Genomic DNA, 56,538 nt, shown 5'->3' on the forward strand with positions numbered 1-56,538 from the left:
TTCAGCACGATCGGGACGAGGTGCGGCTCCGGGACGGTGCCGCTGAGCACCACCCGGCCCTGGTCCACCTCCACGCCCACCTCGGCGGGGCTGACGCCCTCGATCCGGCCGAGCACCTCCTCGACGATCTCCCGCCGGATCACCCGGTCCTCGCGCAGGAAGACCCGCAGCAGGTCGCCCCGGCTGACCATGCCGAACACCCGGCCCTCCGCGTCCAGCACCGGCAGCCGCTTCACCCCGTGCCGGCTCATCTGCCGCGCGGCCGCGACCACGCTGGTGCCCGGCGTGGTGCAGACCGCCGGGCCGGTCATCAGATCGGCGGCGGTGACGGCACCGCCCGGCCCGGTCCGGGGCAGTTCGGGGGCCGGCAGCAGGCTGCCCGGGTCGTCCTGGGCGGCCAGGGTGAGCAGGAGGTCCGCCTCCGAGACGATGCCGAGCGGCCGTCCGTCCGCGTCCACCACCGGCACACCGGTGATGTCGTACTCGGCCAGCAGCGCGACGATCTCCCGAAAGCCGGTCTCGGGCGCGACCCGGACCACCGGGCTGGTCATCACAGATTCGACGGTGGCATGCCGCACGCCGGTTCACCTCGTCCGCGAACGATGTCGGCCGGACGACCCTCGTCCGGCCGGGTACCTGGAGCATCGCTCCTGCCCAGGCACACCGCCAGGGGCCAACGGGCTGAAGATCCGGGACCAACGGCCCGGTTCGCCGAACGCGCACCTCACGGCCCCGCTCCCCCGGCCCCGCCACCGCGCCGCGAAGACCTGCCCGGACGGCGCAACCATCACATGATCGACTCGTTGGACCGTCCACCACGACCACGCACGGCTCCGGGGAGGACGCGTTGGCAGGACGGACAGCCGGATCATCACCGCAAGGCGCCTCCGTGCGCCCGGTGGCGCAGGCCGAGGCCGCGCTGGTACGCCACTACCGCCGGCTGGTGCGGCTGGCGTACCTGGCCCTGCCCGCCGACCGGGACCGGCACAGCCGGGTCCTCGCCGCGCACGCGGCCGTGCAGCGCGCCCTGCCCTCGCGCTGGAGCCGCCCGGGCGCCCCGGCCGGCCCGGGCGCCCCTGCCGCCCCGGACGAGGACCCGGTGTACGCCGCACTCCGGCTGCGGGTGCTGACCGCCGCCCTGCGGCCGCGGCCCGCGGACCGGCTGCTCGCGCCCCGGGTCTGGGGGGTGCGGCTGTTCACCCCGGGCGGCGGGGAGGAGGACACGGCGCTGGACCGGGAGCTGGCCGGCCTGGACGCGCCGGCGCGGGCGGCGTTCGCGCTGCTGGCGGTCGAGGGCCTGGCGCCCGGGCACGCCGCCGAGGTGCTGAGAGAGGCCGGGGCGGCCGAGCCGGACCAGGCGGTCGACCGGGCGGCCGAGCTCCCCGTCGCCGCGCCGGAGCTGCCCGCCTTCGACCCCTGCGCCGTCCGCGTCCAGCCGACCGACCTGCTGCGCCGCCGCCGCACCGTCGGCACCTCGCTCGCGGTGGTCGCGCTGGCGCTCACCACCACGGCCGCCGTGATGTCCGGCTCTTCCGCCGGCAGCGGCGGCCCGCCCGCCGCCCACCCGCTCCCCGTACCGCCGGCCGGGGCGGCGCCCGACCCGGCCCGGCTGGTCCGGGTGGCGCCGGACCAGTGGCAGCACACCGCCCGGCTCGACTTCTCCGCCTGGCCCGCCCGCGGCGACCGCCGCGACGACACCACCCTGCTCGGCCGGGCGCTCACCGCCTGGGCACAGGCCGGCCGGCCCGGCCCGCAGACCAGGGCCGAACCCGGCACCGACACCGCCCCGCCCACCGGTACGCCGCAACTGCTGTTCGCCGGCACGGTCGACGGCACGGCCGTGGTGGTGCTGTACGACGGCGGGCGGCTGGCCCGCTACAGCGACGGGCGCGGCGGCGGCCTCGACCTCGCCCGGGCCGACGGCTCCTCCGTCACCACGGCGGGCGCGGTGGTGCTGCGCCGCCAGGGCACCTCCGCCCGCTACCTGCTCGCCCCCTGGGTCGAGGCGGCCGACACCCGCCGGATCGACCAGCCGGACGCTCCCGCCAAGCCGCTGGACCGCGCGGACGGGGTGACGGCCTCGGCACCGGCCGCCCCGGCGGCCGCCAGCTCCCCCGGGCCGCTCGCGGACTGCGGGGGCGCCACCGTGCTCCAGCTGCGCTCCTCCCCCGTGATCGCCGAGAAGCATTCCTTCCTGCTGGCCGACCTCGGCGGGCTCGTCCCCGCCCATCTCAGCTACACCCCGCCGCCGGACCGCACCCAGCCGGACCGCGAGCCCCACGAGGCGGTCACTCCGGACGCGCTCCAGGCCTGGGCACGCGGCGGCTGCGCGGTGCCGGACGGCACGCCGGGGGTCAAGCAGCTCGACCTCTGGGCGTTCGCGGTGCAGCAGCTGCCGCAGAACGCGGGCGCGGCGTCCTGGGTCTGCCTGCGGGCCGACCGCTGGAACGGCGAGGGCAGCGCCGCGACCGCCGTACTGCTGCCGGGCGCGCGCGGCCCGCAGCGCACCGGGGGCGGGGCCGGGCGGGCGTGCAGCCGGTTCGAGCAGGACACCGTCGGCTGGACGTGGTGGCGCTCCCCCCAGGGCACCGAGTTCCTGCTGGCGGCGGGCAGCCGCCGGGTCGCCCGGATCACCGCCAGGGGCCCGGACTGGACGGCCGACCGGCCCGCGCCCGACCACACCCTCGCCGTCGAACGGCCGGCCCGGGCCACCGTCTCGGTGGAGGCCGTGCTGGACGGCGGCACCCGGATCACGCCCATGCGGTGAGCACGCCGACGCCCGTCGCCGCGCACGCATCGCCGCATACCCGGGGCCGCGCACCCGGGGCCGCGCCGGTCAACGTGCCGCCGGTTCGGCCTCGTAGTCGGGCAGTTCGATGGTGCTGCCGACCTTCCTGCCCAGCTCCAGCATCCGGTTGAGGATCCACTGCCTCCCCAGCAACCCGTTGCGCACCCGCAGTCCGGCCGCCGTCCTCGGGGCGAGGAACGGTCCGGTGCGGTCGCCGCCCTTCTGGCAGCCCTCGGCATAGCCGCGGACGGCGTTCTCGTACCGGGTGAAGGCGGCGCGGTGGTCCCCGTGGGCGCGGGCGAGTTCGCCGGCCAGGACGTACGCGCCGACCACGGCGGTGCCGGTGCCCATGCCGCCGATGGTGGCGCCGCAGGCGGCGTCGCCGACCAGGGCGATCCGGCCGGCGGACCAGACCGGCACGTCCGCCCGGCTGATCGAGTCGAAGTACAGCTCCGGGGCCTCGCGCAGGCTCTCCAGCAGCCGGGGCACCTCCCAGCCGAGGCCGGCGAAGGCGTCCCTGATCAGCGTCTTCTGCTGCTCGATGTCGTGCCGGTCGTAGGCGAGTTCGGGCGATGCGAAGAGGAAGAAGGCGCCGGCCCTGGCCGGGTCCCGGTGGTCCGCGCCGACGGCGGCGAGCCGGCCCGGCACGTTGAGGCCGACCGAACCGGGCGCCAGGCCCAGGTCGTTGGGCAGCTGCCAGGTGGCCGCGTAGTAGCCGAGGTGGCGGACGTGGCGCCGCTCGGGGCCGAACGCGAGCCGGCGGACGTTGGAGTGCAGCCCGTCCGCGCCGATCACCAGGTCGAACTCGCGCGGCGCGCCGTACCGGAACTCCGCCCGGACGCCGGCGGGCGTCTCCTCCAGCGCGGTGATCGAGTCGCCGAAGACGTACTCGGTGGTGGGCAGGCTGTGCCGGTACAGCACCTGAGCCAGCTCGCCGCGCGGCACCTCGACGTCACCGCCGGCGAAGTCTGCCGGGAGGTGCAGCAGTTGACGGCCGCGCCGGTCGACAAAGCTCATCGGGCTGCCGCCGGTGCCGATCCGGCGCAGCTCGTCCAGCAGGCCCATCCGCTCCAGCACGGTCAGGTGGGTCTCGCCGCGGAAGTCGACGGCCTGGCCGCCGCCGCGCAGGGCGGGGGCCAGCTCGACGACGGTGGGTTCGAAGCCGTACCGCCCCAGCCAGTGGGCCAGCGCGGGGCCGGCGATGCTCGCACCCGAGATGAGGACCTTCGTACCCATGAGAACCGCTCCATCCGATGAAATCCGCCGGGGGCCCGCCGGAAGCCGAGGGGACGCGCCGGGGTCCGCCGCCCTCCAGAAACTGTGTCCAGTGGACACTGATTGCTGCTGTGTACGGTAGACACAGTTGGGCCGGTTCGGCAAGGGGCCGGCCGGAAGCAGGACGGGAGCGGGAATTGAGCAGCGGATCCGGCAGCGCGGCGGCCGACACGGCACGGCTGCTCTGGGGCCCCCACCCGAAGCCGACCCGGGGACCCAAGCCGGCGCTCACCCTGGAGCGGATCGCCCGGGCGGGCATCGAGATCGCGGACGCGGAGGGGCTCGGCGCCGTCTCGATGCAGCGGGTGGCCGGGCTGCTCGACTACACGAAGATGTCGCTCTACCGGTATGTGCCGGGCAAGGCGGAGCTGGTCGCGCTGATGGCCGAGGAGGCGGTCGGCGAACCCTCCGCGACCTCCGGCACGCCCGGCTGGCGCGAGCAACTCCGCGACTGGTCGGCGCAGTTGACCCAGGCCTTCGGGGCGCACCCCTGGCTGCTGGACGCCACCGTCGGCCCCCGGGTGATGGGCCCGCGGGAACTCGCCTGGCTGGAGCGGGTGGTGGCCGCGCTGGACGGCAACGGGCTGACCGGGCCCGAACGGATGGACGCCGCCGTCCTGCTGGCCGGCCACGTCCGCGGCATCGCCGAGCAGGCCCGGGCCGCCGGGCCGGACGGCGAGCCCGAGTCGCAGCTGCTGACCCTCCTCGGCGGGCTGGTCCAGGAACACGCCGACCGCTTCCCCGCGCTCGCGACGGCGATGACGGCGCAGGACGGCCGCGACCAGGCCCTGGAGTTCGGCCTGGAGCGCATCCTCGACGGCCTGGACGCGCTGATCACCCGCCGGCTCGACCGATAGAGGTCACGGCCGGTGCGGGGCCCCGGCCGGTATGGGCGCCACGGCCCGCACAGGTGCGTCGGTCAGCGCGTCTGCCGCGGTCAGCGCGAGTGCCGCAGCTCCCCCAGCTCGCCGGTGAGCCTGCCGAGGAAGCGGGCCACCGCGGCCAGCTCCGCCGCCGTGAACTCGCCGCGCACCGCCTCCGTGCGCCGCGCGACCGGCGCGAACCACTCGGCGGCCATCCGCCCGGCGCCCGGCAGGTAGTGCACCAGCACCTGCCGGCGGTCGGCGGCGTCCCGGGTGCGCCGGATGTGCCCGGCGCGCTCCAGCCGGTCCAGCACCGCGGTGACCGCGCCCGACGTGAGGGCCAGCTCCTCGCGCAGCCGGCCGGGGGTGATCCCGCCGGGGCCGCCGCCCTGCCCGGGCGCCGCCCGCATGACGGCCAGCAGCGCCTGGACGTCGGTGGCGTGCAGGCCGCTGGCGGCGGCGAAGCCGTGGCCGAGCAGGTGCAGCTCGGAGGCGAGGTCCTGGAGGAGCCGCCCGAGCGCCGGTGTGTCGGCCGCTGCCGGCGTCGTCGTGGGCGTGCTCGGCTCCTGCTCCGACAAGGTCACCTGCTCCGGGTCGTGTACGGCGTGCTGACCCGTTCAGCCTAACGGGCGGCGCTCACCCACGGCGCGCGCCGACGGCGCCCGCCGACAAGCCCCAAGCGCCGTCAGACCCGCTCGCCGACCTGCTCCGGCACCGCCGGACGGGCCGTCAACCAGGCCGGCCGGGCGGGCCACCAGACCCGCTCCCCGAGGTCGCGGACCAGCGCGGGCACCAGCAGCGACCGCACCAGCAGGGTGTCCAGCAGCACTCCGAAGGCCACGATGAAGGCGATCTGGGCGAGGAACGCGAGCGGGATCACGCCGAGCGCGGCGAAGGTCGCGGCGAGCACCACCCCGGCCGAGGTGATCACCCCGCCGGTCGCGGTCAGCCCGCGCAGCACCCCCTCCCGGGTGCCGACCCGCTGCGCCTCCTCGCGCACCCGGGTCATCAGGAAGATGTTGTAGTCCACGCCCAGCGCGACCAGGAACACGAACCCGTACAGCGGCACCGAGGGGTCGGTGGCGGTGAAGCCGAAGACGTGCGGGAAGACCAGCGCGCTGACGCCGAGCGTGGCCAGGTAGGAGAGCGCGACGGTGGCGGCGAGCAGGACGGGGGCCAACAGCGAGCGCAGCAGCAGGACGAGCACGGCGAGGATGCAGAGCAGCACCACCGGCATGATGAGCGACCGGTCGCGCTCCGCCGTGACCCGGGTATCGTACTGCTGCGCGGTGTACCCGCCGACCAGCGCGTCCGCGCCCGGCACCGCGTGCACGGCCTGCCGCAGGCGCTGCACGGTGGCGATGGCCTCGTCACTGTCGGCCGGGTCCGCGAGCGTCACGTCCAGCCGGACCCGCCCGTCCACCACCCTGGGAGCAGCGCCCGGCACACCGCCCGGAACACCGCCCGGCGCCCCGCCGGTGTACGGACGGACGCCGGCCGTCCCGGGGACGGCGGCCGCGGCGGCCACCGCCTCGGCCTGCCCGGCCCCGGCGAGGACGACGGCCGGGTTGCCCGAGCCGCCCGCGAAGTGCGCCGAGAGCAGCCGCTGGCCGGCCGCCGAGGGCTGGGCCTTGATGAACAGTTCGCTCTGCGGTACGCCGCCGGAGTCCAGGGTGGGCGCGAACGCGGCCAGCGCCGCGAGCACCGCCAGGCTCGCCACCCAGGTGGCGCGCGGCCGGCGGCCGACCAGCGCGGCCACCCGCTCCCAGACGGCGTGCACCGGGGCCCGCCCGTCTGCGGCGGGCCGGGCCGGCCAGTAGGCGGCGCGGCCGAGCAGGGCGAGCGCGGCCGGCAGGAAGGTGAGCGCGGAGAGCACCGCGCAGCCGATCCCGATCGCGCCGACCGGCCCGAGCGCCCGGTTGTTGGTCAGGTCGGAGAGCAGCAGGACGAGCAGCCCGAGGGCGACGGTCGCGCCGGAGGCGGCGATCGGCTCGACCGACTGCCGCCAGGCGGTGCGCATCGCGGCGAACCGGTCGCCGTGCAGGTGCAGTTCCTCCCGGAAGCGGGCGGAGAGCAGAAGCCCGTAGTCGGTGGCCGCGCCGATCACCAGGATCGAGAGCAGGCCCTGCACCTGGCCGTCCACCCGGACCAGGCCGTGGCCGGCGAGCAGGTAGACCAGCGCGCAGGCGATCCCGAGCGCGAAGACCGCGCCGAGGATGACCAGCAGCGGCAGCAGCACGGCCCGGTAGACGGCGAGCAGGATCAGCAGCACCACGCCGAGGGCGACGCCGAGCAGCAGTCCGTCGATGCCGGCGAAGGCGCTGCCGAGGTCGGCCGCGACCGCCGCCGGGCCGGCCAGGCCGACGGTGGTGTCCGGTACCCGGGCGGCAAGTTCGCGCACCGCGCGGACGCTGTCGCCGGTCTGCCGGCCGAGGTCGGCACGGAGCTGGACGACGCCCTGCAGGGCGCGGCCGTCCCCGGCGGGCACGGCGGGCGACACCCGCCCGGTGGCGCCGGGGACGCCGGCGGCCGCACCCAGGGCCCGCTCGGCGGCGGCGCGCTGCGCGTCGCCGACGGCTCCGGTGTGGCTCTCCCAGACCACGATCACCGGCAGCGTGGCGGCCGTCTGGAACTCCTGCCCGAACCGCGCCACCTCGGTGGACTCGGCGCTGCGCGGCAGGAAGGCGGCCCGGTCGTTGGTGGCGACCTCGGAGAGCTTCCCCGCGTACGAGCCGAACGCCCCGCCGAGGCCGAGCCAGACGAGCAGCAGGGCGAGTGGGATCAGCATCCGGGCTCGGCGCCGGGCGGTGGGGCTGCCGGTGAGCATCGTGAAGCGCCCTTCGTGCCGGGGCCGGTGACGGTCGGTCGCATCATATATCTCAATGATCGAGAGACTTGACCTGTCGAGAGACCAGGCCGGCCGGGGGCACGGGCCGCGCGCGCCGGGCGCGCTCAGCCCGACAGGGCGCCCAGCCGCCGTTCGAGTTCCGCCCGCTCGACGTCGTTGGCGGTCAGCCGGATCACCTCCCGGTACGCCTCCGCGGCCTCGCCGGTCACCTCCTCCCCCTGCCCCGGCAGGGAGAGGAGGCCGCGAGCATGCCGCTCCATGGCGATCTTCGTGCATCTGAGCTCGGCGGCGAGTGCGGCCCGGATCCGGCTGGCCGGCCACCCGGATGCCGCCCACACGCGAGGAACTGGCCTGAGCCCTCGCCCGCTGGTCCACCCCGGGCGTAGCCGAGGTGCTCTGGACGGGCTCGCCGACGACCCTGCCCCGGAGGTCCGCGAGGCGGTGGCGGCCGTCCGCGAGGAGTAGCGGCAGTGCGTCAGGAGACGCGCTTCAGCTGCCAGGAGTTGTTGTTGAAGCTGGGCACGGCCGAGTAGTTGCAGCTGGAGCTGTAGAAGGAGCTGACCGTCACCCACCCCGCCGGCGGCAGCGTCGACGAGCACGCGTTGACCACCGTACCCACCGGGTAGCCGGTGAGCTGCTTGATCTGCTTCATGTTCGGGTTGAACGTGGACCCGCAGCTGAAGCTGTTCCACCACTGCACGTCGACGAACCCGCTCGGGGTGAGTGTGGAGCCGCAGACGTTGGTCGTGTCACCGGGCGCGGCGTGCGCGGTGGACATCGTCAGGGTCAGTGCGGCGGCAGTACAGCCCAAGGTCAGGGCGGCGGCCCGAAGACGGATCACGGCTCTCGGCTCCTCTCATCGACGCGGCGTGTCCGCGTCCATGACATCCTGGCGTGACAGCTCGTCGACGCACAGCGACTTTCCGGCCCGTTCCGGCGATCACCCGGCGCGAATCCGCTCCCCACGCGCGCGGCCCGCGCACCCCGGCGTGCGGGCTGCGCGGGCCGGGGCCTCCCGGCGTGTCAGCCGGTGATGGGCCTGGTGTCGAGGCGGATGTGGTCGACGGCCCAGTACCAGTTGTTGCCGGCGTCGTGCATCCGGAACTTCAGCGTCACCGTACGGGCCCCGGCGGGGACGGGGAACTGCTTGGTGACGAAGGTGTTCTGGACGTCCTTGCCGGCGTTGTCGTTGCCGGTGGCGTCGCTGCCGTAGGCGAGCAGGCGGGTCTCGGTGCCGTTGTCGAAGACGGCGGTGACCGTCGCCTTCTGCGGGGCCTCCTGGCGGTAGTGGGAGTCGAAGGCGAGGTGCAGGGTGCCCGTGCCGGCCGGGATCGGGACGGCGGGCGAGACGAGGGTGGAGTCGAAGACGCCCTTGCGGGACGGCGAGCCGGTGTCGTCCCAGTCGTCCGGGTCGGCGACGGCGAGGATGCCGAGGCCGCGGGTGAAGTTGCCGCGGTCCTGGCCGGCCGGGGTGGACCAGGCGCGCTTGGTGTGGAAGGTCCAGCCCTGAAGGCGAACGGTGCCCTGCGGCATGGCCGGCGCGTTGACCACCGACCAACCCTGCGGCGCCTGCGGCGTCCAGCCGAGCACGCCGTCCAGCGGCTGGAGCGCGCCGGCCAGCGACTCGAAGTCCTCGCCGAGCAGGTGGCCGGCCATCACGGGGGCGGTGCGGGCGGCGAGTTCGCCGTCGGCGAGGGCGAAGCGGTCACCGGCCAGGGCCCGGGCGGTCACCAGGATGCGGTGGGCGGCGCCGTCGGGCAGTTGGGCGGGCGGGGTGACGTCCCATTCCGCCGTCGCCACGGCGCCCGCGGCCAGGGCGGCGGGCGGGGCGGTGACGGCGGCGACCGTCCAGCCGGCCGGGACGACCGGCTGCGCCTCGATCGCGGTGAGCGCGGCGGTGGCGGTGAACCGGGCGGAGACCCGGGCCGGGCGGCCGGGCAGCAGGATCGCCTCGTCGATGGTGGTGGAGGCCGCCTTGAGGGTGACGTCGAGGGCGAGCGGGTCGGCCAGGCCCATCGCCGGGTCGGTCTGCAGGCGCTCGCCGTCCCAGGGGAAGCGCCCGGCGATCCGGCGGCGGAAGGCGAGGTCGCCGCGGACGCCGACCGCGACGTCGTACCAGCCCTCGGGGCCGACCTTGACGTTGACGGTCCTGTCGTCACCGGCCGCGACCCGGACCTCGCGCAGCCCGTCGCCGTAGGCGAGGTCGCCCACCAGGAAGGTCTGGGCGGTGCGCGAACGGTTGATCACGTCCACCTCCAGCACCTTGCCGTTCTGCTCCTCGGAGAGCGAGATCTCGTACGCGGAGGCGGCGTCCCCGCGCAGGTGCCAGAGCGCGCCGTTCGGGCCGTGCACCCGCAGGTCGTAGCCGTCCGGGCCGACCGTCCAGACGTCCGAGAGGCGGGACTTGGCGCCCACCGTGTAGTGGCGCGGCGCGGTCCCCGGCGCCGGGTAGACGGCGAGGACGGCGCCCTGGCGGCCCTGGTTGATGAGGTCCAGCGTCAGCTCGTTGCCCTTGAGCCTCGGCTTGACCAACAGGTCGTACGGCAGCGGGCGCGCGGTGCGGGTGCCGCGCTGCTGCTGCGGGAAGGTCTGCGAGCTGGGCACGGTCGGGGCGGGCAGCTTGCCGGTGTCGGCCACCTTCTGCCGGTTGCCGCTGGTGTCCGGCAGCTGCGGCCAGACCGGGTTGCGGCCGGAGAAGTCGAAGACGTTGGTGAGGTCGCCGCAGACGGCGCGCCGCCAGGGGCTGATGTTGGGCTCCTGGACGCCGAAGCACTGCTCCAGGAACCGCAGCACCGAGGTGTGGTCGTAGACGGTGGAGTCGACCACGCCGCCGCGGGTCCACGGCGAGACGACGATCATCGGCACCCGGACACCGAGGCCCATCGGGTACGGGCCGGAGACCACCGTCTCCCCGGCCGGCAGGGTGTCGGACCAGCCCGGCGAGCCATCGGCGGCCTTCACCCGGTACTTGCCGTCCTGGCTCACCACCCGGTGGTACGTCGAGCCGCCCTTGCCCACCCGCACGACGACCTCGCCGTCCACCGGAACGGTCGACTTGCCCCGCCCGGCGGCCAGCGGCGGGACGGGCGGCAGCTGGTGGTCGAAGAAGCCGCCGTGCTCGTCGTAGTTGAGGATGAAGACGGTCTTCTCCCAGACCTCCGGCTTGGCGGCCAGCGCGGCCAGCAGCCGGGCCGTCAGGTGCTCGCCGTTCGGCGGCGCGTAGTTGGCGTGCTCGGAGAGCGCGGCGGGCGCGACCAGCCAGGAGACCTGCGGCAGCCGGTCGGCCTGGACGTCGGCGGCGAAGGCCTCGACCAGCGCGTCGCCCATCGCGAAGGGATCGTTCTTCTTCGCCGGGTCACCGACCGCGCGCATGCCGCGCTCGTACAGCGGCTCACCCGGCCTGGCCTTGACGAAGGGCGCGAACCAGGCGAGGGCGTTGTCGTCGAAGTTGTCCAGCGCCTGGTAGGTCCTCCAGCTGACGCCGGCCCGTTCCAGCCGCTCGGCGTAGGTGGTCCACTCGTAGCCGCCGGGGATCTCGGTGTTGTCGGTCACCGGGGTGTCCCGCACGGTGCCGCCGCTGGTGCCGGTCATCAGGTGGTCGCGGTTGGTGTTGGTGTTGCACTGCACGGACGCGTAGTAGGCGTCACAGGTGGTGAACACGGAGGCGAGCGCGTTGTAGAACGGCATGTCGGCGGGCTCGTAGTAGCCCTGGCCGAGCCAGCCGCCGGAGCGGCGGGTGACCGAGCCGTCGGCGAGGCCGTCCTTCCAAGCGTTCATCGAGTCGACGAAGCCGAAGGCCGGGGCGCCCTGCTGGTAGGCGTTGGTGTGCGCGGCGTTCATCGGGAAGGGCAGCAGGTGGCCCTCCTTGCGGCTCGGGTCGGGCTGGTGGAACACCGTGCGCCCGTTGACCCCGCGCACCGCCGTCCGGTCGCCGAAGCCGCGCACGCCGGGCAGCGTGCCGAAGTAGTGGTCGAACGCGCGGTTCTCCTGCATGAACACCACGACGTGCTGGATGTCCGCCAGCTTGCCGGGCTTCGCCGGCGCGGCCAGCGCCTCGCGCACGCTGAGCGGGAGGGCGGACAGCACGGCGGCCGCCGCCGCACCGCCGAGGATCGTGCGGCGCGACAGTTCGGGCATCGGACTCATCGGGGGGTCGCTCCTTGTCACGGGCGCTGGGCGGGGGCTGGTTTCGGCCCAGACCCGTTATGTCTACGTGCCCCAGATGGACGGTGCCGGAGTGCCGCATGTCGGCCCGGTGACGACCCGTCGACCCCAAGCTGTCCAGACAACTTCGCGGCCGCGGGGCCATCACCTGCCCGTGTGAATGTGCGCGGCCCAGAGTGACGGGGTGAGCGGATAGCGGGCTTGGAGGCTGCGCGTGGCGCGGTGGACGGCCCGCGCAGCGTTCTCCGCGTTCGGGGAGCCCGATTCGGGTGCGAGAGCGTCGTAGAGCTGCTCCGCTGTCTCGATGGCGACGGCGTCGTTGATCGCCCAGAGTGTGCCGATCACGTGGGGATACCCGGCGATCTGGAAGGCAGCGGTGATATGGACGGCCTCGTCCGCCAGATCGGGGCGAGTACGCGCCGTGGCACATGCGGACAGGTAGGCGAGTTCGACATCGTGGAGCTGGAGACGTGAAACGTCGAGTACGTCCAGTGCTCGGGCGGCGCCGGAATGAAGGACGAGACCGCTGGCCGAAGGGTCGTCCGGGTCACTGTATCCGTGACAGGCGAAGTGCACCCAGGTGCTGCTCGGCAGCTCAGCCAGGACCGATTCCCTCACCGCGTACTCGCCCGCGAGAACCGTCGCGTCGGGAAACAGACCCTTGACGATCTCCGCCTCGCGCTGCGCCCCGGGCAGCGGACGGGCACCCGGCGCGTTCGGCACCGAGACGACGAGTACCCGAGGTGTGTGACTGGTCGTCCTCGGGAGCGCCCGGGCATGGGCGAGTGAACGCACTGTGGGCGTGTAGGAGGAGACGACACGTTCGAGTGCGGACCGCCGTCCCGGGACCCTGGCATCACCGTGGTGTCCGGCGGCGTGAAGGGGAAGGTAGCTCAGCAGCCCGGTCGGCGCCCACCAAACCCGGGGCCACAGGTCAACCGGCCCTTCGGCGGACTCCGTCAGGCCGAGGGCCTTCATCACCGGTCCCACCAGTTCGTCCCACAGCCACGCAAGGATGTCGTGGATGACCTGTTCGGCAGGTCCGCGTCGTGAGAGTCGCAGCGGCGCCTCGTCGATCGCGAGGAACGCGAGGAAGAGTTCGCGGGTGCGCTGGTAGACCGACTCGACGGTGATTCCGCGGAGCGGCAAAACCGTGGTACCGGTCTTCTGCAGAATCAGCGCATCACAGCGAATCCGGCTCAGGTTGACCAGGACGATGGGCCCCTCCGTGGCCTGGGAGGTGAGCTGCTGGACCGTAGGTGGGAGCAGGAAGCGTTCCATGCCCGGCAGCTCGCGGATGTCGTTGACGAGTCCTTCCAACTCCTCGGCGAGTTCTCGCCGGCGCTCACCCGCGAAGCCACGTCCGCCGGGAGGGCGGATGCCGCCGGGCTCGGTGACCGCAATGGCGGGGGTGGAGGAAGGGTCGGCGAGGGCGGCGTCCGCGGGCGCCTCGAGCTCACGACAGAGCTGCTCGAAACGTCCCGCCCGATCGGGTGCCCGGTCACGTAGTTCGCTGAGGTCTCCGCGGGATTCCAGCATCTGCGAGAGCAGCACTCCGCGGCCCAGCTCAAGCGTCGTCACGGCCTTCTCAACGTCACCGACCTCTAGGACGCATGCCGCGGCGTCGCTGGCCAGCCCTGCAAAGCGGCTCAACCAATGCTCCGCGTCCGAGCGGGCGAGATGACGCGACATGACCAGCGGCAGCAACTCCACCGCCAGCCCGTACATCTCGGACGCCAGGACGTGCTCCCCGGTCTCCGCAGCGAGCCGCCCGCAACTCGCAGCGCCCTGGACCCGCGTCCAGGTGGCAGCCGAGGTCAGCAAGGCCACTGCCCGGAAGGCGGCCAAGGCGGAGCCGAGTGAGTCGGCACCCCCGTTCGAGCGGTATGCCGCTTCCGACACGTTGCCGAGATTCACGAGAACGACCGCACGCTTCGGATGGTCCTCGGGCAGGGCGTCGAGGGCATCGTGATAGCACCGGACAGCTTTCCGGAACAGGCCGGCAGGATCGTCGCCGCGTTCGGCAGCGCTGTGGAAGGCGATACCGAGATCGCACAGGATGCCGCCACGGTCCGGGTGGTTCCAAGGCGTGGCTTCCTCGGCGCGGCGATAGCTCCGGAGGGCCTCCTCCAGAGCAGCCTCGTCGTCCGTGTCCTTGAAGCAGCCCAGAAGGGCCGTACCGAGGTTCGTCAGGTACGTCCGCCGGTCAGGGTGGTCGTCAGGTACGAGGTCGCATGCCTCGCGCAGAAGGGAGACGGCCTGATCGAGGTCGCCCCGCACACCGGTCCGGCCGTGCCGGGTGAGGAGGACTGCGGCCAAGTTGGACAGGGCGGCCGCGCGTGTGTGCGGGTATGGCACGGAAGCGGCCACGGCCCGCGCGTGGGCTTGGACGGACTCGTCCAGGGCGACCAGCTCCCCCGTATGCTCATAGCGAACTCGCAGGGTGTTCCCCAGGTTGCCCAGCCGTCCGACCAGGTCGATGCTTTCTGCGGTCGTTGCATCGACGGCCGCACGTCCGACTGTGACGGCCTCGTCGAGAGAGGCCACAACTCCGGTGCGCTCGAAGTGGGTTCTGAGGCTGATACCAAGGTTGGAGAGACAGGCCGACCGCTTCGGGTCCCCGCTGCCCGCCAGGGCGATTGCCCTGCGGTGAGCGGCGATCGCTCCATCGAGATCATCCAGGCGTCCGTCAGCCTGGTACAGCAGTTGCAGAGCATGTCCGAGGTCTCCCTGACGGCGCGACTCCTCAGAGTGGCCTGCCGGAGTGGTATCGGCAGCCGTTCGATACACCTGGAGGGCTTCCGACAGGAGAGACGGGTCTCCCGACAGCTCGTAGAGGTCGAGGAGCGAGGCTGCCAGGCCGCTCAGCACGGCCGGGCGCCGGTGGTTCTCCAGGTCGGGTAGGTCTGCTACTGCCCGGCGCTTCACCTCCAGAGCCTCCAGGAGGATCGCCCGGTCACCGGTGCGGTCGAAGAGGAAGGCCAGGGCCCGCCCAAGGTTCGACAGGTAGACAGCTCGATCCGGGTCACCGTCGACGGCAGCCACGACGGACCTGCGTCCCACCTCGATCGCCTCTGCGAGGACGTCCGGGTCACCACCGCGCTTGTACTGTTCCTGCAGGGACGCGCCCAAGTCCGACAGGATTCCCGCTTCCTCCGGCTGCCCTGGCCGGCTCGCTTCAGCCGCGTCGCGTGCGAGCGCCAGGGCCTCGTCCCAAGCGTCGCGGCTGCCGGTCCTACCTCCCAGATTGAACAGCGAGCCGCTCAGTCGCGCCAGTCGCTCGGCTCTTGCGGCGTCGCCGGCCGGAGTCGCAGCCACCACACCGCGTCGGAGCAGGACGGCTTCCCTCAACGCCTCCAGATCGCCGAAGCCGGCGTGGCGCGTCTCAAGGAGAGTCGCGAGACCGGCGAGACGGGAGGGGCGACTCGGTTCCGATTCCGATGTACAGGACACCGACCGCCGGAGCGCGTCGAGGGCCCCGTCCAAGTCTGCCAAGGCGCCCGTGTTCTCGAACCGGCTGTGCAGACCGACCGCCAGGTTGTTCAGGGTGCCCGGATAGTCGGCACCCTTCTTCGACATGGCGGACAGCGCCTGCCGACAGGCCTCGATGGCGTCATCCAGGGCATCCGGCTCTGACGAGTCCATCGCCTCTTGCAGCATGTAACCGGCGAGCCAGGCCGATGGAGGATTAGTCGACACAGCAACTCCTGCCCCTGGGCGGCGCTATCCGTGCTGAAAAGTGCCGCCGCCGCCCGGAAATGCCGTGGCTGCCACAGCGACACCGATACCCTGCGTCAACGATGATGCCTGGTTGGCGTCTCCGAAGATGACATTGACGGCGATGAGGGGTGTGCGGGTGGCTGATGAGAAATCGGATCTAGAAATCCTGTTCGATCCAGCCGTACCGGATCCACCTGAATCCCCGCAGGGCGTACGGCTTGAGATTCCCTCCGGGACAGCCCTCGACGATGCGACGCATGCGCTCCTGCAGGTGTTCGACGCCGCAGCGACGACCGGGCGGGTGACGGTCGTGGCGGGGGGCGCAGTCCTCGGCGTGTCCTCGCGGTCCTATCTCTCCGCGCTCGGGATGACGACGGCCAGTAGGAGCCCGAGCGAGGGGGACCGCGCCGGGCTGCCGGGCGAATCGACCAGGTACCGAGTGGTCGAATTCCGCTGTCCAACATGTGGCAGGCTGGCGTACCGCGCTTTCTACGACGACCGCTTCCTGCCGGCCTGCGGCCTTCCCGGACACGGCGAAATGACGCTCGTCCAGTGAATCTCAGCACCGCGGCCAAACCGGTCCAGGAATCACTCGGACAACGCTTCTTCTTGGTCGGATACCTGCCGACCTACGCAGCGGCGCTGTTCATCCTCGTCCTCGTGTGGGCCGGTGCGCCTGGCAGTCAGCTGTCGTTCAGCCAAGCCTGGCAAACAGCCGCACATCTCGGTGTCGGCGAGATCCTCCTCATCGCGGTCACCATCACCCTGCTCGCTGTACTCGTCCAGCCGCTGCAGCTGGCCCTCGTCCGCATCATGGAGGGAGCCTGGCCGACCTGGCTGGGCTCGGGTCTGTGCCGAAGGCGCCAGCAGAGACGTCGAGCGCTCCTCCAGCAGGCTGCGACGCTGCCAGACTCACTCGACGGCGTCGCAGACGACACCGTCCGTCTGGCGGGGCTCATGGGCGCGCGCCTGCGCCGACGTTTCCCGCTGCCGGACCACCTCGTACAGCCCACTGCCCTCGGTAACGCCCTGTGTGCCATGGAGGATTCAGCAGGCCGTACCTACGGGTGGGACGCTGTCGTGGCCTGGCCGCGGCTCTACTGCGTGCTCGGCGACCGAATGCGGGGCGTGGTCGACGACAGACGCGACACTCTGGACGTCTCAGCTCGTCTGACGGCGACCTCGGCGGTCAGCGCCGTCATTGCCGCAGGCCTGCTGTACCGATCTCAGTGGTGGCTGCTGCTGGCCCTCATCCCGTTGGCGATGGCGATCATCGCCTACCGAGGCGCCGTGGCGGCAGCCGTCGCCTATGGGGAGTCCGTTCACGCCGCCTTCGACCTCCACAGATTCGACCTTCTCACCGTGCTGCACGTGCGCCTTCCGCGCAGCGTGGCGGAGGAACGCCGACAGGCGGAACAGCTCTGCGCACAGTGGCGTGAAGGAGTTCCCGTCAAGGATCCGTACAGCCACAGCAATCCCACAGCACAGAGCATCGGCTCCGTGGCGCACCGCGTGAGGCCCGATCGCTGACCCCGCCGGTCGCAGACAGTGAGACCTCGGCCATACGGGCACCGGCGGCCCGGCGGCGACGTGCAGTCCGGTGGGGGCAGCCTCCGAGGTGCCGGTGGCGGCCGTTCGGGCGATCATGGGACGACGGGCCTCGAAAGGTGGAATGCGATGTTCCAGCTCCTGTGGATTCTGCTCATCGGCTTTGTACTGGGCGTGATCGCCAAGCTGATCCTGCGCGGCCCGCAGGCAATCCCGTGGTGGCTGACGATGCTGCTCGGCGCCGCCGGTGCCTGGCTCGGCAACGCGGTGGCCGGCTGGGTCGGCGTCGGCCACACCTCCGGCATCGACTGGACCCGCCATGTCCTCCAGCTGGTCTTCGCCGTCGGCCTGATCGCCTTCGTCGCCCCCGCCTGGAGCAAGTCCCGCCCCAACAGGTAGCGGACCGGGTTGTCGGTAGCGGGTGGCAGACGCCAGCCGGGTCCGAAAGCCGGGCCCCGACGGAGGTGGGGCGGGAGCGGCTGAGGTGTCAGCCGACGTGTACGCGGGGGCGGCGGCTTCGGTCGGGCTCGGCCTCGCGGAGCACCTCGCGGGTGACGGGGGCGACTTCGCCGTGGCCGAACAGGAAGAACCGCAGGAACTGCGCGAACGGGTTGCCCTCCGTCCACTCGAAGTAGATGTGCGGCTGCTGCCCCGTCCGGTCGCGGACCGTCAGCAGCAGCGCCGCCAGCGCGTTCGACACGCTGGAGCTCTCCAGCGAGAGCACCCGGTAGCGGTCGTGCAGCACCTCGCCGTGGACGCGCAGTACGGCCTCGAACTCCGAGGGGTCGCGGACGGTGACCTCCACGAAGACCAGGTCGTCCTCGGCCGGGATGTCGTTGTCCGCGCGGATCTGCCGCTTCTTCTCCTGGTACTCGGCGAGGTCGCGGTTGTTCGGCTCGTTGGCGATCAGCCGCAGCGGGCGGTGGGTGTAGTCGCGGACGAACCGCTCCGCCGCGTCGTCCAGGACGACATCGGTGACCCGCAGTTCGAAGGCGCGCTTGAGCCGGGAGAGCAGCGAGAGCAGCATGATGCCGGCGATGAAGCAGGCGCCGATCTTGACGCCGTCCGGCCGCTCGGCGATGTTCACCGCCGTGGTGTAGAGGAAGACCGCCGCGATCACCGCGAAGCCGATCGTCCAGTTGCGCTGCCGGGCCTTGTGGGCGGCGATGGTGACGGCGATGGCGGCCGAGCTGATCAGCACGAGGACGCCGGTGGCGTACGCGCCGCCCTGGGCGTCGACGCTGGCGTCGAAGATCCACGTCACCAGGAAGGCGATGGCGGTCAGCACCAGGACGGTCGGGCGCACCGCGCGGGCCCAGTGCGGGGCCATGCCGTAGCGGGGCAGGTAGCGGGGCATCAGGTTGAGCATGCCCGCCATCGCGGAGGCCCCGGCGAACCAGAGGATGAGGATGGTGGAGAGGTCGTAGATGCTGCCGAAGGTGTTGCCGAGGTACTCGTGCGCGAGGTAGGCGAGAGCGCGGCCGTTGGCCTCCCCGCCGGGCTCGAAGGCGGCCTTGGGGATGAGCAGGGTGGTGATGAAGCTGGTGGTGATCAGGAAGACGCTCATGATCAGCGCGGCGGTGGTGAGCAGCTTGCGGGCGCCGCGGATCCGGCCGGTCGGCTTCTCCTCGGTGTCCTCCGGGTCGCCCTCGATGTGGGGCATCACCGCGACCCCGGTCTCGAAGCCGGACAGGCCCAGTGCCAGCTTGGGGAACGTGATCAGCGCGACGCCGATCATGGCGATCGCGTTGCCGTGCTCGGCGGTCAGCGCGTCCTTCCAGTCGGTGACCAGGTGCGGAGCCTGGAGGACCTCCCAGAGCCCGGTGATGACGACGACCACGTTCAGCGTCAGGTAGATCGCGACCAGGATGACGGCCAGGCCGATCGCCTCGCTGAACCCCTTGAGGAAGACGCCGCCGAGGAGGGCGACCAGGATCAGCGTGATCAGCACCTGCCGGCCGCTGAGGGCGCTGTGCAGGTGGGGGTTCTCCACCAGGTGGGCGGTGGCGTCGGCGGCCGACAGCGTGATGGTGATCATGAAGTCGGTGGCGGCGAAGCCCAGCAGCGCGAGGACGAACAGCTTGCCCTTCCAGAACGACAGCAGCCGCTCCAGCATCGCGATCGAGCCCTCGCCGTGCGGCGACTCCTGCGCCACCCGCCGGTACACCGGCAGCGCGCCGAACAGCGTGACGATGACCAGCACGATCGTCGCCACCGGCGACAGCAGACCGGCCGCCAGGGCGGCGATGCCCGGCTGGTAGCCGAGCGTCGAGAAGTAGTCCAGGCCGGTCAGGCACATCACCCGCCACCAGCGCTGACCCTTGTGCTCGACGGGCGCCTGCGCATGCGGCCCGGGGTGCCGTGTCGCCGTGTCCGCGCCTTCGAGCAGCCACGCGCGCAATCGCTGTCGGGCCGACGGAGCGGGCCCCCGGGCGGCCCCCGGAACGGCCGAAGCTGACGAGCCCACGTACTCCCCTGTCCACGACGCCGGCCGCCCACCCGCATGCGGCTCCCGACCACTGGCCGTCGGACGGACGGCCCGGTCAGGCTATGTGACCTGGTCACCGGTGCCCGGGAACGCGGCGGGCGCGCCCCTGCGCGTCGCCCGCTCGGCGCCCCGGGGTACCACCGGGTACCCGCGGTGGGAACCGCTGATCCGTACGCGGCTAGACTCGCCCGACCGAAATGAACAACTGTCCGGCCGGGTGAAGGCGCCGACGGCGCGCCACGGGCTGGGGATCGCGCGAGGGATAGAACATGGTCGAGGCCTCCCCCAAGGTCGTTGTCGTCGTACCCACGTACAACGAGCGGGAGAACCTCCCGGTCCTCGCCGGGCTGCTCGCGGACCTCAAGCTGCCCGGCCTGAACCTGCTGGTGGTCGACGACAACTCCCCCGACGGCACCGGGGACGTCGCGGACAAGCTCGCCGCGGACTCCCCCGACACGGTCGGCGTGCTGCACCGCACCGAGAAGGACGGCCTCGGGCGGGCGTACATCGCGGGCATGACCCGGGCCCTGGAGGAGGGCGCGGACGTGGTGATCCAGATGGACGCCGACCTCTCGCACCCCGCGTCGGTGCTCCCGCTGATGGTGGAGACGCTGCTGGCCGACAACACCGCCGTGGTGATCGGCTCCCGCTACGTGCCGGGCGGCTCGACCGCCGAGGAGTGGCCGTGGCACCGCAAGGCGCTGTCGGCCTGGGCGAACTTCTACGTCAACACGATCCTCAGCCTCGGGGTCCGGGACGCCACCGCCGGCTTCAAGGCCTGGCGGGCGGAGGCCCTGCGGGCGATCGACCTGCCCTCGGTGCACAGCAACGGGTACTCGTTCCAGGTCGAGCTGAACTACCGCGTCGTCAAGCGCGGGCTGACCATCCGCGAGGTGCCGATCCGCTTCGAGGAGCGGATCAAGGGCGCGTCGAAGATGAGCCTCGGCGTGCAGGTCGAGTCGGCGATGGCGCCGTGGAAGCTGCTCCGCGACCAGCGCAAGCAGCCGTAGCACCGGCCCCGGCGGCCCCGGTACGCGGCTCTTTCGGGTAGCGGTCCGGCGGTTCGGCGGTGGAGGCGGCGGTCCGGGGGAAGAAGGGCGGCATGGCCCTACTACCGGAGTCCTTCGCGACCGCACTGCGCCGCGGCACCCGAGAACCCTTCGTCGTCCAGACGATCCGGGCGACGGTGGCCGCCACCCTGTCGTACGCGGTGGCCACCCAGCTGAGCAGTGAGCCGGCCCCGCTGACCGCGCCGCTGACGGCGCTGCTGGTGGTCCAGGTCACCGTCTACTCGACGCTGACCACCAGCATCCGCCGGGTCAACTCGGTGGTCGTCGGGGTGCTCATCGCGATCGGGTTCAGCTCGGTGGTCGGGCTCTCCTGGTGGAGCCTCGGGCTGATCATCCTGGCCTCGCTGACGATCGGGCGGTTCGTCCGGGTGGACGAGTTCGTCCAGGAGGTGGCGATCAGCGCGATGCTCATCCTGGGCGTCTCGCAGGTGACCTCGCAGGCCTGGGACCGGGTGCTGGAGACCCTGATCGGCGCCGTCGTCGGGCTGCTGTTCAACCTGGTGTTCGCGCCGCCGGTCTGGGTGGACACGGCCGGCGAGTCGATCGAGGACCTCGCCCGGCGCGCCCGTCACCTGCTGAACGGCATCGCCGAGGAGCTCGGCCGGCCCACCCCGGTGGAGCGCGCGGCCGAACGCCTGCACGAGGCCCGCCGGCTCGACCAGGCCATCGCCGACGTGGACGGGGCGCTGCGGCAGGCCGAGGACAGCCTGCGGCTCAACCCGCGGATCAGCGAGGGCCTGCTCTCCCGGCTGGTGCTGCGCACCGGGCTGGACACGCTGGAGATCTGCGTGGTGGTGATCCGGGTGCTGGCCCGCTCGCTCACCGACCTGGCCAAGCGGCGCGCACCGGGCGAGCGGCTCCTCCCGGCCGAGGTCGCGGTGGCGCTGGAGGAGCTGCTGGCGCACGTCGGCGGGGCCCTGGTGAGCTTCGCGGTGCTGGTCACCACCCAGGTGAGCCGCAACGCCGAGGAGGCCGAGCGGCGGCTCACCGCCGAGCTGGCCGCCGCCTGGGCCAGCCGGGAGAACGTCGCCCAGCTGCTGCTGCGGCAGGTGCAGGAGCACCCGGAGGCGTGGCAGCTGCACGGCGCGCTGCTGGCCGAGGTGGACCGGATCCTGGACGAGCTGGACCTCGAACACCGCGGCCGGCGGCTGATGGAGGAGCTGGACCGGGCCTCGGTGGCAAACCGGGAGCGGTTCTCCCGGTTCGCGTGGCTGCGCCGGCTGGCCCGTGGCGAGCGGCTGCGCTCCGGGCGGCTGCGGCCCGCCCGGCTGGCCCGGCTCTGGCGCGGACGACGGGCGGGCGAGCGGGCCGGTTAGGGCCCGCGATCAGGCCGGCTGGGGCGAGCGGGCCGGCTGGGGCTCGCGAGCGGGCCGGCTGGGGCCGGGTGTCAGGGCATCGACCAGGGTTCCTGCGGGAGCGGCCGGCCGCTCTCCAGATAGGTCTTCAGGTTGGACAGGACGGCCGACCAGCCGGCTTCCGCGTCGGCGCGCTCAGCCTCGTCGGCGAGCCGGTCGTGGGTGACGGTGAGCCGGGTGAGGTCCCGGTGCCCTTCGAGCTCGAAGGTGACCCGGGAGGGGCCGGCCGGGCGCTGCTCGTCCGGACCGGCCCAGGTGGTGACCAGCCGGTGCGGGCGTTCGGCGGTCTCGACCGTGCCGACCACGTCGGCGGTGCCGGAGTCGTCGGTACGCCGGTGCTCCCAGCGGGCGCCGGGCAGCCAGGTGGAGACGTTGCGGTGGCCCCAGTAGACGGCGGACTCGTCGGCGTTGGTGAGCGCGTGCCAGACGTGCTCGGGGGTGGCCCGGAGGTAGATGATGCAACGGTAGGGCGCGGCGGTCATGGCCTCACCCCCGGGCCGCGTCGAGGAGCGGCTGGATCTCGAGCTTCTGCATCCGCATCATCGCCGCCATGACGCGGTCCACCTTGGCCCGGTCCGGGTCGGCGATCAGCTCCATCAGAACGCGGGGGGTGATCTGCCAGGAGAGGCCGTAGCGGTCCTTGAGCCAGCCACAGGCGCTCTCCTCGCCGCCGTCGGCGGTGAGCCCGGCCCAGAGCCGGTCCACCTCCTGCTGGTCGGCGCACTCCACCTGGAGCGAGATGGCCTCGGTGAAGCGGAACGTCGGACCGCCGTTGAGGGCGGCGAAGCGCTGGCCGGCAAGCTCGAACTCGACGGTCATGACGGAACCCTGCGGGCCGGGGCCGTCCTTGCCGTAGTGGGTGACGCCGATGATCCGGGAGTCGGCGAACAGCGAGGTGTAGAAGCGGGCGGCCTCTTCGGCCTGGTGGTCGAACCAGAGGAAGGTGACGATTTTCTGCATGCGCCCGACGGTAACCGCGGGGCCCGGCCCGGCGGCCGCGCCACGGCCGGGGGGTCACCGGTTCGGCGCCCCCGGCCCGTGGTGCGGCCCGGGCTTCAGCGGGTGATCACGTTCAACGGGTGGTCACCTTCAGCGGGTGGTCAGGTTCAACGGGTGGTCAGTGGACCCAGCCCGCGTAGCGCTGGGTGAACCGCAGGCCGGTGGCGGCCGTCACGACGACGTCGTAGCGGCCCTGCTTGTCCAGCGGCCAGGCCAGGTTGGCCTGCTTGCCGGGCTTGACCCAGACCGTCTGCGCGGTGCCCGCGAAGTCGTTGGGCGCGGCGGTGAAGGCGACATCGGTCATACCGTCGTTGACCAGCTGGAGGGTGAGCCGGGAGGAGTTGCTCAGGTCGGCCGTCACGATCGGCACGCCGACGTCGTTCTGACCGTCCGGGCTGCCCGAGCCGTTCTGGCCGTCACGGACGACGGTGCCGGCGAACCGGCGAACGAAGCCGTCGGGGCCGTGCACGGTGAAGTCGTAGCGGCCGTTGGTCCTGGCGGCCTCCCAGACGTGGGTGGCCGTGGCGCCGGGGGCCACCGTGTAGGGCGTGCCGGCGAAGGGGAGCAGGATGTTCGGGTAGACGGTGTACGGGAAGGCGACCGTGCCGTCGTTGGCCATGGTGCAGGTGACCCTGCCGGTCTTCCGGTCCACGTCGATGTCGGCCCAGGGCTGGTAGGGCAGGTGGCGGTGCAGGCGCTCGCCGCGTTCCTGGACGGGCATCGACTGGGCGCCGGCGGCCGGGAGTCGGACACCGGGGAGCTTGGTGCCCGCGTCGGCCTTGGCCATCAGCGCGTTGGTGTCCGGGAGTCGCGGTATCGAGAGGTCCGGGGCGGCGAAGTCGAAGCAGCTGGTGAGGTCGCCGCAGACGGCCCGCCGCCACGCGGAGATGTTGGGTTCGGCGACACCGGTGACCTGCTCCATGAACCGCAGCACCGAAGTATGGTCGAACACCTGGGAGTTGACCCAACCGCCGCGCGACCAGGGAGAGGCGACCCAGAGCGGCACCCGGTTGCCGAGGCCGATCGCCCGCCCCTGGGTGAACTCCTCGGGCGTACCGGGCTCCGGGGTGGGCGGGACCATGTGGTCGAAGTACCCGTCGTTCTCGTCGTACATGACGAGGAAGACGGTGTGCTGCCAGACCTCGGGGTTGGACATCAGCGACTGCAGCGCCATGTTGACCCAGTGCGCCCCGTACGCCGGGCCGGCCTCCGGGTGCTCGGAGAAGAGGTAGGGGGCGACCAGCCAGGAGATGGTCGGCAGGGTGCCGTCCTTGCAGTGGGCGTCGAAGGCGGCCGGGTCGAACTTGGTCATCGCGTTGATGTAACGCGGGTCCGTGGTGGGGAAGTTGTGGAACTGCTTGAAGTAGGAGAGGGCGTTGTCGTCGTAGTCGCCCGTCCGGTCGTCCTTGCTCGGGTTGTGGTAGACGCGCCAGGAGACGCCGGCCGCCTGGAGGCGCTCGGCGTACGTCGTCCAGTCGGCAACGGGGTTGTCGGTGACGGGCGTGTTGTCGATCCACGGGCCGGTGGTGCCGTCCCGGCCCGGGCCCGCCGTTCCCGTCCAGAGGTAGAGGCGGTTGGGGTCGGTCGGGCCCGCCAGGGAGGTGAAATACGCGTCGCAGATCGTGAACGCGTCGGCCAGCGCGAACTGGTAGGGGATGTCCTCGCGGGTGAAGTACCCCATCGTGCGCTCACCCTTGGCGGCGATCCACTTGTTCATCGCGCCGTTGTTGATCGCCTGGTGGCCCGTGGCCCAGTCGTGCGGCAGGCCACCGGCGTTCTGGGCGTTGTACTTGGAGGTGTCCATCCGGTACGGCAGCATGGCGCCGCCGTCGCTGCGCCCGGCATCGGGCTGGCGGAACACGTCGGTGCCGTCCGGGAACTGGAGCGCCTGCTTGTCACCGAAGCCACGGACGCCGTTGAGGGTGCCGAAGTAGTGGTCGAAGCTGCGGTTCTCCTGCATCAGCACGACGACGTGCCTGACGTCCTTGATGGTGCCGGTGAGGCGGTTGGCGGCGGGCGCGGGTGCGGCCTCGGCAGGTGCGGCCGGAAGGCCGACCACGGCGGCGGCGCCGGCGGCCGCGGTGGCGCCGACGAAGGTACGGCGGGAGAGTTCGGACATGGCGAACAGGCCTCTCGGGGGTGGCGGAGGAGGGTTGGCGGGCGCCGGGTGCGCGGGGGTGTGCGGGTGCGCGCGCTGGGCCGTCAGAGCTGGAAGGTGGCGACGGCGGCGGCCGTGTCGGAGGGCCACTGGTTGGCGGCGAGGGCGGCCGGGTCGGTGCCGGTGGCGGGCCAGTCGGCGACCAGGGTGTGCGCCTCGACCAGCTTCAGCGGGCCGCTGTACAGGACGTAGTCGATCCGGTCCTGCGGCTCCGGCTTGCTGCCGCGCTGCTTGCGGACGGGGGACCAGGTGTGGCCGGGCGCCTTGGCCGGGTTGCGGTTCTCCTCGCGGAAGCTGTCGGTCAGTCCGGCGGCCTGGAGCACGGTGGTCACCGGCCAGGCGACCGGGCCGACGCCCCCGTGCACGGCGGCGGTGGCGGCCGTCCAGTCCAGGTGCGACGGCGAGGAGAGCGCCCCGGCGAGGACGACCGGGGTGTCCCCGGAGGCGTCCGCCCGGACGGCGTCGGCCAACGCCCGGGCCTGCTGGAGGCGGGCGGAGGAGTTCTCGGCGGCGGTCACCTCGGCTGCGCTCCGGCCGTCCTGCACGGCGTACGGGCCGTAGTCCGCCTCGTCCAGGTGCGCGGCCCAGAACCGGACGCTGCGGCTCCCGGGCAGTTGCACCGTCGCGCCCGCGGCGGGCAGCGAGGCCGTGGGGGCCGTCACGGCGGTGAGCGGGTGGCGACTGAGGATGCCCACGCTCCCCTGGCTCTGGTAGGCGTACCAGCCGAGCGCGTCGGCGAGCGCCCGGGCGGCCGTCCCGGCGGTCTCCTGCAACGCCAGCACGTCCAGGCCCTGGGCGAGAACGACGCGCAGCTGCTTCTCCAGTGCGTCGGTGAAGGCGGCGCCCGCGCTGGCGAGGTTCCAGCTCGCCACCTTCAGGCGCAGCGGTCCGGCCGGATCGGCGACCGGGATCTGTACGGTCACGCTGTCGGTGGCGCCGGCGCTGTCCCGGACGCCGACGACGACCGCCTCGGGGTCCCTGGTCGTGCCGGCGGGCGCCGTGCCGGTGACCGTGCCGTCGGCGGCCACCGAGAGCCAGGCGGCGCCGCTGATCCTGCGGAAGGTGGCGGCCCCTGCCGGGTTGCCGGCCGGACGGGACCACAGGCCGCCGAGCCGCACCGAGACGGCGGCGCCGGGGGCGACCGGGGCGGTGGTCAGCGCGTCGACGACGCTGTGCGGGCGGACGACGGCGGGCTTGGGGCGGAAGCCGAACGGCTCGGACGTCGCCAGGATGCCGTAGCCGTCCTTGGCCAGCAGGTACGCGGTGTACGGGCCGCCGGTGAGCGCCGAGGTGTCGAGCTGGACGTCGCCGTCGGCGGCCGGGGTGTACTTCCACTGCAGGGAGCTGCCGGTGCCCGGCAGGCGGGTGCCGTCGTAGATGCCGACCCAGTTTTTGGCGTCGGGGGCGTCGGTCGTCCAGTGGAAGGTGAGCCGGTCACCCTCGGCGGGGCTGGCGGGTGAGGTGAGCGTCAGGGCGCTGCCGGTGGCCACGGTTGTCCTGTCCGCCGCGCTCGGGCGGCCGGCCCGCCGGGGGTGCGGGCGAGGCAGGGCCGTCGGCGGCTGGTCACGGAGGCGGGAGGAGGGTTGCCGCAGTTGGCTGTACAACTGCGTGCGGCCCCATTCATCCGAAGGTCAGCGACCAGGACATGAACGACGCATGACGGACTATCGGGCGATCCGGGAACTCCGGGGCTGTGACGGCGGCCTCGCCTGGCCGGGGTGCGCTCGCTGCGGACGTCCAGGGCGGGCACGGGGGACGAGTCGGGCGGCGGGCGCGCGGGGGGCAAGCGGGCAGGCGAGTCGGGCAGGCAGGCGGGCAGCCGGCTCAGTCGAGACCGCGGCCGTGGTGGAGGCGGGCGGCGATCGTGTCGGGGTCGACGAGCGGCGCCGGGTAGCCGGCGGGCGGGCGGTCCAGGCGCCACGGGCGGTGGACGGCCCACCCGGGGAGGGCGGCGAGTTCGGGCACCCAGCGCCGCACGCAGGCGCCGTCCGGGTCCAGCCGGTCGGCCTGGGCGAGCGGGTTCAGCACCCGGTTCGGGGAGGGAACGGGGGACGCGGGAAGGGAACGGGGGACGCCTCCGGGTCGGCCCGCAGAGTGTTCGGGGCCGCGCTTCACCCGAATGGCGGAGGTCCGCCCGACCTCCGCCGTCCCGGGCCACCCCGGCCGCGTCGGGCCGCCGGGGCCACCAGGGCCGCCGGAAGCTGCCGGGCGCTCAGCGCCGGGCGAGCCGGCGCTCGCCGCCGGCACCGGTCTCGTAGGCCAGTCCGTAGTGGGCGAAGACCGCCGGTTCGTCCTCGGCCGGCAGGACGTCGTCGGTACCGATCGAGGGCGCCTGTTTGACCAGGCTCTTGGGGAACGCGACCCGTACGTACCCCGGCCCGACCACGGCGCCGTCCAGCGGGACGAACGCCAGCCGGTGGCGGGTCGGCAGGCCGACCGTGACCGTGGCGAAGAACGGCTGATCGCTGACGGTCTCCACGTAGACGGATTCGAGTGTGCCGATCCGGTGGTCCTTCTCGTCGACCACGGCCTGGCCGCGCCATTCCCTGATGTCCGCCATACCGATCACGACGGCCTCCCTTCGCCGGCCCGTTCTGCTGGTGGTGCCCGGGAAGCTCGTGACGCCCGGGAAGATCCATCCTGCGCCGCTCTGCGCCGCTCTGCCCGGCGAGGGCGGTCAGGGGCATCCGGAGCACGTTGGGCGCGCACCCTCGGGGGTGGCGTTCGGGCGGGCGTTCGGACCCGCGTTCAGACCGGAGTTCACCCGGCGGGGGTGCGCAGGACGTCGAGCAGGGGCGGGTCGACCGGCCAGGGCAGGCCCGTTGCCGCGGTGGCGGCCAACCGCAGGGCTCCCAGCAGGGGCGGGCCGTCGGGCCGGTGGAGGCGGGCTGCCGGGAGGCGGGTGGTCAGTGCGGTGCGGCTGGCTTCGCGGAGGCGGCTGAGACGGAAGAGGCCGCCGGTCAGGGCGAGTACGGGTTCGGTGAGCCCGGCGGCGGTGGCGGCGGCCGTCGCGCTGGCGGCGATCTCCTCGGCGGCCCGCCGGACGATCCCGTCCGCGACCGGGCAACCGGCGTCGGCCGCGGCGGCCACGTCCGGTGCGAAGGCCGCCAACAGCGCGGCACGGTCGGGGCGCGGCTGGAGCGCGGCGGGCAGACCGGTCACCGGGCCGTAGCGCTGCTCGGCCGCCGCCAGCAGGGCGGGCGAGCCACCTGCCCGCCCGTCGTACGCGCGCAAGGCCGCCTCCAGGCCCGCGCGACCGATCCAGCTGCCGCTGCCGCAGTCGCCGAGCAGTTGGCCCCAGCCGTCGGCGCGCCGCCAGCCCGCGTCCGGGTGGTAGCCGACCGCCACCAGGCCGGTGCCGGCCGCCACCACGACTCCGGCCCGGGTGCCGAGCGCACCCACGTAGGCGGCGACGGCGTCACCGGCCAGCACCAGCCGCGCCGCCCCGGTGGCGTGGGCCAGCGGACCGGGGAGCTTCGCGGTGAGGTCGCGGCCGAGCAGCGCCATCCCGGTCGCGCCGATGGCGACCGAACCGATCCGCGCGCCCGTGGGCAGCCCGGCGGCCAAGGTGTCGAGGGCAGGGAGCAGTTCGGCGAGAAGCGCATCCGCGTCGTGGCCCGCCGCACCGACCCGCGCAGCCAAGGCGACGCCCGTCGTCCGCGCGCCGGAGAGGTCCACGGGCCAGGTGTCGGGCGCAAGGGCGAGCCGGATCCCGGTACCGCCGACGTCGATGCCGGCCACCCAGGTGTGGGCCGCCGGTTCGAGCCGGTCCGTTCGACCCGACAGCATGGAACCACCCACCTCTCGGTCGGGCGGGAGCCTCCGCCACTACGCGGACCCGGACGGGCGATCGCCCTGCTCCACCGGAAGCGGGCCCCGGCACGGCGCCGCGCCCCGGCCTGACGGCCGCCGCCGACACTACCCGCGCTCCCGCCGCACGGCTGCGTGGGCCGGCACAGACCGGGCGGAGCCACGCCGCTCACTCCTCGCCGGTGGGGAGGATCCAGTCGAAGGGCATCAGTTCCTTCTCCCAGGGGGCCAGGGCGGCCAGTTCGGTGGCGGCTTCGGGCGTCCGGAGCAGGCAGCGGTGGCGGAGCAGTTCGCGGCGCTCGCGAGGTGTCAGCAGCCGCTCCTCCGGGCTGAGGTTCTCAGGGTGGTCGGGGCCGAGTACCGTGCTGCCGTCGATCGGGCGGTCGCCGTCCACGTTGAGCCGGTCGCCGGACGAGGTCCGGTAGTCGAGCCGGAGGCCGGTCGCCCACTGCGAGTTGCCGCCCCAGCCCTGGGAGAGGTCGACGGTCGGCCTGTGACGGCGCCGGAAGCCCCAGTACAGCGGCGAGCGGTCGGCCACACCACGCTGCGCATGCCCGGCGCCGGCCCGGACCCGGACGCCCGCCCGGCCGAACACGAGGTCGCCGAGCATCAGGCCCGGCCAGAGCACCTCGGTGACCTCGATCGGCGACCGGGGGTCGTCGGCCTGCTCGACCTCGACGATCTCGTGCAGGACCGGGTCGAAGCCGCCCCCGACCCCGGAGGCTGTCATGCCGAGGGCGCCGAACAGCCCGAGGTACTCGTGGTCCGGCACCGCCGGCCACGGTACGCCGGTGTCCACCGCGTCGCGGGAGGGCTGCCGGCCGAGCAACAGGATGTCGCTCACCCGACTCAGGGCGTAGAGCTGCCGGTTCAGGCGCTGCACGCTGTCGTCGGTGCGGTACGCCGTCCACCATCCGCTGCACTCGGCCGCCACCGCGAGCGAGGTGCGGTACCCGCCCTGCGCCCGGTCGAGCCACGGTGCGACGACCTCCCCGTACGCATCCGTGCCCTCGTAGTCCAGCAGGCCTTCGTAGAGCTCACGCGCTCCCACCCTGTTCCCCATGGACCGGACTCTATGCGAGGGCCGGCGGGCCGGGCCGACCGTTTCGGCCCGGTTCCGGGTCACCGCGCGCCGCTGCACGGGCGGAGGCGCCGCGGGACGGCGGCCGGAGGGCATCGGACCGGTCGCGCGGGGTGGGCGGCGTGTCAGGTGGTGATGGTGGCGACGGGTTCGAGGCCATAGGTGTGGGCGTAGCCGTTCTCGGTGCCGACGAGGAGGTCGACGACCTCGAAGTAGCGGTCCCAGAAGGGGGTTTCGCGCAGTGCGTCGATGAGGAGCCGGTAGGCGTGGTGGTCTTCCGCTTCCCACACCCAGACGTCGGTGACGCGCGCGGAGTAGAACTCGGTGTCGTAGAAGCGTGACCGGACGCCGGTGGTCCTGGCCTCGATCACGGGCAGGACCTGGGTGGTGAAGGCGTCGACGCGCTGTCGGACGGTCAGGGCGAGCCACTCGGGTGTGGTCTTGACGAGCATGAACGCCGTGACCGGTGGTTCGGTTCTCACAGTGGGCATCAGGGGGCCTCCGAAGTGGCAGGTGGTCTTGGTGCGCTGGGCCACTGTGTGTCCCGGCGACAGGTGGTGGGCTTCAGGAGAGGACGGCGGGCTTGAGGGTCCGGGCGCACCACTGCTCGAAGCCGGTGGGGGAGGCGGTGTTCGGGGTGCGGGTGACGCCGGCGTCCAGGCCCTGGTCCTTGGCCCGCTTCATGTCGACGATGCCCTGGACGAATGCCTCGTTGAGGCCGTAGGCGACGAGGGTGGTGTGCAGCTCGTCGAGTGTCTGGCGTTCGTAGCGGACGGGGCGGCCGAGCTGTTCGGTCATGATGCGGGCCAGGTCGTCGGGCGAGAGATCCTGCGGCCCGAGGACGGGGACGCTGCCGGTGCCGGTCCACGAGCGGTCCAGCAGCAGGCCGGCGGCCACGGCCGCGATGTCGGCGGTGGCGACGAGGGGAGCCTTACGGTCGGCGTCGACGGAGTCGGTGAACACGCCCTTGTCGCGGATCGAGTCGGACTCCTCCAGGAGGTTCTCGAAGAAGGACGGGTTGGCCAGGGCCCGGTAGGCGACGCCGCTGCCGGCGATGAGGTCGTCCAAGGCGAGGGAGGCGGTGACAAGGCCGGCCCGGTCGGCGAGCGGGGTGCCGCGGCCGAGCGCGGAGACGCCGACGACATGGCCGACGCCGTGGGCGGCGAGCGCCCTCACGGCCGGTCCGCTGAAGCCGCTGTAGGCGTCATACGGGGTCAGGGCGGCGTCCGGAGGGGCGAGCCAGAAGACGGCGTCCGCACCCTCGAAGGCCCGGTCGACGACCTCGGCGTCGCCGTGCGAGCCGACGATCACCTCGACGCGTCCGCGCGCCGCGTCCGGAAGCCGGGCCGGGTCGCGCACGATCACGCGCAGCTCCTCGCCTGCGGCGGGGCCGGACTCCAGGAGCCGGGAGAGCAGGTGACGGCCGATGTTCCCGGTGGGAGCGGTGATGACGATCATGAAAACCTCGCAGGTCGTGCCGGTCGGTACGCCCCCCATCCTGCGAAGGAGCACGGTGTTGCCACAATGGGAACTTCAGCACGGAATCATTGACTGAAATGGAATGATGCTGGTGAACAGCCCGGATTCGGCCCTCGACGCCAATCTCGCCATCGCGTTGGACGCCCTGCTGGCCGAGCAGAGCGTCACCCGGGCCGCCGCCCGCCTGCACACCTCGCCCGCCGCCATGAGCCGCACGCTCGCCCGCCTGCGCCGCACCCTGCAGGATCCGCTGCTGGTCCGGGCCGGGCAGACCATGGTCCCCACCCCGCGGGCCCAGGCCCTGCGCGAGGAAGCCGCGGCCGTGGTGCAGCGCCTCGGAGCCCTGCTCAGCCCCGATACCGGCGTCGACCCCGCCACCCTGCGCAGCACCTTCACCCTCCAGACCGCCGACCTGGTCGGCGCGGCACTGGCCCCCGGACTGCTGCGCCTGGCCGAGCAGGAGGCACCGGGGGTCTCGTTCCGGCTCCGGGCCGAGGAGTTGGAGGCGGGCCCAGCCCTGCGCGACGGCCGGATCGACCTGGAGGTCGGGTCCATCGACCACGTGGACCCCGAAACCAGGGTCGAGGAACTGGTCAGCCTCCGCATGATGGCGGCCGTCCGGCCCGGCCATCCGCTGGCCGAAGGGCCCCTGACCCCGGCCCGGCTCGCCGCCGCCCAACACGTCGCGGTCAGCCGCCGCGGCCGGTTCACCGGCCCCCTCGACACCGCCCTGGCCGAGCAGAACCTTCATCGGCGGGTCGGCATCGTCCTCCCCAGCCACCTGGCCGCCATGACCCTCGCCGCTCGCAGCGACATCGTCTGCCTCGTACCCGCGGCACTCCCCGGCGCCGCCCCCTCACCCCTCACCGGCGACGCCATCGCCCTCGGACTACACCTCCTGGACATCCCCGTGGCGCTGCCGCCCGTGACCGTCGGCATGGCCTGGCACCCCCGCCATGCGGCCGACAGAGCCCACCACTGGCTCCGCAACGCCATCCGCCGCACCCTCCGCACACCCGGGAGCCCGACCACATGACCTGACCGAGACACCGAGGCGCCGGGACGGCCGAACCGGCTCAGCCGCCCGGGCCCTTGGGCTTCTCGTCGTCCACGATCTCGGCGTCGACGACCTCCTCCTCGCCGCCCGGCGCGCCCCCGGAGCCGTCCGCCTGGCCGCCCGTGGTGCCGTCCGCGGGCTGGGCGCCGGAGCCGGACGAGGCCTGGGAGTAGATGGCCGTGCCGATCTTCTGCGCCACGACGGCAGCCCGCTCCATCGAGATCCGGACGGCGGCGGCGTCCTCGCCCTTGAGCTTCTCCTTGAGGTCGGCGAGCGCCGCCTCCACCTCGGCCTTGACGTCGCCGGGGACCTTCTCGGGATTGTCGGCGAGGAGCCGCTCGGTCGAGTAGACGAGCTGCTCGGCCTGGTTGCGGGTCTCCGCGGCCTCCTTGCGCTGCCGGTCCTCCTCGGCATGCTGCTCGGCGTCGCGCATCATCCGCTGGATGTCGTCCTTCGGCAGCGAGGAGCCGCCGGTGACGGTCATCTTCTGCTCGCGGCCGGTGCCGAGATCCTTCGCGGCGACGTGCATGATGCCGTTGGCGTCGATGTCGAAGGTGACCTCGATCTGCGGCAGCCCCCGGGGCGCGGGCGGCAGGCCGGTGAGTTCGAACATGCCGAGCCGCTTGTTGTACGAGGCGATCTCACGCTCGCCCTGGAAGACCTGGATCTGCACGGACGGCTGGTTGTCCTCGGCCGTGGTGAAGATCTCCGAGCGCTTGGTCGGAATGGTCGTGTTGCGCTCGATCAGCCTGGTCATGATGCCGCCCTTGGTCTCGATGCCCAGGGACAGCGGGGTGACGTCGAGCAGCAGGACGTCCTTGACCTCGCCCTTCAGCACACCGGCCTGGAGCGAAGCACCGACGGCCACCACCTCGTCCGGGTTGACGCCCTTGTGCGGGTCCTTCCCGGTGAGCGACCTGACCAGCCCGGTGACGGCCGGCATCCGGGTCGAACCGCCGACCAGGATGACGTGGTCGATGTCGGCCACCTGGATCCCGGCGTCCTGCACCGCCTGGTGGAACGGGCCCTTGCACCGCTCCAGCAGGTCGGCGGTGAGCTGCTCGAACTGGGCGCGGGTGAGCTTCTCCTCCAGGTGCAGCGGACCGTCCGCGGAGGCGCTGACGTAGGGCAGGTTGATGCTGGTCTCGCTCGCCGAGGAGAGCTCGATCTTGGCCTTCTCGGCCGCCTCGCGCAGCCGCTGCGCGGCCATCTTGTCCTTGGCGAGATCGATCCCGTAGCCGTTCTTGAACTGCTGTACCAGGTGGTCCACGACCTTCTGGTCCCAGTCGTCGCCGCCGAGCCGGGTGTCGCCGTTGGTGGACTTCACCTCGACGACCCCGTCGCCGATCTCCAGCAGTGAGACGTCGAAGGTGCCGCCGCCGAGGTCGAAGACCAGGATCGTCTGGTCGTTCTCCTTGTCCAGCCCGTACGCGAGCGCCGCCGCGGTCGGCTCGTTGACGATGCGCAGCACCTTCAGGCCGGCGATCTCGCCCGCCTCCTTGGTCGCGGTGCGCTGGGAGTCGTTGAAGTACGCCGGCACGGTGACGACGGCGTCGGTCACGTCCTCGCCCAGGTAGGCCTCGGCGTCGCGCTTCAGCTTCTGCAGCACGCGGGCGGAGATCTCCTGCGCGGTGTAGCGCCGGCCGTCCACGTCACCGGCCTCGGGGAAGCGCCACTGCGCGTCGCCGACGTGCCGCTTCACCGAACGGGCGGTGCGGTCCACGTTGGTCACCGCCTGGCGCTTGGCCACCTCGCCGACCAGCACCTCGCCGCCCTTGGCGAACGCCACCACCGACGGCGTGGTACGGGCGCCCTCCGCGTTGGGGACGACGGTGGGTTCGCCGCCCTCCAGGACACAGACGACGGAGTTGGTGGTGCCCAGATCGATCCCGACCGAACGAACCATCACCGGCCTCCTTCCGCAGACGCCCCGCCGGGCCGCGGGACTTGAGTCGGACCGAGTCAATTGTCACTCCGCCGGGGCGTGCGCGTCGTCCTCGCCGGGCAGGCACCTCGTGCACTGCGTGCGCAGTAGTGGCGACACCCGTACGGAGTAGCCGGGGTCTACGTACGGAGTAGCCAGGGCCTAGGTACGGAGTAGCCGGGGTCTACGGAGGGCGACGGAAGGTCACCTCCCGGCGGCCCGGGCGGGCGGCGCGGGGGCGGGGCGGGACGGCCGAAGGGCCCGCGGATCACCCGGGCGGGCGGTGACGACAGGCCGGGGCCGGGCGGGCGAAGTAGCGTGATGTGCCTGGCCCGACCGTTTTGCCCGGTCTGCCCAGAGATGCACCTTTCCCAGAGATACATGTCCGTTGAAGTGTTCATCCTGCTGCCGGAGGAGGCCCGATGGGCGTTCCAGCCGCTCGCATCGTCTTCGACGAGAGCGACCGTTCAGCCGTCGCGGACGCGGTGACGGAGATCCTCGCCACCGGCGCGCTGACGCTCGGCCCCTGGACCGAGCGGTTCGAGCAGGCCTTCGCGGCCGAGCACGGCGCCTCGCACGCGGTCGCCGTCGCCAGCGGCACGGCGGCGCTGGAGATCGTCCTGCGCACCGTCGACGTCCGCGACCGTGACGTGGTCGTCCCGGCCGTCACCTTCTACGCGACCGCCGGCGCCATCGTGCACGCGGGCGGGCGGCCGGTCATCGCCGACGTCGACCCGGCCACCTTCGCGCTCAGCCCCGCGACGCTGGAGGCGGCGCTCACCCCGGACACCGCCGCCGTGGTGCTGGTGCACATCGGCGGGCTGATCACCCCCGACGTGGACGCCCTGCGCGCGATCTGCGACCGGCGGGGCATCCCCCTGGTGGAGGACGCCGCGCACGCCCACGGCAGCAGCTACGACGGGCGCCCCGCCGGGTCGTTCGGCCTGGCCGGCGCGTTCTCGTTCTACCCGACCAAGGTCACCACCAGCGGCGAGGGTGGCATGATCCTCACCGAGTCGGCCGAGCTGCGCGACGAGGCCCGGATCCACCGCGACCAGGGCAAGGGCTCGTTCACCACCAACCACCACGTCCGGCTCGGCGCCTCCTGGCGGATGAGCGAGCTGAACGCCGCCGTCGGCACGGTGCACCTGCGGCGGCTCAAGGAGTTCGTCGAGACCAGACGCCGGGTCGCCCAGCGGTACGACGCGGCGCTCGCCGGCCTCGACGGCCTGCGGTCGATGGCCGAGCCGGCCGGTTCGCGCAGCAACTACTACAAGTACGTGGCGCTGCTGCCGGCCGGCGTCGACCGCGCCGCGTTCAAGCGCGCGGTGGCCGAGGAGCACGGCGTCCGGCTCTCCGGTGAGGTGTACGACCTGCCGTTGCACCTGCAGCCGGTGCTGGCCCCCTACCGACGGGAGCCGCTGCCGGTCGCCGAGGACCTCTGCCGCCGGCAGATCTGCCTGCCGGTGCATTCCGACATGACCGAGGACGAGACCGACCAGGTGATCGCGGCGGTCACGGCCGTCCACCGGCGGCTCGCGGGATGACCCCCTGCCGGGAGCATCCCGCCGTCCGGAGAGCCCGGAGAGCCCCGACCCAGCGAGCCGGAGAAGGAGAGAGAACGTGCGCGTAGCCGTCACCGGGGGGTGCGGATTCATCGGCTCACACGTCGTGGACCGGCTGCTGTCCGCCGGGCACGAGGTGCTCGCGGTGGACACCACCGACAAGTACCTCAACCCCGGTGCCGAGCACGCCCGGATCGACATCCTGGACCTGCCCGCGCTCACCGCCGCCCTGGACGGCAGCGAGGTGGTCTTCCACCTCGCCGCGATGGCCGACGTCGAACGCGTCGCCGCCGACCCGGTCCGCGCCGTGCGCGTCAACATCGACGGCACCGAGGCCGTCCTGGAAGCGGCCCGGCTCAGCGGCCTCAGCCGCACCGTGCTGGCCAGCACCGTCTGGGTCTACGGTGCCGCGCTCGCCGAGGCCGGGATGGACAGCGGGGAGCAGGAGCTGGACGAGCACGTGCCGATCGAGCTGGAGCACAGCGGGCACCTGTACGTCGCCACCAAGCTCGCCGCCGAGATGCTGGTGCACAGCTACCGGGAGCTGTACGGGCGGCACTTCACCATCCTGCGCTACGGCATCCCGTACGGGCCGCGGATGCGCGACGAGCTCGTGGTCGCCCGGTTCGTGCAGGCGGCACTGGCCGGCCGGCCGATCACCATCGCGGGCGACGGCCGGCAGAGCCGCAACTTCGTCTACGTCGAGGACCTCGCCGACGCCCACGTCCGGGCCCTCTCCCCCACGGCCGAGGACCAGACCTTCGCACTGGAGGGCTCGACCGCGATCTCGGTGCGGGACATCGCCGACACCGTCGACCGGCTGCTCGGGCCGGTCAGCATCGAGCACATCGAGGCGCGGGCCGCCGACTACTCCGGGCGCCGCATCTCGGCCGCGCAGGCCAAGCGGCTGCTGGGGTGGTCGCCACGGACCAACTTCACGGACGGGGTGCGGCGGTACGCCGACTGGTACCGGGACGAGGCCGCGCCGGCCCCCGCGCCCAAGCCCGCGCCGGGCACGTCCTGAGGCCGCGCCCGGTGCCGCACGCGCTGCTGGTCTCCGGCTCGCTCGGACAGGGCCACGACGTGATGGCCCAGGCCTGCGCGGACTCGCTGCACGACCGCGGGTGGACCACCACCACCGTGGACGCGATGGCCCTGCTCGGCCAACGGGCGGGCGCAGCCGGGGAGCTGGTCTTCCGCCGGCTGCTCGACCTGCCCGGGGTCTACGACGCCTTCCACTTCTCCGCGCTGCGGCCCGGCGCCCGGATCGCGCTGCTCGCCGACGCGGCGGCCCGGACCCGGCTGGTGCCGGCCCTGCGGGAGCTGATCGGGGAGCAGCGGCCGGAACTGGTGGTGTCGGTGTTCGCCACCGCGACCTCGGCGGTGAACCGGCTGGGCCGGGACCACGGCGGGCCCGGCTTCCGCCACCTCGTCCTCTGCACCGACGTCACCCCCCACCGGCTCTGGGTGCAGGACGGCACCGACCTCTTCCTGGTCACCTCCGAGGCCGCCGCCTGCGCGGTGCGGCGCTACCGGCCGGACGCGGCGGTCGCCGTACTGCCCGCGCCGCTGCGCGAGCCGTTCTACCACCCGCCGGGGCGGGCACAGGCGCGGGCCGAGTGCGGTGTGCCGCCGGACGCACGGTGCGTGCTGCTGATGTCCGGGTCCTGGGGGCTCGGCCCGCTCGCCCGGACGGCAGCCTCGCTGGCGGACACCGGGCCGCACGTGCTCGCCGTGGCCGGCCGCAACCGCGAGCTGGAGCGCCGGCTCCGGCACGCCGCCGGGCACCGGCCCAACCTGCACCCGTTCGGGTACACCGACCGGATCCCGGCGCTGATGGCCGCCGCCGACCTGGTGGTGACCAGCTCCGGCGACACCTGCAGCGAGGCGCGGGCGCTCGGCCGCCGGCTGCTCCTGCTGGACGTCGTCCAGGGCCACGGCCGCGACAACCTCCAGCACGAACTGGAGCTGGGCCACGCCGACGTGACCTCCGCCCGCCCCGCCGAGGTCGTCCGCAACGCCCTCGCCGCCCTGGACCGCCCCTCGCCGGCCCCCTCCCCCGGTGCCTCCCCGGACGGCTGGCGGACGGGGTTCGCGGCGGCGCTGGAGCAGGTGGGGCTGTAGGAGGTGGGGCTGTAGGAGGTGGGGCTGTAGGAGGTGGGGGGTACGGGGGACGGGTTGCGGGGGCGGGTTGGAGCCGCCCCCCGGCGCGTTACGGCACGCCGTGGTCGCGCAGCGGGCCGAGGGTCAGGCCGTGGCTGCGGCAGTGGGCGGCGATCAGGGGGAGGGCGCCGAGGGTGGCGCGCCAGGAGCCGGGGGCCGAGGTGCAGTCCGAGTCGTGGAGCAGCAGGGTGGCGCCACCGGTGAGGCCGGGGCGGGCGGTGGCGAAGACGGAGTCCGCGGTGGCGTGGTCGGTCCAGTCCCGGCCCCAGGCCGTCCACAGGACGGTGCGCAGGCCGAGGCGGCGGGCGGCCAGCGCCGGACCGGCGGTACGGACTCCGTAGGGCGGGCGGTACCAGCGGGGCCGGGCGCCGCAGAGCTCGGCCACCGCCTCGGTGGCGCGGCGCAGCTCGCGCAGGTCACGCCCGGGGGCCGGGTACCACTGCTGCCGGTGGTGCCAGCCGTGGACGGCGACCTCGTGGCCACGGGCGACCAGCTCGCGGCCGAGGCCCGGGGCGCGTTCCAGCATCGCGCCGAGCAGGAAGAAGGTGGCACGGGCACCGATGCCGTCGAGGGCGTCGAGGATGTACGGGGTCCCGCGCGGGTCCGGGCCGTCGTCGAAGGTCAGTGCCACATGGCGGGGTTCGGTGCCGTACCCGGCGGTGCGGCGGGCCACCGTCCGGCGGACGGCGGTCAGGCGGACGACGGCCGGGGAGAGGTGAAGGAACTGGACGCTCGCCGCCGCCAGGGCGGCCCGGCGGACGGTACGGGCCCGGTCCATCGGCGCCGGCCTCACCCGAACCGGGCGGCCATCCGCCGGAACGCCCCCGGTGCGACGCCGTGGATCCGGGCCGGGAAGCCGAGCCAGCGCGGGACGAAGGGCCGGTCGCAGGCGGTGGTGAGAGTGGCGAACACGGTTTCGGCGACCAGCTCGGGAGTGACCGGGCGGGGGCGTTCGCGCTGGTAAGGGGTGCCGCGGCGGGCGAAGAACGGGGTCTCGACCGCGCCCGGCAGAACGATCCGGACGCCGACGCCCGTCCCCCGCAGCTCGTACCAGAGGCTCTCGGCGAACATCGCCAGCCCGGCCTTGGTCGCCGCGTAGGCGGCCTCGTCGCGGACACCGACCTGGCCGGCCATCGAGCCGAGCAGCACGATCCGGCCGCGGCCGCGCTCCAGCATGCCGGGCAGGAGCAGGCGGACCAGACGCAGCGGCGCGGCGAGGTTGACCTCGATCATCCGGTCCAGGGTGTCGGTGGGCGTCTCGGCGAAGGGGCCGCGCCAGCCGAGGCCGGCGCTGGCGATCAGGGCGTCCACCCGACCGGCGGCGGCGAGGGCGGCTTCGGCGAGACGCTGCGGGCCGTCCGGCTTGGCGAGGTCCTCGGGCAGGGCCCGGCCGCCGGTGCGGGAGGCGACATCGTCCAGGCGGGCGCGGTCGGTGCCGGAGAGGAGCAGCTGCCAGCCGGCCGTGCCGAGGCGGGCCGCCGTGGCGGCGCCGATGCCCGAGGAGGCGCCGGTCACCAGGGCCACCGGCGGGTCGGCTGCGGGTCGGCGGGGCTTTCGGAAGGGTTGATGGGCTTCGTCCGTCATGGCTCCTGCCGCTCTGTGCGCGCCGCGCCGTCGGCCGGGTCGGGCGCGTTCGTCCCGGACGTGTGCCCGGCGCGTCGGCCCGGCGAGTTCTGTGCCGTGTGGCCTGTACCTGCGAGCCCTGTACCTGCGAGCCCTGTACCTGCGAGCTCTGTGCCTGCGTGGTCTGTGCCTGCGTGGTCTGTCCGGTGTGATGTGTCCGGTGTGTTCCGTCCGTCATCTTTTGCCCGGCATGCCACCTTCGCACGGCGGCGCCGTCCGGGCGACCGGGCGCCGTTCGGGGTACGGGTGCCGTTCGGGGTGCCCGAGGGCCGTCTGGCGGCCTGCCGGGGTGGCAGCACGGCCTACCGGGGTGGCAGCGCGGCCTCCGCCGCCTCGTCCGAGACCGGACGAGCGGAGGGGCCCACCTCGGGCTCCACCTCGCCGAAGCGGGAGAGCACGAAGGTGCCGCCGACGGCGACCGCGAAGCCGGTCAGCGCGCACCAGGCGTAGCCGGGGCGCGCCGCGTCGCCGAGCGCGGCCACGCCGACCAGGGCCGGGCCGAAGGTCTCGGCGACCGTCCCGGCCGCCGTCGCCGCCGTCACCGTGCCGCGTTGCAGCGCGAGCGCGTACGCGAGGTAGCCGCCCAGGCCGCCGACCGCGAGCGCGTACGCCGCCGGATCGGTGAAGACGTCGGCCGGGCCGGCGATGTCGAGGACCCGCACGGCCAGGCTGGTCACACCGAAGCCCACACCCGCGAGCAGGCCGAGGCCGGCCGCCGCCGCGTTGCCGCTGCGGCGGGCCAGCACCACGGTGAGCAGCAGCATCAGCGCCGTGGTGGCCAGCAGCGACCAGTGGAAGGCGGGCGGGGCCTGGTCGCGGCCCTCGTGGCCGGAGCCGAGCGCGAGCAGGGTCAGGCCGGCCACCACGGCGGCGATCCCGGCCAGGTCGGAGCGGCGCAGCCGGGCGCCGAGCAGCCGGGCGGCGGCAAGTGCGGTGACCGCCAGACTGGCGTTGGTGACCGCCTGGACGAGGAACAGCGGCAGGGTGCGCAGTGCGACGATGCTCAGCACGAAACCCGCGATGTCCAGACCGGTGCCGAGCAGGAACTCCCACGAGCGGGCCAGCGCGGCCAGCAGCCCGACCCGCACCCGGTCCGCCCGGGGCGACGACCGGGCGCCGCGCGCCTGGAAGACCGACCCGAAGCCGAAGCAGACGGTCGCGACCAGCGCGGTGGTGAGTCCGAGCAGCATGGCTCTCCCAGCCTCGGGGGCAGGATCCACCACCAGTCTCTGCCCGCACGGCCGGGCCCGCACCGGAGGCGGAGTGGGTGTGAGGCGCGGTGGCCGGGCGACGAGCGGCGAGCCCCGGTCGTCCTCGGGCCGGCGACATCCCGACGACATCCCGGCTCGGCTCGGCTCGGCGCGGCCCCCTGGCTGGAGCGGGGGCCAAGCCGGCTTCACACGACGACGTCGAAATCCCTCCTCGTACGCGCGCAGGCATCACCTAGGATCAGCCGCTTGTGCGGCGGTGTGCCCGAGGGTCGGCTCCTTGCCCTCCTCCGGCAGAGAGGAGCCGCCCGGCCGGGACGTGGGGGAGGCAGGTCGTGGACGTGGCACGGAGAGTCGTCACACGTGATCATCTGGCAGGGGTCGCGCGTGCGGCTCTGGGAGCCGGACATCGCCTCGTCGGCGTGTCACGGCTCCGAGGCGGTAGCAGGAAAGGCGTGTACCGCCTCAGCTTCGACGATGATTCCACCGCGATCGTCTACATCTGGGACGACGCCGAGAGCTACTGGCCCGCCGCGCACGCCGACGACGCCGGGAACCACGCGGACCCGTTTTCGCCCGCCTCCGGCATCGAGCTGTTCGAGGCCGCCAGCAGACGCCTGGACACCCTCGGGATCCGCACGCCCCGGATCCGCCTGGCCGACCGGAGCAGGAGCCACTACCCGGCGGACATCGCGGTGGTCGAGGACGTGCCCGGCGAGAACCTGGACGCACTGCTCCGTGACGACCCGCGGAGTGCGGAAGCCACCCTGGCGCGACTCGCCGAGGCACTCGGCGTGATGCGGCGCCACACGGGTCCGGGCTTCGGCAAGGTCGCCCTGGTCGACAACGGCGGCATCTCCCGGGGCCGCTCGTGTGAGCAGGTCGTCCTCGACCGCGCGCTCGAAGACCTCGCCGAAGCCTCCTCGCGCGACGCGCGGATGGCAGGCGCCGGCGCCCGCTTGGAGGAAACGGTTCGCAGCCTGGCTGCGGCAGTGCGCCCGCGCGCGGAGTACGGGCTCGTCCACGGGGAGCTCGGACCGGACCACGTGCTGGTGGACCGTGGCGGGCAGCCGGTCCTCATCGACATCGAGGGCCTGATGTTCTTCGACGTCGAGTGGGAGCACGTGTTCCTGCGAATCCGATTCGGCGAGCACTACCGGTGGTTGAACAGTGGTGGCCTCGATGAGCAGCGCCTGGACTTCTACGGGCTGGCCATGCGCCTGTCCCTCGTCGCGGGACCGCTTCGGCTCCTCGACGGCGACTTCCCGGACCGCGACGCCATGATGGGGATCGCCGAGTACAACCTCCGGCAGGCGCTTGCCTTCCTGCCCGCAAACGACCGCTGAATCCCCTGGAGTCGATCGTCCGGGCCGCCCCTCACGGGGAGCCCGCGGCGGGGCCGGCGATCTCCGGGTCGCGGCCGGTGCCTTCGGCGGTGACCGGCAGGGTGCTCCACGGTGGCGGCCCATCCGGGAGGGTGCCGGTGGCCCTGTGGACGAGGTAGTGGTGCGGGGCCATCGCGGTGTCGTGGCCGGGGAGGACCGCCACCACCGCCCGGTGGGCGGCGAGCGGGGTGAGCGCCGGATCGCGGGTGGCGATGCGGGCGACGAGGCGGCCGTCCACCAGCTCGACCCCGGTGCTCCCGGTGGCGCCGAGGGCCTCGGCGACCAGGGCCCGGACGGCGTCCAGGTCGGTCCAGCAGCCGTCGATCAGCTCCCACGCCCCGGTCCGGACGGCGGACGGCACACCGGTCAGGGCGGGCAGATCGGCGAGCGGGAGCGGTCCCCGTGCGGCGGCTGCGAGGACGGCCGGCAGGGCGAGCGCGAACCGCTCGGTCTCCGTGCGGTCGAGCACCTGTGGGCAGGCAAGCAGGACGAACTCCAGGCTGCCGGAGGTCCGAAGGACGTTGAGCATGATGCGGACCGTGAGCGGCTGGTCGGGCAGCCAGGTCAGTTCGGGGTCGCCGACCGGGGCGGGGCGGGCGTCCGACATCGCTTCGGGGATGGTCAGGCTGAGGTCGTTGACGACGACCTGGCGGGCGAAGCGGGCGCCGCGCAGGTGGGCGACGTCCTCGATCAGCTGCCAGACCTCCCCGGCGGGGAGGGTGCTGTGCCAGTAGCCGGCGAGGGAGGCGGCCTTGGTGCGGCCGATCAGCTCGTCCAGGTCGACGGCGCCGGCGTCCAGCGCGATCAGGGCGTCCTGGGCGAGGGTGCCGATGTGGTCGGCCATTGCGGCACGTTGACGGTTGGCGGAGAGGGCGGCCAGCACCAGCGTGGAGTGGCCGGCGCGCCGGGCGACCAGGGCAGCGAAGGCCGCGAGCAGGACGACCGAGGGGCTCGCGCCGGTCCGCTGCGAGGCGGCGGCGAGGTCGGCGCCGGCCGCGCGGGAGCGCAGGACGACGGCGGCGACGCCGTCCGCAGGGCCGGTGATCCGGGAGTCGGCGAAGACCGCCTGCGGGCCGGTGGCGAGAATCCTCTGCCAGTGCCCGAGCCCGGCCGCCGCCTTGCGCCGGCCCTGGTCGCTCCGTTCCCGGGCGGCCACCTCCAGCGGGGTCCGGGCGGTTGCGGGCGGCAGCTCCTTGCCGGCGGCGAGCACCAGCCAGTCCTGGATCAACAGGGTGGTCGCGGCGCCGTCCGCGCCGGCGTGGCAGACCACCACGACCAGCCGCAAGGCCCGGTCGGCGTCGGTCAGCAGGGTGAAGCGGAGCCGGATGCCCTCCGCCAGGTCGAACGGGACGGCCACCTCGGAACGGCCCGACTCCTCGGCAAGCCGGTCGAGTTCGGCTCCCGGAAGGTCTCCGGTGTCGAGCACGGTGACGGTGAACTCGCCCTCGCCGCGGACCTCCTGGCGCTCCGGGAACGCCTCCGGGCCGGGGCCGGGCGGGAAGACGGTACGCAGGGAGTCGTGCCGCTCGACGAGGACGCGCAGCGCGTCGAGGGCGGCGGGCAGGGTGGTGCCGTCCGGCACCGGCCAGACCGAGTCCTTGTTGATCTGGGCGGGCCGGTCGCGCCGGATGCAGCGGATCATGTTGTCCTGGCCGAGGGTGAGCGGCCCGGAGCCGCTGCTCGCGCCGCTGTACCGGACCGTGATCCGCCGGCTGGTCTCTGTCACGTTGTCCGTGCCCTTCGGCTCGCCGGGGTTCCAGGGGGGTCTGAGGGGGCTGAGGGCGGCCGAGATGGCCGAGATGACTGAGGGGCCCGGCAGGGTCTCGCCGGGGTCTCGTCGGGATCTCGTCGGGGTGCGGACCGGGACGCTACCAGCGACCCGGGAAAGTGGTCCAGACCAGATATCCAACATCTCTGATGGATCATCAATTATGCGATGAGACAGCAGCAATGAGAGAAGACGGTGCGGACCACCGGTGCAGGCGGAGCCGGAACGGGCGCTCGCCGGCGGCCGCCACGGCGGCCCGGAACGGCCCCGGCACCGGGGCGTCGTCGATCCGGCAGGGGCCGTCGCCGAGGGCACCCACGCCGGCCAGGAGGAGCGGCGCCGGCCCGGCCAGCGGCAGGCCGAAGCCCTGCACCAGCCGACCGCCGTACGCCTTGACACAGGCCTCACGGCGGCACCAGAGCTCGGTGAAGCGCTCGGCCAGGGCGGCGGGCGAGGCGGACTCGGCCAGCGACGCGGCTTCGGCGCCCGGGAAGTAGCGGTGGGCGATCCGGGCCGCGACGCGCGGATCGCGGACCTCCTCGACATCGGCGCCGACCGACCGTCCGTCGGCGAGAGCGAGGACGGCGAGGGCCCCGGAGGCGGAGTAGCTGACACCGAGCGCACGGCCTTCGCCGGCCGGCTCGGGTTTGCCGTGGGGGCCGCGGCGCCATACGAGTTCGGCCGGGTGCAGACCCAGACGATCGGCCACGAGCAGCCGGACGGCGCCGTGCACGACGGTGAAGCGGCGGCCGGCGCCTGGGTCCGGCCTGGCAGCACGGGCGCGTTCGCCGGGGTCGAGCAGGGTGCTCAACGCCCTGACCACGGGCTCGGGCTGGTCGGTCGGTATGACCCAGAGATCAACCCCGTCAGCCGGGGAGGCCGGGGCGGGTGGGGCGGCTGGGGCGGCCGGATCAGACAGGGCGGTCACGGCCCGACCCGCAGGGTCAGGGTGCTGAACACGCCGAGCCGGCGATCGAGACCGGCAGCCAGCACGGGCCGCCGTTCGGCCTGCCAGGCGGGGAGCCGTTCGGCCAGCGCGGACCAGAGCCCGGTGAACGGCTGGCCGCCGGGCACCTCGACCACTCCGTCGAGGCCGGGGTCGGCCGCCAGCCCGGGGCCGAGCAGCACCGCCGCACCCTCCCCCAAGGCCTCCGCCTCCACCCCGACCGTCTTCGCAGCGAGTTCGGCATCGGCCGACGAGATCTGACGAATCATCAGGGAGTCGCCTTCCGCCTCCTCACAGACCAGCACGACCACACAGTGCCGCTCGGGCAGCTCGACCGGTTCGGCCGCCTGGTAGTGCAGGGCGGTCTGCTCGGCCAGCACCACCACCGCCCGCCGGCAGGCCCCCGTCCGGTGGTACTCGGCGGCGATGCGCAGGGCGCTGAAGGCCGCGGCCGAGCCCTGGTCGCAGAGCGCGAAAGCGAGCGGCTCGCCCGGGCAGGACCGGCTGAGAGCCAGCGAACTCGGCGCCCCCGGGCGGACGTCCGGGGAGTCGAAGGCGAGGATCAGCAGGTCGACCGGTCGGCCGTCGGCAAGTACCTCGCGCAGCAGGCCCTCGGCCATCTCCTCATAGGAGTGGCCGACGCCCTCGGCCAGCAGGTCCTCGCGCAACGGCAGCCCGTACGGGCGGACCAGGTCGGAGACGAAGACCCTCAGGTCCGGGTCGAGCGAGGTCTCCGACCGGCCGTCGACGTACCCGGCCACGACCCGGGTGAGGGCCAGGCCGGGGGCGGAGGCGGCGGCCACCCGGTCAGCCCTCGGGGATGATGTGGCCGGCCACGTAGTCGGCCAGGCTGGTGACCGAGCGCAGGTCATCCTCGCCGATCTGCTCGACGTCGACCTGGATGTCGAGCGCCTCCTCGACCTCCAGGATCAGTTCGATGGTGCCCGCCGAGGTGAGGCCGAGGTCGTCGAAGAGGCAGGCGTTCTCGGGGATTTCGGGGAGGTCGCGCTTGAGCACGCGCGGCAGCAGCTCGCCGAGGCTCTGCAGGATCCGCTCGCGCAGCTCGGCTTCAGTGGTCTGGACCACGGAGTCTGGCATGGATGTCCCGTCCCGTCGTGCGTGAGAGGTGAATGGGTGCGGTGAATGCGGCCGGCCGAGGGTGTGGTCGTCCTCGTCGCGCCGCCGTGTCGCCTACGGTGAAGCTGAACTGACGATCCGTCAGTATTCGACGGCCATGGCGGAGAAGGTGGCTCCGACACCGGCGGCGGCGATCAGGTAGCGGTCGCCGCGGCGGAGCAGCCCACGTGTGGTGGCGGTGTGGAGATTGATGAGGCTGTCTGCAGCGAAACTGTGCCCGACCGAGGGCACGTTGTCCAGCACCACCTTCTCCACCGGGTACCCGATCCGGCGGCAGATCATCCGCCAGGAAGCCTGGTTGACGTTGTGCGGAAGGACGACCGCCACGTCCGAGAGGTCCAGACCTGCCTGGTCGAGGGCGGCCTCGATCGCCTCGATCATCACCGCCGGGTACTCGCGCTGGTAGCGGGCGAGCAGATCCGGATCCCCGGCCAGGCGGCCGTCGAACTCGGGCCGGTGGCGGACGGCATAGGAGAGCACGCGGTTGCGCTCGCCGGTCGCGCGGACCAGGCAGGCGGCCGCGCCCTCGGCGAAGATCCCGGTCTCGGGCACCACCTGGGCGTCCTTGGTGAAGGTCTTCTCCCCGGCCAGGACCAGGGCCAGCGCCTCCGGGTCGTCGGTGCCGGCCAGCAGCCGGCCGGCCAGGTCGACGGCCAGCAGGCCCACCGCGCAGGCGTGGTGGGTCACGGTGAAGGCACCGGCGTGTGCCAGGCCGTAGCGGTCGAGCAGTTGGTGCAGCGGGTTGAGCGGGTACGGCACCGCCACCGGCATGCTGCGCGCGTGGATCACGAAACGGACGTGCCGTTCGCGTCCGCGCAGCTCCGGTAGTGCGTCGACGGCGGCGCCGAGCAGGTCGGGCAGCGTCCCGTCCGGGTCCAGTCGCAGCTGGTCCAGGCCGTGGAAGCGGCGGAAGAGTCGAAGTTGACGTGGGGTCAGGCCGATGCGTTCGCCCACCGCCTCGATGGGCACGGTGTGGTGGGGAAGGTGGACGGCCACTGCCTCCAGTGCGGTCACGCGGGCTAGTATTCCGACGCCCGACGGGTCGCACAAGTGATCTCGGGCCGTTCGGGCGCGAGTGCGCACACACGCCCCCGGAATCATCCGCCCCCTGCCGTCGAGCTGGTGGAGCCACCCCCATGACCGATCGTGAACCGTTCCTTTCCCCTGTCCCGGTCCGCCCGGAGCTGGTCGAGCTGCTGGTCAAGGCGGCCGACGCGCCGCCGGAGTGGGCCGCGCTGATCACCCCGCAGGCGCGGTTGGACGCCGACCTGCTGCTGGACGAGTGCGAACTCGCCGTGTTGGACGCCCTGCTGACCGAGCGCTTCGGCGCGGCGGCCGACCTGGCCGCGCTGCGCGCCGGGCTGGACCTCGGCGCCCTGGAGGCACTGACCGTCGCCGACGTGCAGCGGCTTCTGCCTGAAGGGGCAGCCCGATGAGCCGATTCCTGCTGGTCGTACCCCCGTTGACCGGGCACGTCAATCCGATCGTCGGGATCGCCCGCGAGCTGACCTCGCGCGGGCACGAGGTTGCCTGGACGGGCACCGAGTCGGTGCTGCGGCCGCTGCTCGGGCCCGACGCACGGGTGCTGGGCACCGGCACCCGTGCGTTCCGGGCGCAGGGCGGGCACGGGCTGGCCGCCCTGCGCTCGCTCTGGGAGGGGTTCATCGTCCCGTACGCGCGGTTCACGGCGAAGCCGCTGGACGCGGTGGTACGGGAGTTCCGCCCGGACGCGCTGCTGGTCGACCAGCACACGCCGGCAGGCGCGCTGGTCGCGCACCGGTACGGGCTGCCGTGGGCGAGCCTGGCGCCGGGCGCGATGGAGCTGGGGCGGCCGCTGCGGGCATTGCCGCAGGTGGAGGCCTGGATGACCGGGCTGTTGCGGGGCCTCTGGCAGCGGGCCGGGCTGCCCGAGGACGAGTACACCGATCCGCGGTCCTCCCCCGCCCTGGTGCTGGCGCCCACCGGCCCGGCGCTGGCCGGCGCGGCGTTCCCGGACCATGTGGCGCTGGTCGGGCCGGTGCTGGCCGAGCGGCCCGCCGACCCGGCGTTCCCGTGGGAGCGACTGGAGCCCGGACGGCGCAGGGTGCTGGTCACCATGGGAACGCTGGCCGGCGAGCTCGGGGCCGACTTCCACGCCCGGGCCGTCCGGGCGCTGGCACTGTGCGGCGACGACGTGCAGCCGGTGATCGCCGCGCCGCCCGCGCTGCTGCCCGAACTGCCCGGTCACGCCGTCGCGGTGGACCGCGCACCGGTGCTGGAACTGATGGCCCGCGGCGTACTGGACGCGGTGCTCTGCCACGGCGGGATGAACACCGTCGGTGAGGCGCTGGCGCACGGGCTGCCGCTGGTCACCGCGCCGATCCGGCACGACCAGCCGTTCGTCGCGGCGCAGGTCGTGGCGGCCGGCGCCGGGCTGCGGGTGCCCTTCGCCCGGGTGACGCCGGAGCAGTTGGCGGCGCGGCTGCGCACCGTCCTGGACTCGGACGGCCACCGCGCGGCCGCCGCTCGGGTCGGGGCGGAACTGCTGGCCGGCGGCGGGGCCGTGACGGCGGCCGATCGGCTGGAGGCGCTGCCGGCGAGCCGAACGGACCGACAGAATCCATTGGTCTAGGCCATTGTTTCCGGGGTGCCACAGACCCTAGGGTGGCGCGCAGGACCGCATTCGGCGGCAACCCTTCCGCAGCACCGCATCCCAGGTGCCCCGGCAACCCATCCCCGCACGGGAGTTCTGGTTGATCGAGACCAAGGGACTTCGCAAGTCCTATCCGTCCAAACAACGCGGCCAGGCCGCCGTCGACGCCGTCCGCGGCATCGACCTGGACGTGGCCGCAGGTGAGATCTTCGGCTTCCTCGGCCCCAACGGCGCCGGCAAGACGACCACCCTGCGCATGCTCGCCACGCTCATCCGCCCGGACGGCGGCGAAGCCCGGATCGCCGGCGCCGACCTGCTCGCCGACCCGGCCGGCGTCCGCCGCCGCATCGGCTACGTCGCCCAGGGCGGCGGCACCACCGACGCCGTCAGCGCCCGCGAGGAGCTGGTGCTCCAGGCGCGGATGCACGGCACCGGCAAGGCCGCCGCCCTGGGGCACGCCGAGGAGGCGTTGAAGGCCTTCGAGCTCACCGAGTTCGCCGACCGGCCGTGCCGCACGTACTCCGGCGGCCAGCGCCGCCGGGTGGACATCGCGCTCGGCGTCATCCACGCCCCCCGGGTGCTCTTCCTGGACGAGCCCACCGTGGGCCTCGACCCGGCCAGCCGGAGCCAGGTCTGGGCGGAGATCCGCCGGCTGCGCGACGAGGGCATGACCGTCGTGGTGACCACCCACTACCTGGAGGAGGCCGACGCGCTCTGCGACCGGGTGGCGATCGTCGACCACGGCGAGATCGTCGCCGAGGGCACGCCCGAGACCCTCAAGCGGGAGATCTCGGGCGACGTCGTCCTCGTCGGCCTGCCCGCCGGGGAGACCGAACGGGCCACCAAGGCCCTGCGCGAACAGGCCTACGTGCACCGCCTGGAGGTGCAGGGCGAGGACGGCCTTCGGCTCTACCTGGACGACGGCGCCGCCGCGATCCCGCAGCTGCTGCGCGCGCTCGACGGCGCGGGCGTGGTGCCCGGCACGGTGCAGCTGCAACGGCCCAGCCTGGACGACGTGTTCCTGGCCCGCACGGGCCGCTCGATCGAGCAGGCCTGACCTCCGATTCCCCAAGGGGCTCTCTTGAAGCTCGCCCGTGACACCTGGCTGGTCTTCCAGCGGCAGCTGCTGCTGCTGTGGCGGACACCGATCTGGATCGCCGTCGGGGTGATCCAACCGGTCTTCTACCTGCTGCTGTTCGCGCCGCTGCTCAAGAAGGTGCTGGAACCGATGGGCGCGACCACCTACGCCGCGGCCTACCAGATCTACGTCCCGGGCCTGTTGGCGGTGCTCTGCATCTTCGGCGGCCTCTACACCGGCTTCAGCCTGCTCGGCGAGCTCAAGTCCGGCATCATCGAGCGGGCCCGGGTGACCCCGGTCAGCCGGCTGGCGCTGCTGCTCGGCCGGGCGCTGCGCGAGACGGTGGCGCTGCTGGTGCAGGCCGTGATCATCACGCTGGTGGCGCTGCCGTTCGGCCTGCGGGTCGGCCCGGTGGACCTGCTGCTGGCCTACCTGCTGCTGGGCCTGCTGGCCCTGATGACCTCGGCGATCTCCTACGGCATCGCCCTGCTGCTCCCGGCCGACGAGGCGATGGCGCCGGTGGTGAACACCATCGCGCAGCCGATCGCGCTGCTCTCCGGGGTCCTGCTGCCGCTGGCGCTGGCGCCGGTGTGGCTGCAGTCGATGGCCAAGTGGAACCCCTTCTACTGGGCCGTGGAGGGCATGCGGGCCCTTTTCTCCGGGCACGTCGGGGACAGCGTGGTCTGGCAGGGGCTGCTGGTCGTCGCGGTGATGACGGTGGCGGCGGTGTACTGGTCGGCGCGGCTGTTCTCCACGCGGGTGCGCTGACGCCGGACGGACGAGGGGGCAGAGCCGGGGCCGCAGCCCCGGCCCCGCCTCGGTGCACCCAGGTGTGTTGCCCGCGACCGTCGACGACGCTCGTGGTCAACACACCTCGGCGATCGGCCCCGGTGCGGCCCGCTCGCGGACGAAGCGGGCCAGCGCGGCGACCCCGTCGATGATCTGACCCTCCGTCAGCGAGCTGATGGAGAGCCGGAGTCGCCGCTCGCCGCCGCCGGCCGGATAGAACGGCGCCATCGGGGTCCAGAGCACCCCGTGGTCCCGGGCGCACCGCTCCATGGCCGCCTCGTCGGCCGTGAAGGGCACCGTCAGCACGGCGAAGAAGCCGCCCAGCGGCCGGTTCCAGGACAGGCCCAGCCGACGGCGCTCCGAGGCAGGGAAGTTCAGCTCCAACTCCCGCAGCAGCGCGGTCATGTTGGCCGCGTAGTGGGCCGTCGCCCCGGCGTTGGCGGCGCGCAGCCGGCAGTCGTGGCGCAGCAGCATGCCGCCGATCACGGCCTGGCTGAGCGCGGGCGTGTTGACCGTCGTCATGCTCTTCAGCTTGGCCAGCTCGTCCGCCAGCAGCGAGCGCCGCCCGCCGGGCCCGGCCACCTCCTGGTCGGCCACCACATAGCCGAGGCGGGCGCCCGGGAAGCAGGTCTTGGCGAACGAGCCGAGGTAGACGACCTGGCGGCGGCGGTCCAGGGCCTTCAGGGTGGGCCGCTCGCCGGGGTCGCGGGCGAAGAAGCCGTACGGATTGTCCTCGATGACGAGCAGGCCCTCCTCAGCCGCGACGTCCAGCAGCCGGCCCCGGGCGGCCACGGGCATGCTGGTGCCGGAGGGGTTGGCGAAGTCGGGGACGACGTAGAGCGCGCGCGGGCGGCGCCCCCCGGCCCGCACGGCGCGGGCGGCGGCGCGGACGGCCCGCGGGTCGGGCCCGCCGTCGGGGCCCTCGGGCACCGGGACGGTGGTCAGGTCGAGCAGCCGGGCGGCGCCGGTCACGCCGACGTAGCAGGGCGAGCTGACCAGCACGACGTCGTCCGGGCCGGCGCAGAGGGCGCGCAGCGTCAGGAGCATGCCCTCCTGGGCGCCGACGGTCAGCACCAGGGCTCCGGGCGGGACGGCGAGGGCCTCGTCGTTGGCCAGGGTGCGGGCGACCAGGTCGGCGATGATGCCCTTGGTCGGCCCGTACTGGAACAGCGTGGTGCGGACGGCGGCCCGGCCGGCGCCCCGGGCCGCCAGGTGGTCCAGATAGGTGTCCAGGTAGGTGTGGACGTCCTCGGGCTCGAAGAAGCCCTCGTAGGGCCGGCCGGGGGCGAAGGAGACGGCCCCGGGGTAGCGGGTGCTGACCTCGTTGAGGAAGGTCATCGCGTCGAGCAGCGGGTCGGCGAGGGAGGCGTGCAGCTCGGACAGTTCCAGCGGCGGGACCGGCTCCGGCGGCTTGGGCGCGCTCACCGGAGGGCCTCGCGCAGCCGGTCGGCGGCGTACCGCTGGGCGTCGCCGGCGGCGTCCAGGACGCCCGTCATGGCGAAGAAGCCGTGCGGCATGCCCGCGTACCGCCTGGATTCGACGGGGACGCCGGCCGCCCGCAGCGCGTCGGCGTAGCGCTCGCCCTCGTCCCGCAGCGGGTCGTACTCGGCGGTGATCACGGTGGCGGGCGGCAGGCCGGCGAGGCTCGGGGCGCGCAGCGGGGAGGCGTGTGGGTGGTCCCCGTCGGCGGGGTCGGCCAGGTAGTGGCCCCAGTACCAGGCCACCGAGCGGCGGTTGAAGAGCGCCGGGTCGTCGTGGTCGCGCAGCGAGGCGGTGTCCGCCCGGTGGTCGGTGTTGGGGTAGACGAGCAGCTGGTGGCGCAGGGCCGGGCCGCCCTCGTCGCGGGCCAGCAGGGTCAGTGCGGCGGCGAGGTTGCCGCCGGCGCTGTCGCCGCCGACGGCCAGGCGCGCCGGGTCGATACCGAGGCCGGCGGCGTGCCCGGCCAGCCAGTGCGCGGCGGCCCGGCAGTCGTGGACGGCGGCGGGGAAGGGGTGCTCGGGGGCGAGGCGGTAGCCCACGGAGGCGGTGACGCAGCCGACGGCGTTGGTGAGGCGGCGGCAGATGGCGTCGCTGGTGTCGGGCGAGCCGAGGGTCCAGCCGCCGCCGAAGAGGTAGAGCAGGGCGGGGAGTGCCGGGCCCGCGGCCTGCCCGGGGCGGTAGAGGCGGAGGGAGAGTTCGCCGCCCGGGCCGGGGATGCGGTGCTCCTCGACGGCGGCGACGGGCTCCGGGGTGCCGGCCGTGGCCCGGATGTCGGCGAGGTCGGCGGCCCGGGCCTGGGCCGGGGTGAGGGTGTAGAGCGGCGGTGCGCCGGCCTGTGCGCGGCGCTCGCGCAGCGCTTGGGCCTGGGGGTGCAGTGGCATGGGTCGTCCCGTCGAACTGGGGTGTGTGCGCCCGGGTCACCGGCTCGGGCCGGCGGCTCGGGGTCGGCGGTCTGCGGGGTCGGCGGTCTGCGGTCGGGAGCTGGAGGTCCACCGGTTGGGCTCAGCCTGCCAGGGTGGACGGGTTGAGGTCGTCCGGTCGGGGTGGACCGGTTGAGGTCGGCCGGTCGAGGTGGGCGGGTTGAGGTCAGCGGTCGGCCTCGACGTAGATCGTCTCGTCGGTGCGGAACGCGGTGTCGAGGTCGGCGACGTCGGCGCGGCTGCCCTGCCGGTAGGCGCAGCGGCGGATCTGCCCGGGTTCGAAGCCGGCCCGGGCGAGGACGTGGCGCAGCTCGTCCTCATCGTAGATCCACTGGTGGCCGTAGTGCCGGAAGATCTGGTTGACCAGGAAGGCCGGGCGGTTCGGCATCGGCGGGCCGAAGCCCATGGTCGTGAGGCGGCGGCGGTGCTTGGCGAGGAAGCCGTCGTCGGTGGCGTAGCCGACCAGGTAGCGGGCGAGGTCGGGGGTGGTGAGGCGCAGGACGCCGCCGGGGCGCAGCACGCGCCTGGCCTCGCGCAGCCAGCCGACGGCGACCGGCAGGGTGACGTGCTCGATCAGGTGCTCGGCGTAGACCCAGTCGACGCTGGCGTCGGCGAAGGGCAGCGGCCGGGCGATGTCGAGCTGGGTGAACCAGCGGTCGCCGTCGACGCGGTAGAGGGTGCCGGGTTCGGTGGCGGCGTCGGGGCTGGTCAGGGCGGTGAGGTCGGTGCCGAGGCCGGCCGGGTGGGCCGTCCGGAAGGCGGCGAACTCGATGCCGGTGAGACCGAGTTCGCGGAACTCCTGGTGGTCGCGCGGGAGCCGGTCGGCCGGTTCGAGGGTCTTGCAGGTGGCGACCCGGTCGCTGACCTCGTCGAGGCGGGCGGCGAGGCCCTCGGGGTCGTCCCAGTCCCAGCCGGGGAAGGCGTCCTGGTTCTTCATGTGTCGTCGGTCCTTCTGTCGGGGCTGTCGCGGGCGGTGGTTGCCCGGCCGGTCCCGCAGTTGCGCGGAGGTGCGGAGTGCGCCGGGCGTGCGGGCAGGTCTTCGGGCGGCCGGGCCGTGGTCAGACGGGCCAGGGCGCGAGGGCCGAGAGGTCCAGGTCGGCGGGCGTGGGGCGGCCCAACAGGGCCAGTGTGTGCTCCAGTTCGTCGCGGAGCAGGCCGAGGACACGCGCCGCGCCGGCCTCTCCCCCGGCGGCGAGCCCCCAGAGCACGGGGCGGCCGACCAGTACGGCGCGGGCGCCGAGGGCGAGCGCGACCGCGATGTCCGCGCCGGTGCGGACGCCGCCGTCGAGCAGGGCCGGGACGTCCGGCGGGAGAGCGGCGGCGACCTCGGGGAGGGCGGCGAGGGCGGGCAGTGCGCCGTCGAGCTGGCGGCCGCCGTGGTTGGAGACCACGATGGCGTCCACCCCGTGCTCGGCGGCGAGCCGGGCGTCCTCGGCGGTCAGGATGCCCTTGAGGACGATCGGGAGCCGGGTGCGTTCGCGCAGCCAGGCCAGGTCGGACCAGGTCAGGGTGGGGTCGAACTGTTCCAGCGCGTGGTCGGCGATGCCGGAGGAGCCGGCGCCGGCCCGGTGGCTGGCGGCCATCAGGGCCGGGTCGAGGTTGACGGCGCGGATCTGCGGCGGGACGGCGAAGCCGTTGCGCAGGTCGCGCAGGCGCCGGCCGATCCGGGGGGCGTCCACGGTCAGCATCAGGGCGGTGAAGCCGGCCGCCTCGGCCCGTTCGATCAGCGCGGCGAGCGCGTCGCGGCGGCGCAGCCAGTAGAGCTGGAGCCAGAGCGGCCCGGTGGCCGCGGCGGCGATGGATTCGAGGGTGGCGCTGGCGAAGATGCCGGCGACGAGCAGGGCGCCTGCCCGTCCGGCTGCCCGGGCGGTCGCGGTCTCGCCGTCCGGATCGACCAGCCGGTGGTAGGCCATCGGGGCAATCCCGACCGGGAGTCGGAGCTCGGATCCGAGCAACCGGACGGCGGTCGAGCAGCCGGAGACGTCGACGAGCGTGCGCGGCCGCAGCGCATAGCGGGCGAACATTTCCCGGTTCCCCGCGAGGGTGCGTTCCGCTTCACTGCCACCCTCGATGAAGTCCCATATTTCTGGGGGAAGTTGGGCGCGTGCAGCGCGCTCGATCCCGGCCAGCGTGAGTTGTCCCACGGGCATCCTCGTTCCCGGACGGCCGCGCTCGGACCAGTCCCGGTTCGGCAGCGTAGGAGGTCTACACCAGATTGGTATAGACCTTGATTTGACCAATCGTCTGTGCAAAGGTCTGGCAACGGAATTGACCGTATTGGTTGAGAACGGCGTCCATGTCAAATCTCCTCACTGCGTGGAGTGGCGTTGACCGGCATTTCCCTCTTCTCACTTCCGCCCTCTTCACCGCCGCACGCCGACGCCCCCCACGAGTGGGTGGACCGGTTGCTGCTGGCCGGTCCCGGGGGCGAGGAGTGCCTTCATTTCGGCACACCCGTCGACCGTGACGCACTGCGCGCCCTGGTCGGCGAGCAGGCCGAGCGGCTGGCCACGGCCGGCCTGGCGGCGGGCGGAACGGCCGCACTGCGGCTGCCGCCCTCGCTTGGCTTTGTCGCCGTGCTGCTCGCCTGCTGGCAACTGCGCGCCCAGGTGGCGCTGTTGGACCACCGGCTGACCGACCACGAGGTCGCCCTCGCGGTCGAACGGCTGGCCCCCCAGGTGCTGGTAGGGTCCGAACACCGGACCTCGGCGGCGCTGCGCGGCTTCTCCGAGGTCGACCCGGTGGCCGTCCGGCTGCCGGGCGGGCGCCCGGCCGCGACCGGCCATGCGCTGGTCCAGCTCAGCTCCGGCTCCACCGGGCCGGCCAAGGTCATCGCCCGGACCGCCGGCGACCTGGTCCGTGAACTCACCTGCTACCGAAAGCTGGTGGACTTCCCGGGCGAGGGCGAGCGGGTGGTGCTGCTCTCCTCGGTGGTGCACGTGCTCGGGCTGGTCGGCGGACTGCTGAACAGCCTGCACGCCCGCGCGCCGCTGACCGTACCGGCCCGGATGACGGCTGCGGGCATCCTCGCCGCCGTCGCCGCCGAACCGGAGCGGCCGACCACCGTGATCGGTGTCCCCTTCCACGCCGAGCTGCTGGCCGGCGCGGCCGCACCCCCGCCGCTGCCCCGGCTGCGACGGATGGTGGTGGCCGGGGAACTGGTCCGCCCGGGCCTGGCGGCCGCCTTCACCGCCGTGTACGGCGTCCCGCTCGGCACC

The 56,538-nt window shown here is 73.4% G+C and carries 50 protein-coding genes (2 of these 50 only partly in view); 18 read left to right on the top strand and 32 right to left on the bottom strand.

The features are described 5' to 3' along the window. Window positions 1-578 carry the 5' portion of a CBS domain-containing protein gene (locus tag ACZ6NC_RS05250; protein WP_465729161.1) on the bottom strand. It extends 82 nt beyond the left edge of the window, so only the first 578 of its 660 coding nucleotides appear in the window; its start codon is at window positions 576-578; its stop codon lies off the left edge, out of view. Window positions 579-889: 311 nt separating this feature from the next. Between ACZ6NC_RS05250 and ACZ6NC_RS05255 the strand changes: the two genes are divergently transcribed. Then, the gene (locus tag ACZ6NC_RS05255) at window positions 890-2,767 is read left to right on the top strand and encodes a hypothetical protein (RefSeq protein ID WP_465729163.1); all 1,878 of its coding nucleotides are present in this window, start codon (window positions 890-892) and stop codon (window positions 2,765-2,767) included. A 69-nt stretch (window positions 2,768-2,836) separates the two neighbouring features. Here ACZ6NC_RS05255 and ACZ6NC_RS05260 read toward each other — a convergent pair whose 3' ends face one another. Further along, window positions 2,837-4,024: an FAD-dependent monooxygenase gene (locus ACZ6NC_RS05260; RefSeq protein ID WP_465729165.1), complete on the bottom strand. Its 1,188-nt coding sequence runs from the start codon at window positions 4,022-4,024 to the stop codon at window positions 2,837-2,839. A gap of 176 nt (window positions 4,025-4,200) precedes the next feature. Between ACZ6NC_RS05260 and ACZ6NC_RS05265 the strand changes: the two genes are divergently transcribed. Next, window positions 4,201-4,920 carry a TetR/AcrR family transcriptional regulator C-terminal domain-containing protein gene (locus ACZ6NC_RS05265; protein WP_465729167.1) on the top strand — a complete coding sequence of 240 codons (720 nt, stop codon included), beginning with the start codon at window positions 4,201-4,203 and terminating at the stop codon, window positions 4,918-4,920. Between the two features lie 80 nt (window positions 4,921-5,000). Here ACZ6NC_RS05265 and ACZ6NC_RS05270 read toward each other — a convergent pair whose 3' ends face one another. From ACZ6NC_RS05270 to ACZ6NC_RS05280, 3 genes are all read right to left on the bottom strand, one after another. Further along, window positions 5,001-5,510, bottom strand: coding sequence for a MarR family transcriptional regulator (locus ACZ6NC_RS05270; protein WP_465729169.1), 510 nt, complete (start codon window positions 5,508-5,510; stop codon window positions 5,001-5,003). A gap of 101 nt (window positions 5,511-5,611) precedes the next feature. Continuing rightward, the gene (locus ACZ6NC_RS05275; RefSeq protein WP_465729171.1) at window positions 5,612-7,753 is read right to left on the bottom strand and encodes an MMPL family transporter; all 2,142 of its coding nucleotides are present in this window, start codon (window positions 7,751-7,753) and stop codon (window positions 5,612-5,614) included. A gap of 125 nt (window positions 7,754-7,878) precedes the next feature. Then, entirely contained in the window at window positions 7,879-8,034 is a 156-nt protein-coding gene (locus tag ACZ6NC_RS05280; protein WP_465729173.1) for a hypothetical protein, read from the bottom strand. On the opposite strand from ACZ6NC_RS05280, the gene ACZ6NC_RS05285 reads away from it, so the two are divergent. After that, entirely contained in the window at window positions 8,033-8,239 is a 207-nt protein-coding gene (locus tag ACZ6NC_RS05285) for a hypothetical protein (RefSeq protein WP_465729175.1), read from the top strand. The genes ACZ6NC_RS05280 and ACZ6NC_RS05285 overlap by 2 nt on opposite strands. Window positions 8,240-8,249: 10 nt before the next feature. Here the strand turns inward: ACZ6NC_RS05285 and ACZ6NC_RS05290 are convergent, their stop codons facing one another. The 3 genes from ACZ6NC_RS05290 to ACZ6NC_RS05300 form a co-directional block, all read right to left on the bottom strand. Next, window positions 8,250-8,615 (bottom strand): hypothetical protein, encoded by a 366-nt coding sequence (locus ACZ6NC_RS05290; protein WP_465729177.1) that lies wholly within the window; start codon window positions 8,613-8,615, stop codon window positions 8,250-8,252. Between the two features lie 182 nt (window positions 8,616-8,797). Continuing rightward, window positions 8,798-11,920, bottom strand: coding sequence for a phosphocholine-specific phospholipase C (locus tag ACZ6NC_RS05295; protein ID WP_465729179.1), 3,123 nt, complete (start codon window positions 11,918-11,920; stop codon window positions 8,798-8,800). A 162-nt stretch (window positions 11,921-12,082) separates the two neighbouring features. After that, entirely contained in the window at window positions 12,083-15,637 is a 3,555-nt protein-coding gene (locus ACZ6NC_RS05300; protein WP_465729181.1) for a CHAT domain-containing tetratricopeptide repeat protein, read from the bottom strand. Between the two features lie 112 nt (window positions 15,638-15,749). Between ACZ6NC_RS05300 and ACZ6NC_RS05305 the strand changes: the two genes are divergently transcribed. The 3 genes from ACZ6NC_RS05305 to ACZ6NC_RS05315 all read left to right on the top strand — a co-directional run bounded on the left by ACZ6NC_RS05305 (window position 15,750) and on the right by ACZ6NC_RS05315 (window position 17,605). After that, a complete protein-coding gene (locus tag ACZ6NC_RS05305; protein WP_465729183.1) occupies window positions 15,750-16,214 on the top strand; it encodes a hypothetical protein in 465 nt (154 codons plus the stop codon). Further along, window positions 16,211-17,188 carry a hypothetical protein gene (locus tag ACZ6NC_RS05310; protein WP_465729185.1) on the top strand — a complete coding sequence of 326 codons (978 nt, stop codon included), beginning with the start codon at window positions 16,211-16,213 and terminating at the stop codon, window positions 17,186-17,188. Before ACZ6NC_RS05305 ends, ACZ6NC_RS05310 begins: the two co-directional genes overlap by 4 nt. A gap of 147 nt (window positions 17,189-17,335) precedes the next feature. After that, the gene (locus ACZ6NC_RS05315; RefSeq protein WP_465729187.1) at window positions 17,336-17,605 is read left to right on the top strand and encodes a GlsB/YeaQ/YmgE family stress response membrane protein; all 270 of its coding nucleotides are present in this window, start codon (window positions 17,336-17,338) and stop codon (window positions 17,603-17,605) included. Between the two features lie 88 nt (window positions 17,606-17,693). Here the strand turns inward: ACZ6NC_RS05315 and ACZ6NC_RS05320 are convergent, their stop codons facing one another. Further along, entirely contained in the window at window positions 17,694-19,505 is a 1,812-nt protein-coding gene (locus tag ACZ6NC_RS05320; protein ID WP_465729189.1) for an APC family permease, read from the bottom strand. Between the two features lie 458 nt (window positions 19,506-19,963). Between ACZ6NC_RS05320 and ACZ6NC_RS05325 the strand changes: the two genes are divergently transcribed. Then, window positions 19,964-20,704, top strand: coding sequence for a polyprenol monophosphomannose synthase (locus ACZ6NC_RS05325; RefSeq protein ID WP_465729191.1), 741 nt, complete (start codon window positions 19,964-19,966; stop codon window positions 20,702-20,704). A 92-nt stretch (window positions 20,705-20,796) separates the two neighbouring features. Then, entirely contained in the window at window positions 20,797-22,080 is a 1,284-nt protein-coding gene (locus tag ACZ6NC_RS05330; protein ID WP_465729193.1) for an FUSC family protein, read from the top strand. 71 nt (window positions 22,081-22,151) lie between these two features. Here ACZ6NC_RS05330 and ACZ6NC_RS05335 read toward each other — a convergent pair whose 3' ends face one another. From ACZ6NC_RS05335 to ACZ6NC_RS05380, 10 genes are all read right to left on the bottom strand, one after another. Then, entirely contained in the window at window positions 22,152-22,601 is a 450-nt protein-coding gene (locus tag ACZ6NC_RS05335) for an SRPBCC family protein (protein ID WP_465729195.1), read from the bottom strand. 4 nt (window positions 22,602-22,605) lie between these two features. Next, complete coding sequence (locus ACZ6NC_RS05340) at window positions 22,606-23,079, bottom strand: VOC family protein (RefSeq protein WP_465729196.1); 474 nt, start codon at window positions 23,077-23,079, stop codon at window positions 22,606-22,608. 157 nt (window positions 23,080-23,236) lie between these two features. Beyond that, window positions 23,237-25,237 (bottom strand): phosphocholine-specific phospholipase C, encoded by a 2,001-nt coding sequence (locus ACZ6NC_RS05345; RefSeq protein ID WP_465729198.1) that lies wholly within the window; start codon window positions 25,235-25,237, stop codon window positions 23,237-23,239. An 83-nt stretch (window positions 25,238-25,320) separates the two neighbouring features. Continuing rightward, on the bottom strand, window positions 25,321-26,766 hold the full coding sequence (locus ACZ6NC_RS05350; RefSeq protein ID WP_465729200.1) for an endonuclease/exonuclease/phosphatase family protein: 1,446 nt from the start codon (window positions 26,764-26,766) through the stop codon (window positions 25,321-25,323). Window positions 26,767-27,100: 334 nt separating this feature from the next. Further along, the gene (locus ACZ6NC_RS05355) at window positions 27,101-27,304 is read right to left on the bottom strand and encodes an FAD-binding domain-containing protein (RefSeq protein WP_465729202.1); all 204 of its coding nucleotides are present in this window, start codon (window positions 27,302-27,304) and stop codon (window positions 27,101-27,103) included. A 184-nt stretch (window positions 27,305-27,488) separates the two neighbouring features. Next, window positions 27,489-27,845: a PRC-barrel domain-containing protein gene (locus ACZ6NC_RS05360; protein ID WP_465729204.1), complete on the bottom strand. Its 357-nt coding sequence runs from the start codon at window positions 27,843-27,845 to the stop codon at window positions 27,489-27,491. 191 nt (window positions 27,846-28,036) lie between these two features. Next, window positions 28,037-29,065 (bottom strand): BadF/BadG/BcrA/BcrD ATPase family protein, encoded by a 1,029-nt coding sequence (locus ACZ6NC_RS05365; RefSeq protein WP_465729206.1) that lies wholly within the window; start codon window positions 29,063-29,065, stop codon window positions 28,037-28,039. A gap of 190 nt (window positions 29,066-29,255) precedes the next feature. Beyond that, on the bottom strand, window positions 29,256-30,149 hold the full coding sequence (locus ACZ6NC_RS05370) for a hypothetical protein (protein WP_465729208.1): 894 nt from the start codon (window positions 30,147-30,149) through the stop codon (window positions 29,256-29,258). 143 nt (window positions 30,150-30,292) lie between these two features. Further along, window positions 30,293-30,658 (bottom strand): darcynin family protein, encoded by a 366-nt coding sequence (locus ACZ6NC_RS05375; RefSeq protein WP_465729210.1) that lies wholly within the window; start codon window positions 30,656-30,658, stop codon window positions 30,293-30,295. 73 nt (window positions 30,659-30,731) lie between these two features. Then, the gene (locus ACZ6NC_RS05380) at window positions 30,732-31,625 is read right to left on the bottom strand and encodes an NAD(P)H-binding protein (protein ID WP_465729212.1); all 894 of its coding nucleotides are present in this window, start codon (window positions 31,623-31,625) and stop codon (window positions 30,732-30,734) included. A gap of 103 nt (window positions 31,626-31,728) precedes the next feature. Between ACZ6NC_RS05380 and ACZ6NC_RS05385 the strand changes: the two genes are divergently transcribed. Beyond that, entirely contained in the window at window positions 31,729-32,682 is a 954-nt protein-coding gene (locus tag ACZ6NC_RS05385) for a LysR family transcriptional regulator (protein WP_465729214.1), read from the top strand. A 40-nt stretch (window positions 32,683-32,722) separates the two neighbouring features. Here ACZ6NC_RS05385 and dnaK read toward each other — a convergent pair whose 3' ends face one another. After that, window positions 32,723-34,609 (bottom strand): molecular chaperone DnaK, encoded by a 1,887-nt coding sequence (dnaK, locus tag ACZ6NC_RS05390; protein ID WP_465729216.1) that lies wholly within the window; start codon window positions 34,607-34,609, stop codon window positions 32,723-32,725. A gap of 440 nt (window positions 34,610-35,049) precedes the next feature. Between dnaK and ACZ6NC_RS05395 the strand changes: the two genes are divergently transcribed. From ACZ6NC_RS05395 to ACZ6NC_RS05405, 3 genes are all read left to right on the top strand, one after another. Continuing rightward, window positions 35,050-36,174 carry a DegT/DnrJ/EryC1/StrS family aminotransferase gene (locus ACZ6NC_RS05395; RefSeq protein ID WP_465729218.1) on the top strand — a complete coding sequence of 375 codons (1,125 nt, stop codon included), beginning with the start codon at window positions 35,050-35,052 and terminating at the stop codon, window positions 36,172-36,174. Window positions 36,175-36,250: 76 nt separating this feature from the next. Continuing rightward, window positions 36,251-37,216, top strand: coding sequence for an NAD-dependent epimerase/dehydratase family protein (locus ACZ6NC_RS05400; protein ID WP_465729220.1), 966 nt, complete (start codon window positions 36,251-36,253; stop codon window positions 37,214-37,216). A gap of 11 nt (window positions 37,217-37,227) precedes the next feature. Continuing rightward, complete coding sequence (locus ACZ6NC_RS05405; protein WP_465729222.1) at window positions 37,228-38,316, top strand: MGDG synthase family glycosyltransferase; 1,089 nt, start codon at window positions 37,228-37,230, stop codon at window positions 38,314-38,316. 88 nt (window positions 38,317-38,404) lie between these two features. Here ACZ6NC_RS05405 and ACZ6NC_RS05410 read toward each other — a convergent pair whose 3' ends face one another. The 3 genes from ACZ6NC_RS05410 to ACZ6NC_RS05420 form a co-directional block, all read right to left on the bottom strand. Continuing rightward, window positions 38,405-39,133, bottom strand: a complete 729-nt coding sequence (locus tag ACZ6NC_RS05410) for a polysaccharide deacetylase family protein (protein WP_465729224.1) — start codon at window positions 39,131-39,133, stop codon at window positions 38,405-38,407. A gap of 11 nt (window positions 39,134-39,144) precedes the next feature. Beyond that, the gene (locus ACZ6NC_RS05415; protein ID WP_465729226.1) at window positions 39,145-39,939 is read right to left on the bottom strand and encodes an SDR family NAD(P)-dependent oxidoreductase; all 795 of its coding nucleotides are present in this window, start codon (window positions 39,937-39,939) and stop codon (window positions 39,145-39,147) included. A gap of 341 nt (window positions 39,940-40,280) precedes the next feature. Continuing rightward, on the bottom strand, window positions 40,281-41,168 hold the full coding sequence (locus ACZ6NC_RS05420; protein ID WP_465729228.1) for a hypothetical protein: 888 nt from the start codon (window positions 41,166-41,168) through the stop codon (window positions 40,281-40,283). A 353-nt stretch (window positions 41,169-41,521) separates the two neighbouring features. Here ACZ6NC_RS05420 and ACZ6NC_RS05425 point away from each other — a divergent pair, with 353 nt between their 5' ends. After that, window positions 41,522-42,532 carry a phosphotransferase family protein gene (locus tag ACZ6NC_RS05425; protein WP_465729230.1) on the top strand — a complete coding sequence of 337 codons (1,011 nt, stop codon included), beginning with the start codon at window positions 41,522-41,524 and terminating at the stop codon, window positions 42,530-42,532. A gap of 31 nt (window positions 42,533-42,563) precedes the next feature. Here the strand turns inward: ACZ6NC_RS05425 and ACZ6NC_RS05430 are convergent, their stop codons facing one another. From ACZ6NC_RS05430 to ACZ6NC_RS05450, 5 genes are all read right to left on the bottom strand, one after another. Beyond that, window positions 42,564-44,297 (bottom strand): condensation domain-containing protein, encoded by a 1,734-nt coding sequence (locus tag ACZ6NC_RS05430; protein WP_465729232.1) that lies wholly within the window; start codon window positions 44,295-44,297, stop codon window positions 42,564-42,566. A gap of 199 nt (window positions 44,298-44,496) precedes the next feature. After that, window positions 44,497-45,150, bottom strand: a complete 654-nt coding sequence (locus tag ACZ6NC_RS05435; RefSeq protein WP_465729234.1) for a 4'-phosphopantetheinyl transferase family protein — start codon at window positions 45,148-45,150, stop codon at window positions 44,497-44,499. A gap of 113 nt (window positions 45,151-45,263) precedes the next feature. Further along, window positions 45,264-46,088 carry a hypothetical protein gene (locus ACZ6NC_RS05440; protein ID WP_465729236.1) on the bottom strand — a complete coding sequence of 275 codons (825 nt, stop codon included), beginning with the start codon at window positions 46,086-46,088 and terminating at the stop codon, window positions 45,264-45,266. A 4-nt stretch (window positions 46,089-46,092) separates the two neighbouring features. Next, window positions 46,093-46,383 carry an acyl carrier protein gene (locus tag ACZ6NC_RS05445; RefSeq protein WP_465729238.1) on the bottom strand — a complete coding sequence of 97 codons (291 nt, stop codon included), beginning with the start codon at window positions 46,381-46,383 and terminating at the stop codon, window positions 46,093-46,095. Between the two features lie 120 nt (window positions 46,384-46,503). Then, window positions 46,504-47,436: a 3-oxoacyl-[acyl-carrier-protein] synthase III C-terminal domain-containing protein gene (locus tag ACZ6NC_RS05450; protein ID WP_465729240.1), complete on the bottom strand. Its 933-nt coding sequence runs from the start codon at window positions 47,434-47,436 to the stop codon at window positions 46,504-46,506. Between the two features lie 122 nt (window positions 47,437-47,558). Between ACZ6NC_RS05450 and ACZ6NC_RS05455 the strand changes: the two genes are divergently transcribed. The 4 genes from ACZ6NC_RS05455 to ACZ6NC_RS05470 all read left to right on the top strand — a co-directional run bounded on the left by ACZ6NC_RS05455 (window position 47,559) and on the right by ACZ6NC_RS05470 (window position 50,900). Then, window positions 47,559-47,858: a hypothetical protein gene (locus ACZ6NC_RS05455; RefSeq protein WP_465729242.1), complete on the top strand. Its 300-nt coding sequence runs from the start codon at window positions 47,559-47,561 to the stop codon at window positions 47,856-47,858. Further along, window positions 47,855-49,033 (top strand): glycosyltransferase, encoded by a 1,179-nt coding sequence (locus ACZ6NC_RS05460; RefSeq protein ID WP_465729244.1) that lies wholly within the window; start codon window positions 47,855-47,857, stop codon window positions 49,031-49,033. The genes ACZ6NC_RS05455 and ACZ6NC_RS05460 overlap by 4 nt, the downstream gene beginning before the upstream one ends. Window positions 49,034-49,154: 121 nt before the next feature. Beyond that, on the top strand, window positions 49,155-50,111 hold the full coding sequence (locus ACZ6NC_RS05465) for an ATP-binding cassette domain-containing protein (RefSeq protein ID WP_465729246.1): 957 nt from the start codon (window positions 49,155-49,157) through the stop codon (window positions 50,109-50,111). Between the two features lie 24 nt (window positions 50,112-50,135). Further along, window positions 50,136-50,900 (top strand): ABC transporter permease, encoded by a 765-nt coding sequence (locus ACZ6NC_RS05470; protein WP_465729248.1) that lies wholly within the window; start codon window positions 50,136-50,138, stop codon window positions 50,898-50,900. A gap of 96 nt (window positions 50,901-50,996) precedes the next feature. Here the strand turns inward: ACZ6NC_RS05470 and ACZ6NC_RS05475 are convergent, their stop codons facing one another. The 4 genes from ACZ6NC_RS05475 to ACZ6NC_RS05490 all read right to left on the bottom strand — a co-directional run bounded on the left by ACZ6NC_RS05475 (window position 50,997) and on the right by ACZ6NC_RS05490 (window position 55,470). Continuing rightward, window positions 50,997-52,346 carry an aminotransferase-like domain-containing protein gene (locus tag ACZ6NC_RS05475; protein ID WP_465729250.1) on the bottom strand — a complete coding sequence of 450 codons (1,350 nt, stop codon included), beginning with the start codon at window positions 52,344-52,346 and terminating at the stop codon, window positions 50,997-50,999. Continuing rightward, entirely contained in the window at window positions 52,343-53,281 is a 939-nt protein-coding gene (locus tag ACZ6NC_RS05480) for an alpha/beta hydrolase (protein ID WP_465729252.1), read from the bottom strand. Before ACZ6NC_RS05480 ends, ACZ6NC_RS05475 begins: the two co-directional genes overlap by 4 nt. A 205-nt stretch (window positions 53,282-53,486) precedes the next feature. Then, a complete protein-coding gene (locus ACZ6NC_RS05485; protein WP_465729254.1) occupies window positions 53,487-54,257 on the bottom strand; it encodes a class I SAM-dependent methyltransferase in 771 nt (256 codons plus the stop codon). Window positions 54,258-54,378: 121 nt separating this feature from the next. Further along, complete coding sequence (locus tag ACZ6NC_RS05490; protein ID WP_465729256.1) at window positions 54,379-55,470, bottom strand: alpha-hydroxy acid oxidase; 1,092 nt, start codon at window positions 55,468-55,470, stop codon at window positions 54,379-54,381. Between the two features lie 177 nt (window positions 55,471-55,647). Between ACZ6NC_RS05490 and ACZ6NC_RS05495 the strand changes: the two genes are divergently transcribed. Then, window positions 55,648-56,538, top strand: partial view of a class I adenylate-forming enzyme family protein gene (locus ACZ6NC_RS05495; RefSeq protein WP_465729258.1) — the 5' portion only. Its footprint extends 534 nt past the window's final position; 891 of the gene's 1,425 nt are visible here — the first part of the coding sequence; the start codon lies at window positions 55,648-55,650; the stop codon falls past the right edge of the window.

This window comes from Kitasatospora sp. NPDC041988 (assembly GCF_055588525.1).

Excerpts from the sequence above, each read along its gene's own strand:
- ACZ6NC_RS05260 (WP_465729165.1), bottom strand. The coding sequence starts at position 4,024 with ATGGGTACGAAGGTCCTCATCTCGGGTGCGAGCATCGCCGGCCCCGCG.
- ACZ6NC_RS05275 (WP_465729171.1), bottom strand. The coding sequence starts at position 7,753 with ATGCTCACCGGCAGCCCCACCGCCCGGCGCCGAGCCCGGATGCTGATC.
- ACZ6NC_RS05285 (WP_465729175.1), top strand. The coding sequence starts at position 8,033 with ATGGCGATCTTCGTGCATCTGAGCTCGGCGGCGAGTGCGGCCCGGATC.
- ACZ6NC_RS05280 (WP_465729173.1), bottom strand. The coding sequence starts at position 8,034 with ATGGAGCGGCATGCTCGCGGCCTCCTCTCCCTGCCGGGGCAGGGGGAG.
- ACZ6NC_RS05295 (WP_465729179.1), bottom strand. The coding sequence starts at position 11,920 with ATGAGTCCGATGCCCGAACTGTCGCGCCGCACGATCCTCGGCGGTGCG.
- ACZ6NC_RS05315 (WP_465729187.1), top strand. The coding sequence starts at position 17,336 with ATGTTCCAGCTCCTGTGGATTCTGCTCATCGGCTTTGTACTGGGCGTG.
- ACZ6NC_RS05320 (WP_465729189.1), bottom strand. The coding sequence starts at position 19,505 with ATGTGCCTGACCGGCCTGGACTACTTCTCGACGCTCGGCTACCAGCCG.
- ACZ6NC_RS05325 (WP_465729191.1), top strand. The coding sequence starts at position 19,964 with ATGGTCGAGGCCTCCCCCAAGGTCGTTGTCGTCGTACCCACGTACAAC.
- ACZ6NC_RS05330 (WP_465729193.1), top strand. The coding sequence starts at position 20,797 with ATGGCCCTACTACCGGAGTCCTTCGCGACCGCACTGCGCCGCGGCACC.
- ACZ6NC_RS05335 (WP_465729195.1), bottom strand. The coding sequence starts at position 22,601 with ATGACCGCCGCGCCCTACCGTTGCATCATCTACCTCCGGGCCACCCCC.
- ACZ6NC_RS05340 (WP_465729196.1), bottom strand. The coding sequence starts at position 23,079 with ATGCAGAAAATCGTCACCTTCCTCTGGTTCGACCACCAGGCCGAAGAG.
- ACZ6NC_RS05345 (WP_465729198.1), bottom strand. The coding sequence starts at position 25,237 with ATGTCCGAACTCTCCCGCCGTACCTTCGTCGGCGCCACCGCGGCCGCC.
- ACZ6NC_RS05365 (WP_465729206.1), bottom strand. The coding sequence starts at position 29,065 with ATGCTGTCGGGTCGAACGGACCGGCTCGAACCGGCGGCCCACACCTGG.
- ACZ6NC_RS05370 (WP_465729208.1), bottom strand. The coding sequence starts at position 30,149 with ATGGGGAACAGGGTGGGAGCGCGTGAGCTCTACGAAGGCCTGCTGGAC.
- ACZ6NC_RS05375 (WP_465729210.1), bottom strand. The coding sequence starts at position 30,658 with ATGCCCACTGTGAGAACCGAACCACCGGTCACGGCGTTCATGCTCGTC.
- ACZ6NC_RS05380 (WP_465729212.1), bottom strand. The coding sequence starts at position 31,625 with ATGATCGTCATCACCGCTCCCACCGGGAACATCGGCCGTCACCTGCTC.
- ACZ6NC_RS05385 (WP_465729214.1), top strand. The coding sequence starts at position 31,729 with ATGATGCTGGTGAACAGCCCGGATTCGGCCCTCGACGCCAATCTCGCC.
- dnaK (WP_465729216.1), bottom strand. The coding sequence starts at position 34,609 with ATGGTTCGTTCGGTCGGGATCGATCTGGGCACCACCAACTCCGTCGTC.
- ACZ6NC_RS05395 (WP_465729218.1), top strand. The coding sequence starts at position 35,050 with ATGGGCGTTCCAGCCGCTCGCATCGTCTTCGACGAGAGCGACCGTTCA.
- ACZ6NC_RS05410 (WP_465729224.1), bottom strand. The coding sequence starts at position 39,133 with ATGGACCGGGCCCGTACCGTCCGCCGGGCCGCCCTGGCGGCGGCGAGC.
- ACZ6NC_RS05415 (WP_465729226.1), bottom strand. The coding sequence starts at position 39,939 with ATGACGGACGAAGCCCATCAACCCTTCCGAAAGCCCCGCCGACCCGCA.
- ACZ6NC_RS05420 (WP_465729228.1), bottom strand. The coding sequence starts at position 41,168 with ATGCTGCTCGGACTCACCACCGCGCTGGTCGCGACCGTCTGCTTCGGC.
- ACZ6NC_RS05445 (WP_465729238.1), bottom strand. The coding sequence starts at position 46,383 with ATGCCAGACTCCGTGGTCCAGACCACTGAAGCCGAGCTGCGCGAGCGG.
- ACZ6NC_RS05455 (WP_465729242.1), top strand. The coding sequence starts at position 47,559 with ATGACCGATCGTGAACCGTTCCTTTCCCCTGTCCCGGTCCGCCCGGAG.
- ACZ6NC_RS05460 (WP_465729244.1), top strand. The coding sequence starts at position 47,855 with ATGAGCCGATTCCTGCTGGTCGTACCCCCGTTGACCGGGCACGTCAAT.
- ACZ6NC_RS05480 (WP_465729252.1), bottom strand. The coding sequence starts at position 53,281 with ATGCCACTGCACCCCCAGGCCCAAGCGCTGCGCGAGCGCCGCGCACAG.
- ACZ6NC_RS05485 (WP_465729254.1), bottom strand. The coding sequence starts at position 54,257 with ATGAAGAACCAGGACGCCTTCCCCGGCTGGGACTGGGACGACCCCGAG.
- ACZ6NC_RS05490 (WP_465729256.1), bottom strand. The coding sequence starts at position 55,470 with ATGCCCGTGGGACAACTCACGCTGGCCGGGATCGAGCGCGCTGCACGC.